The organism is Endozoicomonas sp. ALD068 (assembly GCF_049310145.1).
In the GTDB taxonomy this organism is placed as follows: Bacteria; Pseudomonadota; Gammaproteobacteria; order Pseudomonadales; family Endozoicomonadaceae; genus Endozoicomonas_A.
Map to the genome: position 1 here is coordinate 3,627,911 of NZ_JBLYNU010000004.1, position 57,671 is coordinate 3,685,581.

The window sequence follows — 57,671 nt, forward strand, 5'->3', positions numbered from 1 at the left end:
GTAATGCAGCCCTCCAGATCACTGAAAATTGAAGCGCATTCACAAATATGCTCAATGAGCATTGCACAGTAATAACTGCAGTGGGAGAACGTCAGGAGCAATTCACTGTGTGGTGATTGGGCAATGTTTGCAAAAATATTGATTAGCCATTCACAGGATTTCCTGTCTAGTTCTGTGATGTTAATGCCTGGATTATAGATATCGCACTCTTTGTTTATGAGCTTTAAAATATCATTATTCTGGATCAGAGTCTCTGCCAACAGGGATTTCAGGGATTCAGGAAGCTGTTGCGGATTGTCATTTGTTATCCCATCCGTGGCGGTACCTTGCACGATAACTTTTTTGACCTCATTAAAGCTATTTCTGATAGCCACCTCGTGATTGTTGGTCAGAGTCTGTATTCTTAGCTTGGCGAGTGATAATCGATGATGGTATTTACAGGATTCCACGGCTTCATTGGTCAATAAGCCAAGCTCCTGCAACTGGGTTGCCCATGGGCTCAGAACATTAAATATGTGTTGCAGCTCTTCTGTCTTCTTTATCTTTATTAATGGTGACTGGTTCTCAGTGACACTCTCCTTGTGAGCAAGCAGGGTACTCAGGTAGATAGAAGAAGCTTCAATCCCAAGTTCGAAATAACGGTTCAGGGGATAGCATCGGGTTTGTGAATATTCATTAAGACCATCATGCCAGCTTTCAATGTTGATTCCTTTCGTATTGTCTTTTTTAAGCCCTTGAATAACTTTTTCCAGTGAATAGTCGTTATGGAAAACGATTCGACTGGTTGTTTCACAAACCTTATTAATAACATCCCATCGTTCTGACATTAACGCTGCATGGAATAGCTCTGCACAGAATAAATGCTGAGCAATCATCTTTTTGTCAACGCAGACGGGTTGGAATTCCTGATCGTACCCTTCATTCCTGTATCGATCAATTGAACTGAAAAGACATCCAGAGGCGATTTTCACGATATCTTGAGAATCTTTCTTGCTCTGGATTTCCAATGTTGCCGAAGCAACGGTAGTGAGCAGATTGCTTATCCCTTCACTGAGTCTGCGAGACTCAGATGCCACAGAGTTAGATCGTTTCCGGGGGGGCGCATGCAAAATTGAGTGGTGCTTCCTGATTTTTGGTTCAACTGGCGCTCGTAGAGCAATATTTCTTCTGAAATCAGCATGTCTTATCATGCTCTCCACAAAACTATAGATACAGGACAAATGGCATACAATAGACTCACTCAGAAAGCTGATTGATTGCTGGCCCGGGGAAGTATCCTTGGGGGACCATAGACATAGCATTTTCCCGAGAACACGATAGTTCTGGACCAGCTGCCGTGTTACGTTACTCATGTCATCGCTCAAAAACAGCTGTTTGGACAATAGGACATATTGGCTTTTGTCAGCCAATTTTATTGTGTTGAACCAATCAACAATTTTGTATGAACTCTCCTTGAGTACCTGATATTTATTAGCGAGACGCTTGAGCAAAGCCAGTCTATTGTAGATTAAGCTATGGAACTGCAGAGCATCTGTATCAAGAAATTTTCTATCAAAAAACTCTTGATCAAGTTTCATTTGAAATTTGAGTAATTCCTGCCTGAAGTTTTGGACATCCTCTATCGTAATTTCTTCAGAAGGTGAGGACGGTGCTTTGTGAAAACAAGGAAGAGTATCCAGAATGATGTCATCAGGCAGAGGCCCCAGGAGAACTTCGAGGGGAGAAAGGCAGGCTGATGACTGCTCCGGCTGGCCTTGGTCAATAGCTGATGTCAAATCAGGTGTATGGTACTTTTGTTCTACTGATCTGATCGCAGCCTGTCTTTCAGATAGTGGAAAACCACTGGGTTTGCAGTATGCCGGATCATTGCTTTGATCACTGCTCTGGAATTGAGACTCTGGATTTATTGCAGTCGTTGAGCCTATGTCCTCCAGTCCTTCTGAGCAGCGCTGAGTGTTGCATTCTTCAGGGTCAGGCTGCGGGTAAAAAGGCGGAGCAGAAGTGTTTTCGATATTTTGCATAATAGATACTTAAACCAAACAATCATTAATTAAATAACCGCATGTAATAATCAGGCACATACTATTTTGACATCATTATGTTGATTTGGTTCCATGGACTTAATTGCACTCGCCCCTCAAGGATTAAAGACTTGCGAGTAAGGTCTGCCACCAACAGGAGCCTGACCAAGAATAGACTGCCCTGCGCGGCAACTGCTCCTGCGTTGCTCTAGCTCCTGCATCCATGCAGTCGGCGGCAACTGCTCCTGCGTTGCTCTAGCTCCTGCATCCATGCAGTCGGCGGCAACTGCTCCTGCGTTGCTCTAGCTCCTGCATCCATGCAGTCGTTCGGTAGCGAATAGTCGTCACATCGCCGCAGCAAACCGGCTGAGCAGAGTTCCGCCTCCCAAAAGCCACTTGCTTTTAAACCCTGAGTCCGGCATGTTGTAGCGCTTTTCTTACCCTCATTAATATAAGTTGCATAAGGGGATATCTATGCGCTCTCTTTTAAACGACTTTTTCAGCCTCTCTGAGCGCTCAAGACTGCATCATCGCACATGGCTAAACAGACTCCTGGCGTCAACTCTTGGCTTTTTCATGGTCGCTTCAGTCTCAGCGGCTGAATCCAGAGCAGAACAGGCCACCCTGCAGATACCGGCCAAATCTGAGTTACTGGTTCTTGACGGCACCAATCTCAAAGACCTCGACTTCAAAGTGGAGGCTAACAAGCCCATTTCTCTTACCAATGTGCGCCATCAGATTGTTTTCCAGTTATCTGATACCGTCACTAACGGCGGGGACCGAACTCGCTTTACTTCCAAACCTTTTGTCCTGACCTTCCATCCAGCAGCTGGCAAGCACTACAGCATTGATGTTCCCGACCTGAGAGACATTCGTCAGGCCGAAGCTATCAACAACAACCCCACCGGCAAGATTTCATTGAAGGATGCCAAGGGCGAAGCCGTTCCCTATGAATTTGCTATTCTGCCCAGCAAGGGTATCCAGTTCGGCCGCAACTATGCAGCAGACGTCCAAAAGTTTAATCGTAGCGACAGCCCTGCAGCGGCCAGCGAATTTTCAGGTATGGGTGTCTTCGCAGAGACAAACACAGGCTTTGCCAATGCGACTCAGAATGAGGAAATCTATGGCTCTGCTGCCAATAAAAGTGACGAGGCCAATATAAGTGCCAGCATGCTGCGTTACTGGTTTGAAAAAGCCGATCCGAAAACCCGGAAGACCTTCGTCAACTGGGCCCGGGAACAGGTCAGCCAGTGAGACTCGACAAATTTCTTTGTGAAAGCACCGAACTGAGCCGCTCAGAAAGCAAAAGGCTTTTGAAAACCGGGTCGGTGACCGTGGAGGGTACCGTCGTCAAAGACCCTGCCTGCAAGGTTTCTGACGATGCTGAAGTTCTTCTGGATGGAGCACCACTCACTCTGGTGGGATTTCGTTACATTATGCTCTACAAACCGCTGGATACCCTTTGTGCAACGCCCTCCGGAACAAGAGCCGAGATGTATCCATCCGTTATTAATCTGCTGGATGTCATTAAATCCGATCGTCTCAGGATTGCCGGTCGGCTGGATGTCGACACCACTGGGCTGGTACTGATTACAGACGACGGTCAGTGGTCTCACAAAATCACGTCACCGGTTAAAAAGTGCGGAAAACGTTACCGGGTAGAACTGGCCTCGCCTCTGGATCAGTCAGCCATCGAACAGTTTGCGCAGGGTGTCCAGCTGCATGGGGAGAAAAAGCCAACCCGCCCCGCGCAACTCGAATTTATTTCTGATCAGGAAGTACTGCTGACGATACATGAAGGCAAGTACCACCAGGTCAAGCGCATGTTTGCGGCTCTGGGTAATCGTGTAACGGCCCTTCATCGGGAACAGATTGGCTCTATCACGCTCGACCCTGATCTGAAAACGGGTGAGTGGCGCTATCTGACTGAAAACGAAATCCACTCCGTTCAGGAAGCCACCACCTGACCCCGGTTAAAACTGGACGTCGCTGGTGCCATACCCACGGAAGGGTCGATTTTGTTACCTGCTACTTTTGCGATCGTCGCCATCATTGCCAGATGGTGAGTCAGATGACTGCTAGCAAAGACCAGCTCCCTTCCCAGGGTGGATTTTAATCGCACGCTGCTGCTTTCTGACAAAAGTACCTCGGTTTTGATTTCAACATCTAAATCCAGATCCCCTGCTTTCAGCGCCTTTAACCATTGCTGCAAATCTTTTAACTCTGCCAGACCCGCATTCTTTTCATGCTCCAGCAACAGCCCCCGACGTCTGAGATCATAATCTACCGATTTGTCAGAAGAAGAACGGATAGCTTCATACAGATCCAGAACATGACGCAAGTGCTGCCCGACGGTACTTTGGAAAAGATCGGAGTCCCTGAATCGGTAATCATCAGCGCTCAAACCAGAAACAAAACCGATCATCTGTTCAACTGTTTCCTGATTGCCCCGGAGTATCCGCTCAAAATCATTACGCATGATAAAAATATCCTTTTCTCTTAACTGTCTATCGAGTTTTTATCAGAAAATTATTTTTTCCGCTCATGGCTTCTCTATCTACCCTGACAGTTCCGGCCTGCCAGCTATAGCGGAAATAAACCAAAGCTAAAATGGATGAAACAAAGTACACAGCCTGAAGTGCCTCCAGAGCGGCTTTTCCCTGATGCAAGAACAGAGCTGTAACAATAAACAAAACAGCGACACCCAGTTGCGAGCAGTAACTTTTCAGTAAAAGGTAGGTATGGGTATCCGTTTTATCGGAACGATCAAAAAACACTTTGTTGAATGACAAACGGAACAGGCTGGTCAGGAAAGCAATGACGAGAATAAATGCATACTGCTGCTGTGTTGAGAGCGTTTCATCGACCATTCCCCTGAGCAGCCAGCTGAATGCATAAAGAAATATGGCCCACCGGAAAAGACGGATAGCGGACATACGGTCAATAAAAGTCTGTATCAGTTTAAACAGGGCAGCGACTGCGATTGCCAGAATCACCATCATCCCACCCAGCTCAAGCAGACTTTCTCTGTTGATAAAATAGAGTGAGAGAGTCCAGAAATAACTTTCCAGAAAAAGAAACAGTCCATCTACAAAAAACACCCCGCAGGAGCCAAAACTATCACGAAATCGGAGCACTTCAGAGACACGGGCAGCCGGTGCCGAAAACGCTGTGTTGATTGCAACAGCCACCTTCGTTTTGAAAGTTTGAGCAACACCTGCAGTTGAGATCAGTGCGCTGAGTAGAAACAGAATCCAGTAACTCGATTGCTCCAACAGAAATGCACCCGCCACTATGCCGATTTTAAGCATCACTGCTACCAATATCTGGAAGTTGCCAAAGTGCTGACCGGAATTCCGATTATGACTGATGGATTTGAACAGCAGACGTTGAGCCATCCAATAGAAACAGCCATAAATACCATTCAGAATGGCCAGCAGAATAAGTCCTGTGGCTCCGCTGTCTGCTTGTTGTTGAAAGAAAAACAGTCCCGCCACCAGCAGGACCTCAGTCAAAAACGAAGCCCTTACGGCCCAGACGCTGCCTTTTCCAGATCTCAGGTTTTCCCAAACCCACAGGGTAAAAAGATAAGCCAAACCGGACAGGGCAATAAATACAGCTATTTCGGTCAGACTATAACCCTGTTGCCATAACAGAGTGGGCATAAAGAACGGCAACAGACCGACCAGAAATGCGTGAATACCTGAGAACTGAAAAAAGTAATGCACTCCAGTCTCCTCTGTCTCAGAAAATATCAGTCTGAGCGATCTGGAGTTTATTCAGTTCCTCAAACACCCCGGAGATATCTTCTTTTTCTCCATATCTGGGGTAGTCGTGCATTTTCACGTAAGGACGAGAGTTCACCTCCAAAAGGATGCATTTCTGATCTTTATGACTATGCTCTATGCCTTTTTCCATGATGACATCGATACCGAGAATATTGGCATCGAAAGTAGCCAGCACTTTTTCCATCAGTCGTATATTCTCTCTGGCCAGATTAGTGGCCGGAATGGTTTCAATAACACCGCCGGGTGCCAGGGCAATTCGATGGAACAGCTTTACCTGCTCCTGATCAGCCGGAACGGAATTCAGATCAAAGCCCTGTCTCGCTAAATAGTTTCTGGTTTGTTCACTTTTCTGAAGCGGGTACATGCAATCCAGAAGCCCCATCTCCTTTCGAATAGTATTCTCCTGATCGATCAGGGTGCTGATCGAGTCCTCACCATTTCCGATAACAAAAGGAGCATAACGCTGAATCACAGACACCACTTCACCGTTCGCCACCAGAACCCGATAGTTTTTTCCTTCCAGATACTGCTCTACAACACTGGCAGGCCACCAGATTTTGGCCAGCAAAGCCGCTTTCCATAACTCCCGATAGTTGCGAATGGGAAAATAGCTGCCTCGTGAGAAACCGCCGACATTAGGCTTAACCACCAAAGGAAAGCCATGCTGCCTGGCAAAGCGAATAGCCTTCCATGGATTAATGAAAATCTCACCACGGGCATGGGGAATATCATTTTTATTGAATGCCGCTCTTGCCTGAGCTTTTGAACGACAGCTCTTGCGAACTTCCAGAGAGTTGTACTGAGTGCAACCATTCATGAATTTCTGGCTGATGTAGCTGTAAACCGCTTTCCTGATAAATTTCACAGCACCATCTCCTCTTCGGTCTTGGCTGGCAGCTTTTTAAAATTCAGCCGGTTCAGGTAAAACAGCTTCCTGAAGAAAATAGATTTCCGTTTACGGGCTTCTGGAATTTCACCGGTCACCTGCGCCAGTTGACCGGTCAACTGACCTATCAGCCGCAACTTCTCGAAAGCCCCCAGATTCTTGCTTAACAACACCAGAGGCATTGGCAGGAAGAGATTGATTTCAAAAATTTTGAACTCTCCTTCAACCAGCGCTTCGATGCTGTCTGCTCGGATACCATAGCGAGCCATTCTGAACGGCCCGGTCTCACTCAAATGCATAGCCAGCTGATCGGCCTGTTTTCTATCCAGCTCGTGGGTTTTGTCCAGATAAAACGTTTCGCTGTTGTAGATACCATTGACAGGATGTTCATCGTTGCTGGTATTCAGAACCTGGGTTACGGACAGTGTTCTAAGGCACTTTGTGGAATCCGGGGAGCAAATCACAAACACTTCAAACTCTCTTTTCCCCTGGGCACCTTCCTGAATCAGATAGGGCACACTGTCCTGAATGCGATTCGCTCTTGCGGCCTCCAACTGAATTTCATTATCGACCCGTATAACCCCGGCGGAGTTCTGTCCCCATTCAGGTTTCAGAAAAACCGGGTATTGCTCCGGCCTTATACCATCAGTATCCAGGCTCTGTTTCAGGCGCCACCGTCTGGGAATAGACTCATCCATATCAAGTTTCGAGTACAGTCCTTTGGCGTCATTGAAGTAATCGGCATTCAACTGAAAAAACAGCCAGGGCTTTACTCTTTGTCTCAAGGCGTGCCAGATAAATCCCAAAACCAGCAACGTACGAACTATCATAATGATCACTTCCAGATTTAGTGTCTCCGGTGAGTTAAGGGTTAGATCTTGCCAGTTTTTCTTCTTTAACCAAAGAGAAGTTGGCTATCGCCATGATCAGCCCCAACACCAGGATGGATACAGCGGCATAGAACAGGGAGCCGCCGTCACTTTTCCCCTGGTGCAATACCTCTATTCCCAGAGGTGTAGCAAGGTGGAAGAAAACCGCACCCACCATGATACCAGACGCTGCCAGCCCCCCGAGACTGTGTATCAGACTCTGGCTGATTTTGCTTTCATTGCGACTCAACTTATTGTTAATGAACAGTATGACAGGCAGGAACAACAGCAAACTGACGGATAATTCTGCAACTCCAACAACAATAGCACCGTAACTACTGAACCACTCACCCATTGAAACACCAATAACTCCCTGCATCCACTGACCAATAGTTCCAAAGATATGCCGGGTATCCGGATGCCCACTGAACTTGTAGGGCAGGGAGAACAGAAACACCTTGGCTATCCAGAGGACAGTTAACCAACTAAAAACTTGTATCACGCGTTTTTTCATGGGATCAATTCCATTTCTCAAAAATCAAAAAGTCCTTTCACCCGATTTAAAGTGATGTGACTCATCGTACTAATGGGATAGATGAGTAAAGTCTCAGATCGCCAGCGAACCAGACTTTACTCGGAACTTGATAAGCTTTAATTGATCACTTTCGGCCAGTTATCATCAGCTTTATTGATCAGGTTTTTCTTATCCTTGAGCCATTTTTTCTGAACGGAGCTATTGTAATTCAGGTAAAGCTTACCATCTTCGATGGTCCATTGCTGAGGATCAGCACTGGCAGTCTTACCTTGAGCCACAGCCCATGCACAATAGCCGCCATACTGAGGGGCGTACTTTTCCGGAGACTCCAGAAACAGCTTTTTATGTTCTTCACTGCTGAAGTACCAGGTAGCCCCTTTATAGCGGGTAGAAAATTTATCGGAACCTTTTACCGGCTTACTATCAGTAAAATAAGCCACCGGGTCGTAGCCACTGACAGCCTTGTCGCTGAAAAGCCCGGTATAAATCTCGTCTTCGGCCATAGCCTGCATCGAAAAAACCAGCGTCAGAGCCATGATCAATCTGGCCCATACGCCTCCAGCTAAAGATAAGTGATTTGCTCTGGTCATTTGCTTTACCTCTTTGATATTCGAAAAAAATCATTGTCCTCTTGGCTGAATATACGCTAAGACAAATTAAATAGTTTCAGAACAAAGAAATAAAAATCAAACACATCAAAACTGTCATTCAGTTTTCAGTTATCGATGCATGAATACGTGTTTCAGGGGAGGCAACGAGGTGGGAATTGCGGGGTTCTACAGACTCAGGAAGCCTGTAGAATAGCTCGATAAACCTGTTTGGCAGTGACCATTCGGGTCTGTTCCGGATTCCGCCCGGCAAGAAGTGCGACAGAGGCCCGGGCCTTGCCAAAAGCCTTTATGGCATCCAGCAACGTACACTGTTCTTCCAGGAAAACAACCTGTCTGGCCAACTCTCCAACCGTTTTATCGGCAAGGCCATTAACCAGACAGCTAGTGATATGACGATAGTGTACAATACCCACTACTTCGCCATCGCTCACAACCAGGTAGCGCTTGTAGGAATGCTCGCAAATGAATGCCTGAATGTCCTGCACTCTGGAGTCAGAGGCAAGCCAGACCATAGGACCATCTTCAGTGGTCAGGGCTGCCAGAGTCTTCTGGTTCATTTTCAGGGCCAGCTCTGCCATTTTACGCTCTTCACGTTCTATCACGCCGGACTTATTGAAATGACGAATGATGCCTTTCAGCTCGTCGCGACTGGGCTCCTGAGTATTCTCAATCCTGAACAGTCTGGCCCAGACCAGCGTCATCTTGAGCATTGGCCGAAGCAGAAAACAGATAACTCTTACGAAACGGGCAGAATGATTGAGTACGGGCTCTGCCATCTGAACCGCAAAGAGTTTTGGCAAAATTTTGGCAAATACCAACATGCAGTAGGTCAGAAGAGCAGTGAATATGGCCAAACCGGTGTCATTAAAATGTCTGGCAGCAATAGCTCCTATCATCGAACTTCCGGCAATACTGATCAGCGTGATCAACATGACCATGGAGGACAAATGAGCCTCCTTGTTCTTGATAATGTATTTAATGTCGGCCTTGTTAACAGGCTTGTGTCTGAGAATTGTGGCTAACCTGAGATCATCAACATAAATAATGGCAGATTCAATAACCGAGAGAATAGCAGTAACAGCAACAATCAGGCAGGCAACAGCAACAACAAGAAGCATCCTTGCTCCTCCATTTTTTTAATCTGTGGGAATAAACCTTTATCGGTCACCTAATTGATAAGTTTAAGTTAAAAATCTCATGACGACAGGCTGATTTCACGACTTGCAGACAGCCTTTCTTATTTTGAAATAGAGCGCCTGAACAGCTACAGGCACTTAAACAGCCATGAGCGTAAAAGTAGTGAAAAGAAAGTCCTTTTCTTACCACGGCCTCCAATTTCTTTATTATTCTGAGCCTACTTTCTATCCTAAATCGAACTTTCCTGATTACACAACCTTTTTCCTGGACTCCTGCTTTAACTTTGAGGGTGACTTGGACTTGTAACTCTTGCTCACATACTCAGGTTCCGTGATCCCCAGTCGTCCATTAATCACCACCGTTAATCTGAAAAAGAGATTGCAAAGCATGTTGGCAAAGCGGTGCAGAACATCCGGAACTTCTATGCCTTCAGCATCCACCAGAACCATGGCTCTGATCGCTTTTTTACTGAGCGAACGACAGGAGTGAAGCAACTGAACGGGTCGAGGTCCGCGAGGTAAAACAAAACCTTTTATTCGCCCGACAATCTCTTCCTGATAACGATCAAAATACCCGGCGAGCCATTCTATCTGCTCTTCAAAGATGGCCTGCTTCCCCCGGATAGACGCATTAAGATGAAAAATTTTCGGCTGCAGTTCGCAGAGAAAATCGTAGATATCCCTGAACCTTTCATCTCCTTCCAGCTCATAGATAGCTCCGCCCAGTGTCGTACAAAGCTCATCGGTAATAATTTCGTGATCACACAAAGGTGAATGCTCGTAGATGAAGGGATAGCATAGTTCCCGGACGTCTTTGGATTTTTTAAGTGCCATATTGACTACCTTATAAAAAAGCTCTCACTCCTGGAAAAGAGGGTGAGAGCTTACTTAACATATGACAGACGTTAGTCGTACGAAAATTGACTTACAACTCAGGAGTCCAGGTCAGAGTTACAAACGCCCCCAGAGGCTGCCCCCTGTAGCCATCAACCGGCTGATATTCTTTATCGAAAATGTTCACCACTTTCAATCCGGTCTTCAACTCAGAAGTCAGCTTATAGCTCATGCGCAAATCAACAGTTCCGAAACCTGCAACTTCTGTCGTATTGGCAGCATCTGCATAAGACTTGCCTTGCGCACGGAAAGTAGCACCTAGCCCCAATTTATTGAACTGCTTGTCAAAGTCCAGAGTAAAGAGCTCTTCAGCTCTATTACGTAGAACCTTACCCTTATTCACTCCAGAACGATTTTCCGGATTAAGAAAAGAAACGCTGGAATTGACATCCCAACCCATAGCACGGGTCTTGACTATTAGCTCAATCCCTCTGATGCGAGCCTGATCAATATTAATGGGCGTGTAGGTGCTGTCTAAAGCAATCATATCTTCCATGTTGTTCTGGTATAGAGAGACGGACCAGTCAGCAACAGCCAGAACACCTTTCAGACCCACTTCAAAATTTTCAGACTTCTCAGGTTTCAGATTGGGGTTATCATAGCCCGGGTAGTATAGGTCACCCAGTGTTGGTGCTCTGAAGGCAGTGCCGTAGGAAGCCGTGAAGCGCATTTCATTGGGCAAAGCCAAACCGTAGGAAGCACTACCGGTTGTGTTATACCCATACGCCTCATTCTTGTCTCTTCTCAGAGCTACCTGAACGTCCTGGTTACCTATTGAGGAATGGTTTTGAACAAACACGCCCGCGTTGTATCTAGAATCTTCCACATAAGCAGTACTGCCATCGTATTTCTCATTAGAATAATCAATGCCTGCTGTCAGCAACTGGTTCTCATGCCAGGCAATATCATTCTTCCAACTGGTTGAATAACGCATGGTTTCACTCCAGTAACTGTCTGAAGTTACACCTGTTTTATAGTTTTCTTCCCTTGCCTGGGTATGCTCTTCGGCATAACCAGCCTCCAGTCGTGTACCCCAGATATCATTTATAGTCAGATCAACGAAGGAGCTGATGTTGGTTACCCTGAAAAGATTATAGGGCTGGGTGTCATAAGAATAAGCAGAGTTATTGTCATACTCAGACTTACCCTCTGAGTGCTGAAAGCTAGCCCCTGCTATCAAGTTACCTGAAAATTCGTTAGAAACACTACCAAACACAGATTTGTTTCTGTACGCGTCATTATCACCATCACCATTCGTTTCAGTGAGCGTAAAATCGTACCCACCTGTCTCATACATGTTTGCCCCAAGGTTAAAACGCAAACCTTCTGACTGACCGCTGTAACTCAGACCATACTCACCGGTGTTTCGGCTGCCACCACCCACCTTGACTTTCAGATGAGGCTTTCCATGGCCCTTGCGAGTGAAAATCTGAATTACACCACCTATTGCATCGGCACCATAAAGGCTGGAGCGAGGGCCCCGAACAATCTCAATTCTTTCGATATCTTCCGGGTCCAGATATTGAAGAGGTGACACACCTGAGCTGGCCGAGTTGATCTTCTGTCCGTCGACCAGAACCAGCGCTTGAGCGGTCTTTGTCCCCCTGAGATAAATACTGGACAGGCTGCCTGCACCACCGTTTGTTGCGACCTGCATACCCGGTGTTTTACTGAGCAATTCCGGCACACTGGTAGCCAGACTACGCTCAATTTCTTTCCGCGTAATTACAGTAACCGGAGCCAGAGCCTCATCCACAGACTGAGCAGTTCTGGAGGCTGTCACAACCACTTCCTCCAGCTTGATAATTTCTTCACTGGCCTGAAGCGTGCCAGCCAGACCTGCTGTGGCCAGAGCGACTGCAATACGCAATGTGTGGGACATGGGATTATTCCTTGTGTGTGTTTGCTGGCGTCTTTGAAGCCCTGGCAAGACTTTCTTTTCTGACGCTCTCGAGTTGTTGGCAAAGGGATTCGGCAGCATCCAGAGCCCGGGGTGCTGGCCTGGATATCAAATTGCCCGGCACGGTAATCAGATGGTGCTGTTTCACTGCCTGAAGATCGCTCCATTTCGACCAGCGCTCTTCGATAGCTTTACCGTCTTTAAGATTGCTGGAGCTGACAATAACCTCTGGGTTCTTGCCAAGAAGGGATTCCATGCTGACTTTGGGTACCCGTATTTTTGAGTCGGCATAAATATTTTGGCCACCACAAAGCTCTATCACCTGCCCGATAATCTGGTTCCTGCTGATACTCATCAGCGGTTTGTTCCAGATCTCATAAAAGACAGTGACAGGCTTTTTAAACTGGTATTTTTTCTTGATGGATTGGTAACGAGCCAGAAACCTTTTGGCTTCTTTATCCGCAACCGCAGAGGTGCCAAACAGCCTGCCCAAGCGCCTGATGACCGATGCGATCTCAGGAAAGCTTAGCGGATCAATGTAGAAAACCCTGACACCCAGTGACTCCAGCTTTGACGTCACTTTCGGGCTGTTGCCTCCTGCCCAGGCCACCACTAAATCTGGTTTCATAGCAGCAATGGCTTCAATGCTGACATTGGGAAAGCCACCTACTCGGGGTACTTTAGCGACTGCGGGAGGGTAGTCGCTGTGATCATCGACTGCGACAACTTGCTTACCTGCTCCTGCAGCATAGATCAATTCTGTTGAACCGGGAGAAAGGCTGACTATTTTTTTGACGGATTTGGGGGCACAGACTTCCCTTTTCAGGTCGTCTTTTATGCAAACCTGTGCTGCCTGCAACAATGTCGTATGACCAGAAATTACAAAAGCAGCCAGCCAGGTAGCAGACAGAAGATACCCTTCAGCGAAGCGCAGCACTTTTGCGACAGCCTTCCCGAGTGATGAACAATTTCGTTCTCGACTTGTTTGATGCAGATGCCTCATGGAATCCCTGAGATCGATGTTTCTCAGGGCGGCAGACAGTCGGCCAGACACAAAGTTCCAACCGCAGAATTATTCTGACTTGTCTCTCTTGCTCAAAGACTTGTCAGTTTCCGGGGAAGATATGAATTTTCCCAACCGCCAGGTGACCCGCCCGGTTAGAAAGCTCTATAGCTCAGAGCTTCCATGGTTGCTTTACTGAAGGCAGGTCTCCTGGCTCCGGGATCAACATGCTTTTCTCACCTTCCCGGACCTTGAATCCAGTGGTTTAGAAAGCCTCCAGGGGCTTTCTTGAGAACGCATTACTCCGTCACAGTTGCGGGCACAGCCGGGTTTAAAACCCCGTTCCCTATCGTTCGCAAGCGGATAATAGACCGTTTCGCAAACAATCCACAGCGTCTGAACATGTCAGCACTTTTTATGCGCTGCCGTTGCCACCGTGGGACCTTCGTAAAGGTCGGGCATATTACCCGAACTTTCGTGTTAATTCACCCCTCTTGAGAAAGGCGACATTAACCCTGAACTTTTGATTTGGGAGAGGGCTGCCAGAGCACCTCTCCTTCGTTCTTTCTGGCACAATGCCTTGAAAGCACATACATCACATCGGACAGCCTGTTGAGAAAGGTAATGAGAGGGGCATTAATGTCGACACCAGATTCACGCAATCGGACCACAGCACGTTCGGCCCTGCGCGAAACCGTTCTTACCATATGACAATGACAGGCGGCAGCCCCGCCACCGGGCAATGTAAAATTTTTCAATGGTGGTAAATCTTCATTCAACTCGTCAATCAATGTCTCCATGACTGTCGTATGCTCTTCCTGAATCAATTGATATCCGGGCATGGCCAACTCTCCACCGACATCAAACAGCCTGTGCTGAATCTCGCTGACCCGACTCAGCTGCGACTCGGTCAAGTCATCAGACTGCCTGAGCACATTTAGCAACATACCCATCCAGCTGTTTGTCTCATCAACGGAGCCAATAGCTTCAATCCGATCATCCGCTTTTGACAGAACATCACCACTGCCAATCCGGGTGGTTCCCTTATCACCAGTACGGGTATAAATTTTGGTCAGCCGATAGCCCTTGCGCTCTTCTGTCATCTTAAATATTCCCTCAGACGTAATTATTTGAAGTAACGAAATATTTTTCACTGATAAACAGCTAACAATTTGTTCAAATCAATATTCTGCTCAACAGCATCCGCCATTCTATTAATACCTTCTTCCCTGAGCGCTTCGTAGTCCACTGCCGCTAATTGCCTGAGACCAGACCAGGTTAAAAAGGCATTACAGGCTGCCGTTGTTTCAAAAATGCCATGCAAATAAGTACCAAATATCTGGCCATCTTCAGACATGACACCGTCCACCCCCTGTTTCAGTTGAATGAGAGGATTATCAAGAGCCGAACCCCGGGTAATACCCGCATGAATTTCATAACCGGTCACTGGAACCTTTTCCATATCGGGAAGAGAGAGGCAACCAGCCACCTGTTTCAGCTGCTTTTGGGGGGCTATTGTGGTTTCCAGGTTCAGCAACCTCAATCCTTCAGTGCTGCCAGGTTCTCCTTCGATACCCTGAGGGTCATGTACAATATTGCCGAGCATTTGATAGCCTCCGCAGATGCCCATCAGCTTTCCACCATATCGCAGATGCCTGAGAATATCCTGATCCCATTCATTCTCTCTTAGATAGTCGAGATCAATCCGGGTATTTTTGGTACCGGGAATAATAATCAGATCCACCGGAGGAATGGGTTCGCCTTTGCCAACAAAGTGAATCTGAACATCAGGTCTCAGCCTAAGGGGATCAAAATCAGTGTGATTACTGGTACGGGTCAGTATAGGCACCGCAATTTGTAAAACTGAATCATTATCATGAGAAACCTGTTGTGACTCAATTGCATCTTCAGCCTCCAGATGCAGGCCATGAAGATAAGGAAGCACACCCAGCACCGGCTTACCCGTTTTTTTCTCGAGCCATTCCAGTCCCGATTCCAGTAGTTTGATATCACCTCTGAAGCGATTGATCACAAAACCGGCTACCCGTCTTTGCTCTGATTCTGACAATAGTGCCAATGTTCCATAAAGATGGGCAAAAACCCCGCCTTTATCGATATCAGCAACAATAATGACCGCACAGTCGGCGGCCTGGGCAAACCCCATGTTGGCAATATCCCTGTCACGCAGATTGATTTCTGCCGGACTTCCCGCCCCTTCAACCAGCACGAAACGGTATTGCTCTGCCAGCCTGCGCCAGGATTCGAGGACGCACTCCAGCAACCTCGGTTTGAATTCATGATAGGTCTGGGCATTCATTTCCCCGATAGAACGTCCATTGACGATCACCTGTGCACCTGTATCGGAGTTAGGCTTCAACAACACCGGATTCATATCCGTATGGGGCTCAAGACCCGCCGCTAATGCCTGCAGCGCCTGGGCTCTGCCAATTTCGCCGCCATCCTCGGTCACCGCACTGTTCAGAGCCATGTTCTGTGGTTTGAAGGGAACCACTGGAATACCCCGCCTGCTGAAAGCTCGACAAAGTCCGGTAACCAGCGCACTTTTCCCCGCATCACTGGTGGTTCCCTGAACCATGAGAGTCCGTCGCCCGGGCGGTATTGAGTGATTCATAAGTTCCAGAATGGCAGTCCTGACAATAAGGTGAGGCAGTTTGATATTGTTCAGTGGATGGATGCAAGCGCTTTCTTGATGCCCAGCATCATTTCTCCATGGGTTACATCAGTGTTCGAAAGCCCCCATCACTGAAAGCCGGACAGATTCGACTCATAAATCTATTTCGGGTCAGGCTCTATCTGTTAACATACTTGGTAGTCCAACTCCTAACGAATCCAGCCCGAGCATGAGTCGATACTTATATTCACTTTTATTGTACCTTTTGGTGCCCGCTGTCCTGATCAAGCTGATTCTGCGCACTAGAAAATCTCCTGCATATGGTCATCGCTGGGGTGAACGCTTTGGTTTTATCAAAAAGTTGCCCAATGACAAACCCGTCATATGGATCCATTCCGTTTCTGTGGGTGAGACCATAGCCAGTGCGCCCATGGTTAAAGCCTTGATGAATCAATACCCCAATTACCGCTTTGTCGTCACCACCATGACACCCACCGGCTCCGAGCGTGTTAAAAAAATATACGGTGACCGTGTTTCTCATGTCTATTGCCCCTACGATTTGCCAGACGTGCAAAACCGTTTTTTAAATCGGACTCACACCAAAATGGCTTTAATCATGGAAACAGAGCTATGGCCCAACACCATTGCCGCCTGTAAAGCCAGAAACATTCCCGTGGTTATCATCAATGCCCGGTTGTCAGAGAAGTCGGCCCGGGGTTATGCAAAATTAAGCTCGCTGACTCGAAATATGATGCAGAACATCCATCAGGTAGCCTGCCAGACCGAGAATGACGGTGAACGATTCAAACAACTGGGCTTGCCTGCTGAACGTCTGGCCATAACCGGCAGCGTCAAGTTTGATATGTCTGTGGATGATGAGATCAACAACAGTGCAGCTTTGCTTAAATCCACATGGGAATCGGGATTGGGCCACAAGACAAAAATACTGATAGCTGCCAGTACCCACGACGGCGAGGACAAGCCGGTTCTGGATGCTTTTCGCAAAGTGCACGAGAAATTATCCGATACTCTGTTGTTGCTTGTTCCCCGACATCCCGAACGCTTTGACCGTGTTTTTGAACTGTCAGAAAGTCTCGGGTTCATCACCATAAGACACAGTCAGGCGACAGAAACATCTGCAGATACCCAAGTAATCATTGGCGACACCATGGGTGAGCTGATGAAGCTGTATGCAACATCAGACATAGCCTTTGTCGGGGGTAGTCTGATTAAGAACGGAGGTCATAATATGCTGGAGCCCGCCGCCCTGGGGATACCTGTTTTATCCGGTCCCAGCGTTTATAACTTCACAGATATCAGCCAACAGCTAGAAGACGCTGGCGGTATGAAAACCATACAGAACTCAGATCAACTGGCAGCAGTCGTATACGATCTGCTGACAGACGATGCAGCCAGAAAAAAGATGGGCGGCCAGGCTCAAAGATTTGTGGAAGGTAATAGAGGTGCATTGCAAAAGCTTTTGAAACAGGTGTCAGAAACCATTGATCATCTTGACTGAGTGGCCACAGAAAGTACACTGATCGCCTGACTGGACATCAGAGCCAACTCACCTGGACAGAGTCGATAAATGTCTCGACTCTGGCTCCTGCGTCGTTCTACCTCATGAATCCATTGACTCGAAGCGCACCTTTTAAATTATCGACCTCCGGTAGAATACGAAGTGGCAATTTAGCCGTAGGACCTGTGTCTATTTTATCGGGGGAGTATCATGGCTCACTGTGTTCGCCACCTTTGCTAAAAGCATTAGCTGCCATGCCAGTTGTCAGCGCTCGAACTGTCTTCCAGCAAACAAAATTCAGAATAACCGGCTTTGCAAATATTTTTTACTATTTCTAAATATTTTGTCTTCAGCATAGCTAGAATAACATTGGAACTGTACATTGGAAGTGAGGATATGTACCCTTGTGTAAAACTATTAAAAGGGATTAACAGACATTCATGATTTCTTCCGCAATTTGCATCGGTGTCCAGCTCATCATAAAGATCAATCATATTTAATAGCCACAACCCTAATTCTTCTTTCACTTTAACTTCTCTTCCAATATATCTATTATCATCCGCTAAATCCAAGATATATATTTTATCTTTATCTTCATGATATTTTTCATTCCTGGTATTTCTATCACTAAGATGTAGCCTTACAGATCTATTTAATATGACATCTATATCGTGACTAGGAGCCTGACCGAGAATAGCGCCCGTAGCGAGGACGGCAGAAAATTGAGGATGAAAATTCGGTTTTGTGAGGAGAATAGCGAGCTATTTGACGAACAAAAGCGGATTTTCAGACCAATTTGCTGCCGCCGCAGTAGGGCAGTCTATTCTCGGTCTAATGGGATGGTCCGCCCCTCCTAAACGGCTTCAAATGAGCCAAAATGGAGTTAACCATTTAAACAGGATTAACCGGAGCGAACCACCCATGACTATTTCAGTACTTGGTATCGATATTGGCAAGAACAACTTTCACCTGTTTGGTGTTGATGACCAGGGTAGCAAAGTCATCAGAAAGAAGTTGTCCAGGAAGAACCTTTTGGAGTACGTGGCAAATCTGGAGCCATGCATTATCGCTATGGAAGCTTGTGGTGGTGCTCACTATTTGGCTCGGTTATTCAAGAACTATGGGCATACTGTCAAGCTGATTTCACCTCAATTTGTCAAGCCTTATGTCAAGACCAACAAAAATGACTACAACGATGCTGAAGCGATTGCAGAAGCAGCTTCACGGCCCAGCATGCGTTTTGTACCTGTTAAAACGTCAGAGCAGCAGGCCTGGCAACTTCTGCACCGCTATCGTCAACAAGCGGTTGATCAGAGAACTGCCCTGGTTAACCAGATCCGGGGGTCACTATTGGAAGAAGGTATTGTGGTTGCCCAGGGTATTGGTAAAGTTCGTGCACAGCTTCCACGAATTCTGGAAGATGCTGAAAATGGACTCCATTCGCTGACTCGTGAGCTGCTACATGGTTTATCAGAAGAGTTGGCCAGTCTTGACAAGCGTATTCAACAGTATGACCAGAAAATTCAGGAGCTGGCTGAAAACGACGACGAATGTCGTCGAATGATGACTATGCCGGGTATCGGAGCCATCACTGCCACAGCATTGAAGGCAGCCGTTGGTGATGCGACGTATTTTAAATCTGGTCGACACCTTGCCGCATGGTTGGGATTAGTTCCAAGACAGCATTCCACAGGCGGTAAGTCAGTCCTGCTGGGCATCAGTAAACGGGGTGATAAATACCTGCGCACATTATTGATACACGGCGCACGTTCGGTACTCCACTGCCTCAAAAATAAGGATGACCGCTGTAAAAAATGGGTTAGCCAACTTAATGAGCGCAGCAATCACAACGTTGCCGCCGTTGGTCTGGCTAATAAAATGGCTCGGATTGTCTGGGTCATCATGACCCGAAATGAAGTTTACAAGGCTGCATAATGAGGTAAAGGCGGCAGCGGCAAAGTAAAGCATAAGCTTAATCAAAGGGGAACCCCCCGCAGATTGCGATGAGCATGTACAGTTGATGGCAAACAGGTAAAAACCGGCAACCTGAAACCTGATAGGAGCCTTGGCCCTTGAGGCCGTCGGACTGATAAGGCCAGGTTGCGCGGATACCCATCAGGGCCAGAGGGTTAGACCTCATGAATAGGCCGTATATATGATTGCAGTTATCTTTGTTTGCTAATTAACAAAACAGGCTCTTGCAAAACGGGGCGGACCATATAAGGCTCCTAGGCTTTTCAGGGTCAAGATGATTAACTGATAAAACCTGCCCGTAGCGATAAAATGCTTTCTTCAAGGTTTCTTTGCGTATTTTTTCGTTAAAATACTTACTGTAAATATCTGATAATGTTTCACTAGGAACCCAGGCATATCTGGCAACCAAATGTTTTTTATTTTCCAGAATAAAGGTTTCACCTTTTTCAGGAAATACCAGTTCTGCATTTTTTAAACCAAGCCATGAATAATTCTTATATTCTTTCTTTAATTTCCACTCAGTATCAAAATGAGTGTTTTCACATGACTCGCAGTCTTCTCTTGTAATTTTAACAAACCACCTTTTGTTCAGAGATATAACAGAAAAGACTTTTTCAACCTGGCTGCCAGAAGTCTTTATCTCTTCTATCTCTTGTAAATGATCATCGAAAAGTATTCTGACGGCATCATAGTATGAGTTAACTTTTCCAAAATCTGGCAATTTTGGAAGCCCTTTAAAATCTGCTTTTAAAGAAAAAGGATACATCAAGCAGAACAGAAATATTACCAGATGCTTTTTAAACATTTTTTCGACTCAAGTATTTTTATTGTTATCGGTATTTCAAAAAATAGCTTTACCACTCAACCTCAAGGCAGCCAAAAAGCGAATTAGATGCTCTTGCCAGGCTTTTATTGTCGACGGTCATCCCATCAATGAGGGAGTCCAAACTACTGACTGCATCATTAAGTGGTGATGCATTGGCATTGTATGAATACAAAATAGAGATAATAAAAGTAATTCGAGTTATTACACTTGCTCTGTGATTTTTAACGCTTGAGATCTATGGACAAAATAATAGCGCTGAAACCAGCGCTATTATTTTGTCATCCAAGCCTGTTTAAACCAAAATGTCTCTGTCAGTTTGCACGACACTGGGCAGGAATGGACATCTCCTCTGAAGACACTATCCAGTTATTCAGCTGGGTAAGGTCTTCCGGATTCAGGGTACCTGCTGTCTGCTTCAGCTTCAATGTGTTCACGATAAAGTCGTAGCGGGCATTCAGGTAATCACGCTGGGCAGCAAACAGTGTCTTCTGGGCATCGAGAACATCGGTAATGTTACGGGTACCAACTTCATAGCCGCTCTCTGTCGCTTTCAACGCACTTTCAGAAGAGACAATACCCTGACAACGGGCTTCTACACGAGCGACATCAGAATTGACGGTGCGGAACAGGTTACGGGTACCGGAGTTAATCTCGCGCAACGCCTTGTCGTAATTCTGCTGAACCGATTCCATCTGGTAAGTCGCCTGGCGAACCTGAGAGCTGGTTGCACCACCGGCAAACAGTGGCAGGGTAAATTTAACGCCTACTACGGTTTGGTCACCATCACCTGTCATCATTGCGCCGGTATTGGGATCAAATCTTTTGGCAGAGTCAGCATCACTGGAGTTGTAGTTATAACTGGCAAAAGCATCAACTGTAGGTGCATGTCCTGACTGCTTGGCCTTGATATTGCTCTCTGCTGCCTTCAGGCTTTCACGCGCTGCCTCGAGCTTCAGGTTATTCTTGAGCGCGCTGTTTACCCAGTCATCAGAGCTAGCGGGCGTGGGAGCAGTGACAGGCATGGTCTTGTTCAGCTTGCCAATGTCCCGAACATCTTTATTGATGATTGTGCGCAGCGCTTCATAAGACACCGAGAGGCTGTTTTCACCATCAATCCGGGCCACCCGGGCGCCGTCGTAGCGCGCCCTGGCTTCGAGAACATCAGTCTCCGCAATAAGACCCACATTATAACGTTCACGAGCCTGATCCAGCTGCTGTTTAACCGCTTTTTCTTCGGCTATGGAGGTGATCAGACTGTCTTCAGCTCTAAGCACATTGAAGTAGGCTTCTGCAACCCTGAGAATAAGATTCTGTTGCTCATAGCTAAAAGTGACTTCCGCCTGGGCACTTTGAAACTTGGCGGTATCATAACCAAACCAGCTGGCCATATTGAATAATGGCTGGCTTAAAGTGGCTCCCCAAGTATGAGAGTTATAGTCGTCTTTAACGTCACTGACTGTTGCCTCGAGGGATGTTTTGTTGTACTGAGTTCCACCCGACAAAGACAAATTGGGCAGCAACAGGGCTCTTGCCTGGGTGCTACCTTCCTGAGTCGCCATCATATCGGCACGTGCAGCGGCCAGCTGGGCATCATTTTTCAACGCCAGATTATATACTTCCAGCAAGTTGTATTCAGTCTCAGCCGCTTGGGCAGACATAATTGAGCTGGCCAGGGCTGCCAGTAAAAAGCCTTTAAGATAAGTTTTTGGCATATCTCCAGTTCCTTGAAAAATGGGCCCGAAAGCCGAACAATAATGTCGGTTTACCCGTTGTTACTCAAGCGCAACTCGCTGAATTTACACTAGTTTACCTGTCGTCAAAAGCAATAAACTCAATGTGAAAAGATTTGAACTGGCTTCTTAATACAGGCGACCATGAATCCAATAATTGTTTGATCAGGAAACCGACACCGAATGGTCATCCATTGTCTTATAGTTAAACAGGTAATATTCCATGCTGAACATGAACTTTAAGGAATCCGTTGTTATTCAAACCGAAAATCAGCAGTGGCAACCAAGCCCCGCCAGTAAAGTGTTCCGTAAGCCACTGGCTCGGGAAGATAAGGAGTCAGGACATGCCACCAGCATCGTTCAGTATATTGCCGGTGCCAGTTTTCCTGCGCACCCTCACCCGAATGGTGAGGAAATTCTGGTACTCTCAGGAACTTTTTCCGACGAAACGGGAGATTTTGGTCCAGGTAGCTATCTGCGAAATCCACCAGGCAGCCAGCACGCGCCTTTCAGTAAAGAAGGCTGCGTGATATTCGTGAAGCTATGTCAGTTTGATCCGTCAGACAGGCAAACTGTTCGAGACAATATGTTCGAAGCCCTGGGCCGGAATGATTCAACCGGTGTTGCTGAAGTGTTTCTATATCAGTTTAAAGATGAGAAAGTTTCTACCCTCAGAATTCCTGCAGGGAAAACCCTGTCTCTGCAAGACAGGTCTGGAGGACTAGAAATACTGGTTATTTCTGGTAAGCTTTCGACGGCTTCAGGAGACTGGCCTGCTGGCACATGGATACGAACCCCACATTTTAATTACGATCTTGAACCGGCAACGGAAGACACTATCGTTATGATCAAGACTGGTCACCTTCCTCTTTAGCACGGCCATGCACTACAATTGAGCATATGGACACCAGGACAGAAAAGGCTCGCTACAAAGCCGACCTCATCAAGCAGCAAAACTTGTGTGAAAGGAATTTTCATAAACTCATGCTTCTGCTGCCCGATCTTGAGCAAAAAGATAACGTTGCTCTTTCATTTTATTTCGCTGGCAAGAAAGGACAGGCATGGTTTCAGGTGCTCGAGCGGGCTCCTTTTACGACCGTTCTGCAAGTCGATCTGGATGCAGCCTGGGGTGAGTGGCTGAGGCTGCCCGAGTTCCGAATCCGAATTTATCTGGATGTCAGAATGGCCGAGATCATCAGTGTCAATAAAGAACGACACTTCAAGGCTATCTATCCTTATCCCAATGAAAAGATGCTCATGCCTGACGAAAAGGAACAGTTGAATCAGCTTTTTTCCGAATGGCTGAACTTCTGTCTGACTCATGGTTTAAGTCAAATCTGATATGAACTGAAGACGTGCGAAGAGTGACTGCTTTATTCTGGCCTCCCTGATAAAATTATGAAGAAGACTCGCTGCACCCATTATGAATTATCAGAGGACCTATGACCGGAATACGCATCATTCAGTTAACGGATACCCATCTGTTCGGCTCTTCTGATCGCAGATTGATGGGAGCAGACACCAATCAGAGTTTTCTCGACGTTTGGGAGAAGATTCAATCCTCGTCCTTTAACCCGGACATTTTCCTTGTCACCGGAGACCTTACCCAGGACGAGAGCCTGGAATCCTACCAATCGTTGAAAACGGTTCTGGATACCAGTGAGAAACCTTATCTCTGGACTTGTGGAAATCATGATGATGCTCAACTGATGCAACAGGTCAGCCCGCAAGCCATGAGTCCTTATCTGGATTCAGGCTCCTGGCAGATCATTATGCTTAATTCCCAGATTCCGGGGCAGGTTCCGGGCTTTTTATCGGACAAAGAGCTCCAGCTTCTGGAAAAACACCTCTCTGAGACCCCGCATAAACACACACTGGTGGCTTTTCACCATCCGGCCTACATCATTGAGAGTCAGTGGTTGGACGCTATCAGCCTGAAGAACGCTGAACAGTTTATGAGCCTGATCCAGTCATACTCCAATGTCCGGGTGGTTATCAATGGTCATATCCATCAGGAACGGGATCAGACCATCAAAAATACCCGGTTTCTTTCTACCCCTTCTACTTGTGTCCAGTTCAAGCCTGAGTGCGATAATTTTATGCTGGATGACCGCTGGCCAGGCTATCGAGAGCTTGAGCTAATGCCTGATGGCACCTTACATACACGGGTGGTTCGACTGGAAGGCTACTCTTTAAAACCGGATCTCACTGCTAACGGCTATTGATAACCCCCTTCAATATCAGCATTTTTTATTAGAACCCTGACTGTTTTTTTCTAGATTGATAATTAGGAGTAGTAAAAAAGGAAGTAAGATTATGTCCAGGGTTAGGTCAATGCAGTTCGATGACCAGGATAAGATCTTTTGGGATTCAGGTCAGGAATTCAGAAAGAGACAAACCGCCAAGGAACGCTGCAAGCAGAGAAAGAAGAAATCCATTCGACAAGGCATTGAAGATTATTGGGATAAAAAGTCCCTCCGTCAAAACCTCGCCGATTCCCACGACGATTTAGATGACGATGACGATTACAGTCAATGGGATGACATAGAGGGTGAACAACCCAGGCATTGAAGTTGATACAGTAAAGCCGCCCGTCTGAGGCGGCTTTTCTTGTTACTTCAGGATTCAAGAAAGCGCATCAAAGTACGAGCGACCAATTCTGGCTTTTCGGCATGCAACCAATGTCCTGTACCGGCAATTTCTCTCATGGCTGCTTTTGGAAATCGTTTAAGTACTTCTTCCCGGTGTTCTGCGAGAATGTAATCCGAGTTACCGCCTTTCAGGAATAATACATCACCTTCAAAAGACTCCTTTCCGGAATGACCCGCAGAAATATTCAGGTAGTTATGATGAATCGCTTCCAGGTTCATTCTCCAGCGGTAATTTCCCTCGTCATTGCGATAAAGGTTCTTCAGAAGAAATGTTCGAACAGCCAACTCTTCTACATGCTGGCGCAGAGCATGATCGGCATCGCCACGCTTCTGTATAGTCTCAAGATCAACAGCAAACAAACCTGCAAAAACATCGTCGTGCCGTCGCACCCTGTAATGCACGGGAGCTATATCCATAACAGCCAGCTTGTTTACCCGCTCAGGGTGAGTCAAAGCCACTTCCATAACGACTTTACCGCCCATAGAGTGTCCTAGCAGGTGTGCTTTCTCAATCTGCTGATCATCCAGGTACTCAACGACATCGGCAGCCATGACAGGATAATCCATTGCATCATCATGGGGAGAGCGACCATGGTTGCGTACATCCAGACCGTGTACCATGAATCTTTCTGCAAGCTGCCGATTGATAGCCCCCAGGTTTTCCTGTGATCCAAATAATCCGTGCACACTAACCAGGTGCTCACCTTCTCCCTGTTGTCTGGCATACAATTTCATGGGTTATTTAATCTCTCCTTCGTCTTGCAGCGATCCACGCAGGATAAGGCATCATACTGGTTGACCACGTGGACATTGTATTTCCTTAAGATACTTTATCAGTATGGTCTTTCTTCAGTAATACGGAAAAAGCCTAAGACACTCCCTCAGACGTAATGCTAGTCTGAACTTTATGACTTCACTATCTGGTAAGGACACCATTATGAAAGGCTCTCAATGGCTCCGCGGCCTCTTAATCTCGGTATTTTGTCTGCCTGCCTGGTCTGCGCCCCCCTTAAAACCCGAACTGCTCTCCGAGCAGGTGCAGGCAGACAAAGAAGGGTGGTGGAAAACTGGTTTCCTGGTTGGCACGGTTTCCTCAAAAGGCTGGGAAGTGGGCTTTATCTGGGAATCCGGAGAGCTGGAAGTTCTGGCAGGGAAAGGCACCTTGAATGGCACAAACTACCCAGCCAAAACCTACGAGGTATCGGTACAACCTGAATTTTATTACCTCTGGGACAAACTGAGAGTTTCCAGGAAACCTTTAGTGATCAGATACCAATATCCATTTTGGTCTAACCCCTTCGCTACTAACAGTGGTTATCGAGTGATTGATGTCCAACCGGTTGAGAGCAGCTTTTCCAAAACGCCTTCATTTACACAATACCCTAATGGCATAGATTTAAATCCGACGATAAAAAATTCAGGAACCTACACTCAGCGGCAAACATTCGGCCTGGTGCTCCATGTAGCCCGTTGGCTACTGAACCACAAATGTACGGTATACCTTCATTTGGGTGGCACCGCCAGGAGTCTGAAAAGCAGGCCGACTTATAAACCGTCTCTTGAATACAATGTCGATAAGCGTGAATATGAACACAGAACGGTTTTAACCTATGAAACTTATGAAGTAGAAGTGCCTAACGTTGTTAAGTTATACACGGACAGCGAAGCCACTTGTCGCTATGCAGAAGATTCCGCTATATCGCAGTCAGAAGTCTATGTTGAATACTATGGAGTAAAAGCCCAGGCTGATACCGCGACGTTCTCAATCCTCAACTCCATCCATGTTGCCCCCCCCTTCGACGAAGAAGAAAATTAATGATTCAATCTGACGTAACAACGGCCTCTGGCCTGATACGTCAGAGCACTTGAAAACCTCGAAAACTGATTAAACCGAAACAGCCGCCCTGATATGAGGATGAGCCTGGTAATCAACCAACTCAAAGTCATCAATAGTAAATTCAAACAGCTCCCTGATGACAGGATTCAACTTCATTGTTGGCAAGGGAAGTGGCTTGCGGGTTAGCTGCTCTTCTGCCTGTTCCAGATGGTTGGAGTATAGATGGGCATCACCAAAGGTATGAACAAAATCCCCCAGCTCCAGGTCACAGACCTGGGCAATCATCATGGTGAGTAGTGCATAAGAGGCGATATTAAAAGGCACACCCAGGAAAATATCAGCACTGCGCTGGTAGAGCTGGCAGGACAGCTTGCCGTCCAGAACATAGAACTGAAACAGACAATGACAGGGAGGTAAGGCCTGCTTACCCATCGCGGCATTGTCTTTAGGGCTGAACTTTACGTCCGGCAGCACACTGGGATTCCAGGCACTGATGACCAGCCTTCTGGAATCTGGATTGGTTTTTATTTCATCCAGCAGCCACTGTATCTGATCAAACGTTTCTCCGTTTACACCTTCCCAGCTCCGCCACTGCTTGCCATAAACAGGGCCCAGATCACCTTCGTCCGTCGCCCATTCGTCCCAGATTCTGACACCGTTTTCCTTCAGATAGGCGATATTAGTGTCGCCCTTCAGGAACCAGAGCAGCTCATGAATAATGGAGCGCAGGTGGCACTTCTTGGTGGTAACCAAGGGGAAACCTTTCGACAGATCAAAGCGCATTTGATAACCAAAAACACTGTAGGTTCCAGTGCCGGTCCGATCAGATTTGAAAGTTCCTTGCTCTTTTACATGACGCAGGAGATCAAGATACTGTTTCATGACATTGATCCTTTATTTTATTAACGCTCATGGCTGTTATTAACGCTCATGGCTGACTTCCTTAGCGGGCTTGGGTTTATATTTTTTCAACCAGGCCCGGTCATCCTGATTCTGACCATCCACCAGTGGGAACTTTTTATAGGCTACCACCATAAGCGCCACACCCAGAAAAATCATGGGCACTGTCAGCAACTGCCCCATGGTCATCCAGTCAAAAGCAATAAAGCCCAGCTGCTGGTCGGGTTGCCTTACGAATTCTACGCAGAAGCGTCCGATGCCATAGATCAACAAGAATAGTCCCGATACAGCCATACGGGGACGTGGTTTGGCCGAGAACCACCAGAGTGCTCCAAACAGGATGACACCCTCAATAACAAACTGGTAAAGCTGTGATGGATGTCTTGGCATCCGGGAGGGGTCTGTCGGAAATACCATAGCCCATGGAACATCAGTTACCCTTCCCCATAGCTCACCACCTATAAAGTTACCCAGACGGCCCATACCCAACCCCAGTGGAATGAAAGGGGCAATAAAATCCGTCATCTGAAAGAAGTTCTTGTCAATCCTGCGACCAAAGAGGAATACGGCCAGCAGAACCCCCAGCAGACCACCGTGGAAAGACATGCCACCTTCCCAGATACTGAATAGCCAGAGCGGATTTTGCAGAAAATAATCAAAGTTGTAGAACAGCACATAGCCCATGCGCCCACCTACTATGACCCCGACAGCTATGTAGAACAATAAATCCCCGATTTGTTCGGGATTCCATAAGCCGTTTGATTTCCTGGCTCTCTGGACCGCAAGCCACCAGCCTCCGGCAAAACCCACCAGATACATCAGGCCGTACCAGTGGACTTTGAGTGGCCCAAGGCTGATCGCAACGGGATCAATTTGAGGATATGGGATCACAGGAGGATTCCGGATAGTTCTCAAGGTTTGCTATTACACACCCCTCTCTCTCAGTTCGAGTGGAGTGCCATGGATACGAGTTGGACCAGTGTATCAGCTGTACAGAGGAGTGAGCCAGCTGGCCGGACTCTTTTACATTGAGAAAAGAAACTTAAACCCTACTATCACTAGCAGGAGAGCAAAGAGTTTTTGCAGCTTTTCGGAAGGCAGCTTATGGGCTAACTGAGCGCCAAAGCGGGCGAAGAGCATACTGGTCAAGACAATGCCAAGAAATGCCGGCCAATAGACATAGCCAGTGCTCATCGTCGGCAGCAGCTCGTTTTCCCAACCCAGAAACATGTTCGCAGCAGTTCCCACAAGAGCAATCGGTAAACCACATGCAGCAGAAGTCCCCACCGCATCAGTCATTGAGAGATTGCACTTGCGCAAAAAGGGTACCGACAGGCTTCCACCCCCGATGCCAAACATACTGGAAGCCCAACCGATGACACCTCCAGCTGCCACCAGTATTGGTCGTGCCGGTACCTTGCTGCTTTCAGAAAGCTTGAAGCCAAACCACATCTTTGCAGCCACTGCCAGGGCAAATGCCCCAATAAGTTTCTGAAGCATAGAACCTGACATCTGGATCGCTGTGTAAACCCCCAGCCATGAACCCAACAGAATCCCCAGAGCCAAAACGCTGAAAACAGGCCACTGAACAGCACCCTTGGCATTATGAGTCCTAATGGAGCTGACTGAAGTAACAACAATAGTGGCAAGCGAGGTACCCACAGCCAGATGAGTGAGAATATCGGGAGATAATCCTTGCAGTTCGAAACTAAATACCAGCACCGGAACAATTATCAGCCCTCCACCAATCCCGAACAGACCGGCCAGAGTCCCGGCCAGAGCACCGAGCAGCAGGTAGGAAAGAAAAATCATTAAACAACTATCCAGCTAAGCAGCCTCAAATCAGGAATCCTGTTGTGATTACCCATAGCCAAGGCCAACAAATATTATCAGGGCAGCATTCCTTGATGGAATGAAGAGTGACCCTTATTGTAAATAAAATCAACAAGTAAATTAACTAGAAAACAGCGATTTAGCTCATCTCTTTCAAAAACATAACCCGACGGGAAGCTCATTAAGGCTCAACACAATGACCGCATTTAATACAGCATCTAAGCAACGTCCCTGTATGCGGGGCGTTGTGCAACATAAACAACAAAGTACAAATTTTGCCCATCGACTGGTAATAAAGCATTCCTTCACCTAATCTGGTTGTCACAATTTTTTTACATAACAAGAATAAAAATGGCGATACTCTTAAAGTCCGGCTGGAAGGACTCAGTGTTGGATCTCTTAATCGGGCTCTTGTCCCGAACGCCTCAGGTGCTTTATTCTGTCATAGGCCTGATATTTTCTTACGTCTTGCGAGCTAAAAAGGGGCATATTGCCCGAGCGTCACTACAACTAGCTCTATTGCCTGTATCCGAGAAGACGCATAAACAGATCATTCGACAGTCTGCACGTCACACCGTTGATTATATTCTTACCCTGCCTTTTCTTGATAAAGTGCCTTATCTGCTCAACAATCAGGATGTCATTGCCCGCGCCCTTTCAGAAAACAAGGGTGTGGTTGTACTCTCTCTCCACTTGGGCCCTCCTGATTTGGGAACCCTGGCACTCTCACAACGGGGTTTACCGGCAACTACCCTGATTGGTTCAGGAAAGCAGTCGCCTTTGACTCATAAGTTCGGAAAAGCATTTCTTTTGAGGGTCGGCATTGAGCCCATTGTGAAAGGTGACCCCACTGCCCTGCTTCAGGCTCTGAAAAAGAAAAAAGCCGTATTTCTATACAGCGATCTCCGCTCAAAAGAGATGCCTGTAACATTTTTTGGACAGGCAACCCGGGCCCCTGCCTGCGGAATCATGACAGCTCATCTTCTAAAAACTCCCGTTCTCTTTCACTACTGCACGTTTGAAAATAATCAATGGCAGTTGCATTTTGAGCCTCTGCCACTGACCCGAACCGGTAACAGAAAACTGGACACCCAGCACGACCTTCAACAACTGATGCACAGAATGGAACAGGTGATCAGGGAAAACCCCCAACTTTGGATATGGCATTACGACCGGTTCAAGTTGAAAAACAAGATTTACGGGAACAAAAGCATTTCATTATCTTCAACCAAGCCGGATGTATCATAAAATCGACTAGTGCGAGTATAGATGGCTCAAGATCAGTCCCCTGAACGACAGCTCTCCTTACGAATTCAACGTTCAATTTTTTTCACTGGTGACTGTCTGACAACGCCCTTTATGACAACTTTCCATGACTGGCAAAAGCCTGTGATAATGGCGAGTTGTTCGATTAAGTTAAAGGTATTCATTGCACTGCTCTCAGTTATTCACTGATGGCGCTTTTCAGGAGATAAAAGTGTTACCAAAATTGCATTTAAGGGTATTGCTCGGGGCCGACTTTTCGTAATCTTTTCGTCATCTCAGCCTACTTCCAAGAACTTTGCTATACTCTTGTTACCGTTTTATCCTGTCACGTCTAATGTCAGTTATCTCTCGTTTCCAGTGATTTGGAACTGCAGCCATGCCTCTTCACTCTATCCATCGAAGTTATAGCAGGGACTATCAAAAGACTGATGACGTCTACGCATCGTCTGATTTGTCCGTCAGTATGCCCAGGTACGAAATGCCGAAAACATCCGAAGATCCTCGGCATGCTTATCAGGTCGTTCATGATGAGCTGATGCTGGACGGTAATTCCCGTCAGAATCTGGCTACCTTTTGCCAGACGTGGGTAGATCCGGAGATTCATGCAATCATGGATGAATGTGTCGACAAAAATATGATCGACAAGGATGAATACCCTCAAACAGCAGAATTGGAAAGACGATGTGTGCATATTTTGGCTGATTTGTGGAATTCACCGGATGCAGCAAACACCTTGGGCTGTTCCACTACTGGCTCAAGCGAAGCTGCCATGCTCGGCGGTATGTCTCTTAAGTGGCGATGGCGTGAGCGGATGAGGCAACAGGGCAAACCTGTTGACAGGCCGAATCTTGTTTGCGGTCCAGTGCAAATCTGCTGGCATAAATTTGCCCGTTATTGGGATATAGAACTTCGTGAGATTCCAATGGAAGGCGACCGTCTTATAATGACTCCGGAAGAAGCCGTTAAGCGCTGCGATGAAAACACGATTGGTGTCATTCCAACACTGGGCGTCACCTTTACCTGCCAGTATGAACCAGTAGAGGCGGTTTGCAAGGCTTTGGATAAACTTGAGGAGGATACTGGTCTCAATATCCCAGTGCATGTCGACGCTGCAAGTGGGGGCTTTCTTGCTCCTTTTTGCCAGCCAGATTTACTTTGGGATTTCAGACTGCCAAGGGTAAAGTCCATCAACGCCTCCGGTCACAAATTTGGTCTGGCGCCTCTAGGCGTTGGCTGGGTCATCTGGAGAGATCATGAAGATTTGCCTGAGGATTTGATTTTCCGGGTCAATTATCTTGGCGGTGATATGCCAACTTTTGCTCTGAACTTTTCCCGTCCCGGAGGTCAGATTGCGGCTCAATACTATATTTTCCTGCGTCTTGGAAAAGAGGGTTATCAACGTATACAGCAAGCCTGTTATGACACAGCCCAATACCTCAGCAAAAAGATCGAAAGCCTGGGTTTGTTCGACGTAATCTACAATGGAAACGGCGGGATCCCGGCCATAAGCTGGTCACTGAAGCAGAACGTTAACCCCGGCTTTAACCTATATGACCTGTCGGATCGCATTCGCATCAGGGGCTGGCAGATTGCAGCCTATTCAATGCCAGCCAACCGTGAGGATCTGGTTATCATGAGGATTCTCGTTCGTCATGGTTTCAGTCGGGATCTGTCAGACTTACTGATTGATGACCTCAGACGTTGCCTTGATTACTTTGAGAATCATCCTGTAGAAAATTCGGGTAACGAAGGGGATTCATCGAGCTATAACCACACTGGCTTCAAGTCCAAATGACTCACCTCTGCTCAGGCTAGCCTGACTCTTTTATCAGACAACTCCCCCCTCCCAGGGTAACAATGTCTGGAATGAGGTAAACACCTTATGGCTGACAATTCCTCTACTGGAGTCAGTGTTAAGAAGTTCACAGTTTTTACACTGGCAATTATGAACATCGTTGCGGTGGTCAGCCTTCGTGGCTTACCCGCAGAGGCTGAATATGGGCTTAGTTCAGTTTTCTACTACATCTTTGCAGCAGTAGTCTTTTTGATACCGGTATCTCTTGTTGCCGCAGAACTTGCCACCGGCTGGCCTGAAAAAGGCGGTGTATTCCGCTGGGTTGGAGAAGCCTTTGGCCCGAGATGGGCTTTTCTGGCCATGTTTATGTTATTTATTGAAGTCAGTGTGTGGTTTCCTACTGCATTAACTTTTGGCGCAGTATCTCTGGCATTTGTTGGACCGGACCAAACCTGGGATCAGGCCCTGTCTTCCAATAAACTATTTGTGCTTGCTGTTGTTCTTGTCATCTACTGGTTAGCCACTTTTATCGCGTTTCGGGGCGTAGACGCATTCTCTAAAGTTTCGAAGTGGGGAGGGATGATTGGTACAATTATTCCAGCCGCTGCTTTGATTGTTTTGGGATTCAGCTACCTGTTCAGTGGTCAGCCAATTCATATTGAACTTAAGTGGGATGACATTCTTCCTGACTTCACTAATTTCAGCAACATTGTACTGGCTGCCAGCATTTTTCTCTTTTATGGCGGCATGGAAATGAATGCAATCCATGTAAAAGAGCTGGATAACGCGTCAAAATCTTACCCGATGGCCATCGCCGTAGCCTCCATTGGAACAGTAGCGATATTTGTTTTTGGCACACTGGCTATTGGTTTTATTATTCCTCAGTCAGATATTAATCTGACACAGTCACTTCTGGTGGCGTATCACGATCTATTCAAGTGGGCAGGTCTGGGCTTCCTTGCCCCGATTACGGCCATTTGCCTTGCTATCGGGGTTCTTGCCGGCATTGTCACATGGGTTGCAGGCCCGTCTTCGGGTTTGTTAACTGTTGCAAAGGCAGGTTATCTACCACGGTTCTGGCAGCACACTAATAAGCATGATATGGCAACTCACATCATGTTATTCCAGGCTGGAATAGTCAGTGTTTTGTCCGTGCTCTTTGTGGTAATGCCTTCTGTGCAGGCTGCCTACCAGATTCTCAGCCAACTTACGGTTATTCTTTATCTCGTGATGTACCTTCTTATGTTTGCTGCGGCAATACATCTGCGCTTTACTCAACCCAATCGCCCAAGACCATACAGTGTGCCCGGTGGCAAAGGTGGTATGTATCTGGTTGCAGGCATTGGCCTTTTTGGATCAATGATTGCGTTTATCTTCAGTTTTATTCCGCCAAACCAGATTGCTATAGGAAGTCCAACCACTTTCGTGTTCATTCTGATCGCTCTTACCATCCTCTTTATCATACTTCCTTTTATCATTTATGCCTGTCGGAAGCCGCACTGGAAAGACGAGCATGCCGACTTTGCTCCGTTTACCTGGGAGATTGAGGGTACTCACCCAGGCATCCCCAATGAATCTGATACTCACACCACACACCTGACAAAACAACATTTTCAATGGTTACACAAGAAGAGGGCTGAGAATCAGGTTGAAATTAAAGGAGATCAGGCATGAGCTTCAACACAACTCAGTTACAGGATCTTGCCAATGAAGCCCTGATACTTGGCAAGGCTTGTCTTGATGGGAAAAATGCCGATTATATTCCGTTCCTTGCCAGCGTCCCTCCTGATTTATGTGCCATATCCATATCCTGCTGTGATGGAACAATCATTCATAGTGGTGATTACGATTATGCTTTTGCCCTTGAGTCCATCAGTAAGGTGTGTTCAATGTCACTGGCTATGCAACAAAAAGGCTCCGAAGAGGTTAGAAAAAAAATCGGGGCTGAGCCTACGGGGTTGCCATTTAACTCTGTTCTGGCACTTACAGTACATCAAGACAAGCCGCTGACACCTCTGGTTAATGCCGGTGCCATTTCTACTGTAAGCTTTATTAATGCTCCCGATAAAGAGTCACGCTGGCAGATGATCCTTGATTTCCAGAGGAAAATGATGTCCCAAAACGTTCGTCTCTCAGAGGATGTTAACACTTCCGAGCAAGAGACCAACTTTCATAACCGGGCCATCGCATGGTTATTGTATGCAGCAGACAACTGCTTCAGCGATCCAATGGATGCCTGTGATGTATATACACGTCAATGCTCAACTTTAGTTAGTTGTGATGATCTGGCAACCCTTGGCGGGACACTGGCTAATGGTGGGGTAAATCCGGTCACGAAAGAAAAGGTAATTGACCAGGCACATATCGCGCCTATTCTCGCAGAAATGACGATGGAGGGTATGTATGACTATTCCGGGGACTGGGCATTTCTGGTGGGCTTGCCGGGTAAGAGCGGTGTTGGCGGTGGCGTAGTGGCTGTTGTTCCCGGAATGATGGCCATTGCCGGATTCTCACCACCACTGGACGAGGCTGGCAACAGTGTTCGAGCCATGAAAATGATTAGTCATATTGCCAATAGCCTTGATCTTAGTGTTTACTGCCCACCTTGAGGTAAAGAGTGCTCAAGATCAAACTCCTGAACGACGGCTCTCCTTACAACTTCAACGTTCAAAATTTTTCACTGGTGACTGTCTGAAAACCCCTATAAGATAGATTGGCTAACTCTCTCGAAAATTATATTTTTCCTTTTTTATCAACAAGTTACCCTCCTCTACCCAGACAAGAAAAAGTCCGAAAAGAAGTAGACATTTATACGGATAGTCTCTATAACATTTACTGTGACCAACACACACAGAGCACTTATAAAGTTACAGTGTCGTGTGAATCGCAGTAACAATTCGCGTTCAAATTACAGTGCCCAGACCAACAATAAAATAAGTACGCCTATGATCATGGAGGTCGTGGCGAGGGGGAGCCGGATATGTCTATTTTTTCTCACTATCAGGAAAGGTATGAATCAACTCAGCAAGAGGAGATGAGCCTTCAGGAATACCTCGACCTATGCAAGAGCACCCCTGGTGCTTATGCCAATGCGGCAGAGAGAATGCTGTCAGCCATTGGCGAAGCAGACATTGTCGATACGTCTCGTGACCCACGTCTGAGTCGTATTTTTTCCAATAAGTTGATCAAGCGCTATCCTGCTTTTGAAGAGTTCTATGGCATGGAAGAAGCGATCGAACAGATTGTTTCTTACTTTAAACATGCTGCACAGGGTCTGGAAGAGAAGAAACAGATTCTTTATTTGCTGGGTCCGGTAGGTGGCGGTAAGTCCTCTCTTGCTGAGCGTCTCAAAGCTTTGATGGAACTGAAACCATTCTATGCCATCAAGGGCTCGCCCGTATTTGAATCACCACTGGGTCTGTTTAATCCCGACGAAGACGGCAGGATTCTAACCGAAGAATACGGCATTCCCGGCCGCTACCTGAAATACATCATGTCTCCCTGGGCGGTTAAACGCCTGCACGAATTTGGTGGCGATATTTCCAGATTCCGTGTTGTTAAAGTCTACCCTAGTCGTTTAAATCAGGTGGCTATTGCCAAGACTGAGCCAGGTGATGAGAACAACCAGGACATTTCCAGCCTGGTTGGCAAAGTAGATATCCGTCAATTGGAAGAATTCTCTCAGGACGATCCGGATGCCTACAGTTTCTCTGGCGCACTGTGCCGTGCCAACCAGGGTGTGATGGAATTCGTGGAGATGTTCAAGGCACCTGTAAAGGTTCTACACCCACTATTGACTGCCACTCAGGAAGGTAACTACAACTCTACAGAAGGTATGGGGGCCATTCCTTTTGAAGGTATCTTGCTGGCGCACTCCAACGAATCCGAGTGGCAGACCTTCCGTAACAACAAGACCAACGAAGCATTTATTGATCGTGTCAACATCGTTAAGGTTCCTTACTGCACACGCATCAATGAAGAAGTGGGTATCTACGAAAAGCTGCTTGAACACAGCTCTCTGAAAGATTCGCCCTGTGCACCTGACACTTTGAAAATGCTGGCCCAGTTCTCTGTTCTGTCCCGCATCAAAGAGCCCGAGAACTCTTCCGTTTACTCCAAGATGCGGGTCTATAACGGTGAGAACCTGAAGGACACCGACCCTAACGCCAAGCCTCTGCAGGAGTATAAAGATTCAGCCGGTGTTGACGAAGGCATGGACGGACTCTCTACCCGCTTTGCGTTCAAGATTCTGTCCAAGGTCTTCAACTTTGACTCCACCGAAGTCGCAGCCAACCCTGTGCACCTGATGTACGTTCTGGAACAACAAATTGAACAGCAGCAGTTCCCGGATGAATTGACTGATCGCTACATGCGCTTCATCAAGGAATATCTGACACCTAAATATGTTGAGTTCCTGGGTAAGGAAATTCAGACCGCATACCTGGAGTCCTACTCCGATTATGGGCAGAACATCTTTGATCGCTACATCACTTACGCTGATTTCTGGATTCAGGATCAGGAATTTCGTGATCCCGATACCGGACACATTCTGGACCGCAGCGCCCTGAATGACGAGCTGGAAAAAATCGAGAAGCCTGCTGGCATCGCGAACCCGAAAGACTTCCGTAACGAAGTGGTTAACTTTGTTCTGCGTGCCCGGGCCAACCACGAAGGCAAGAACCCAAGCTGGTTGAGCTACGAGAAAATGCGTGCGGTGATCGAGAAGAAGATGTTCTCCAACACAGAAGATCTGCTGCCAGTGATCTCCTTTAATGCCAAAGGCTCGAACGAAGACCAACGCAAACACGCAGACTTTGTTAAGCGCATGGTTGAGTATGGATATACAGAAAAACAGGTTCGCCTGCTGTCCGAGTGGTACATTCGGGTTCGTAAGTCACAGTAAGTCATGAGCCCATTTGCGGCCCATGGCAGCGTTCTTGATTAATCACCACAGCGCCTTTGCGGGCGCTTGTGCATCTTGTTTAATCAGGAAAAATGGTCATTGTTCAAAGAACGACATGGCCATGGCACCAGGAAAATAGTTCTGGATAGAACAAGCAGCCAGGGCTAAGCACCCAAGGAGAGCGTCCTATGAGCATAATAATTGACCGGCGCCTCAATGCGAAAAAGAAAAGTACGGTCAACCGTCAGCGTTTCCTGAGGCGCTATAAAGGTCTGGTAAAAGAGGCAGTTCAGGATGCTGTCGATCAACGCTCTATTACTGACGTTGACAGCGGCAGTGACATCAGCATTCCCAGAAAAGACGTGTCAGAACCGGTTTTTCATCATGGTCGCGGTGGCCGTGTGGAACAGGTTCATCCGGGCAACAAAGAATTCACTGCCGGCGATCGTTTCCAGCGCCCTCAGGGCGGAGCTGGTCAGGGCAGCGGTGAAGGCGAGGCCAGCAACAGCGGTTCCGGTGAAGACGATTTCATTTTTTCCATTAACCGTGAAGAGTTCCTGGAATATCTCTTTGAAGATCTCGAGCTGCCCAATCTGGTTCGCAAAGAACTCAGGGATTCCACCGACTTTAAACTGAAAAGAGCAGGTTATACGACTGCGGGCTCTCCTGACAGGTTGAACGTAGTTCGCTCCCTGAGAGCAGCTCACGCTCGTCGAATTGCTCTTTCCGGTAAAGAAAGAAAAGAGATTCGTGCCCTGAAACGTCAACTGCGTGAAATGGAAGTAAGCCCGGAAAGCAACGATGAAGTTCTGAGAAAAGAGCTGAAGGATCAGATTGCTGAGCTGAACAAAAAACTCAAGCGTCTGCCCTTTATCGACGAGTTCGATCTTAAGTTCAACAACCTGGTAAAAGTGCCGCAGCCTTCAAGCAAGGCGGTCATGTTCTGTGTTATGGACGTGTCGGGCTCTATGACCCGTGAAATCAAGGACATTGCCAAGCGCTTTTTCCTGCTGCTCTACCTGTTCCTGGAGCGCAATTACGAAAAAATTGAAGTTGTTTTCATTCGTCACCACAGTGAAGCCCGTGAGTGTAACGAGCACGACTTCTTCTATGCCCGGGAAACCGGTGGCACCGTTGTATCCTCAGCACTGACACTGACAGACGAAATAGTGACTGAGAGATATTCCCCTGGTGAGTGGAACATCTATGTAGCCCAGGCGTCTGACGGCGATAACTGGGAAGCAGACTCTGCCAAGTGCCGTAATATTATTGTCGACAAACTGTTGCCGCTGACTCAGTACTACTCCTATGTAGAAATTACTGATCGTCACCACCAGAACCTGTGGCATGAATACAAAACCATCGAAAAGAACCACGAAGGTCATTTTGCCATGCAGCAGATACGACATGCTGGAGAGATCTACCCGGTGTTCCGCAAACTGTTCGAAAAGAAGGAGGGTCAAAATGCCTGACAGGGAACGCTATGAGCAGGACATTGATCCGCATACAGCAGGGCCTTCCTCCGAAGCTGCCAGTGTTCAGAAGCCACCACGTCGTGCAGAGCCTATTTCCACAGGCTCAGAGTGGACTTTTGCACTGCTGGAAGAATACGACAGAGAACTGGCAAAGTTGGCAGCACGCTATCAACTGGACACCTACCCCAACCAGATAGAAGTCATCAGTTCCGAACAGATGCTCGATGCTTATGCTTCTGTGGGTATGCCACTCATGTACAACCACTGGAGCTTCGGTAAGCAGTTTCTCAGTAACCAGCAAAACTACCAGCGCGGACAAATGGGTCTGGCCTATGAGATTGTGATCAACTCCAATCCTTGTATTGCCTATCTGATGGAAGAAAACACCATGCCTATGCAGGCACTGGTTATCGCACACGCATGTTACGGACACAATTCTTTCTTCAAGGGTAACTATTTGTTCCGGCAGTGGACAGATGCAGACTCCATTATTGACTACCTGCTGTTCGCTAAAAACTACATTGCAGAGTGCGAAGAAAAGCACGGTGTTGACGCAGTGGAAGAGCTGCTCGATGCCTGTCACGCTCTAATGAATCAGGGTGTCAATCGCTATGAGCGCCCTCGTCCTATTTCACCAGAGGAAGAGAAAGCGCGAATCAAAGAGCGTGAAGAATACATTCAGCGCAACCTGAATGACTTGTGGCGAACCATTCCTCTTCGTGAAGAGAACGAAGTAAAGCAGACTGAGCGCTATCCAAGAGATCCGGAAGAGAACATTCTCTATTTCATAGAGAAAAACGCCCCTCTACTGGATACCTGGCAACGAGAACTCATACGGATCGTTCGCAAGGTGGCTCAATACTTCTATCCTCAGCGTCAGACTCAGGTCATGAACGAAGGTTGGGCAACCTTCTGGCACTACCACCTGATGCACGAAATGTACAACGAGGGTCACATTACAGAAGGCTTCATCATGGAGTTCCTACATTCGCACTCCAGCGTGGTGTTCCAGCCTGATTTTGATGACCCCCGTTACAGTGGCATAAATCCATACGCTCTGGGCTTTGCGATGTTTCAGGACATCCGCCGGATCTGTGAAAACCCGACAGAAGAAGATCGTCGCTGGTTCCCTGATCTGGCCGGTTCGGATTGGCTGGAAGCCGTTCACTTCGCCATGAAGAACTTTAAGGATGAAAGTTTCATCATGCAGTATCTTTCACCCAAGGTGATGAGAGATCTGAAGCTGTTCTGCATCGACGATAATGAAATCAACCCATATCTTGAAGTCAGCGCCATTCATGACGACTCCGGCTACCGAAAGGTGAGGGAATCTCTTGCCGCACAGTACAATCTGGGCAACCGTGAACCCAACATTCAGGTATACAGCGTAAACACCCGCGGTGACCGCTCCATTACCATGCGCCACTTCATGCACCGGGGTCGCCCGGTAGATTCTGACAGTACTCGTGAAATCATCAAACATATCCACAGACTGTGGGGCTTTGATGTGCATGTGGAGTCTGTTGATGAGTGGGGTGGTGTAAAAACCATTTACGGTCTGCCCAGACAGGAAAAAAATGAAGAGACCGAGGCAGCCTGAAAAAGCTCAAACAACCTCTTTATCCATTAGCCGGGTCCTCCAGAGGATCCGGTTTTTTGTTACCCCGATGCTGATACCGGTAAACTGCACCACCAAAGACAATCAACACCGTACCGTATAAAAAAACCATATAGCCAGCCCCACTGAAACCGAGAAGACAGTAACCGGACGCCAGAAGAATGATAATAAACCAGCCTGAAGTAATCCCTCCGGGTTTTCTCCGCTGAATCTGGAAGCAGGAAAGACAGGCACAGAAATAAGTCAGCAACATAATGTAAACCGCAATCAGTACGATAGACTCAAAATGCTTTTGAACTGTAGGCTCCACCGTTAACAGAAGCATTATGGACATCAGAATGGCGGTGATTAACAGGCCTTTCCAAGGTGATCCATAACGATTCAACACCCTGAATGCTTTAGGTAAAAGTCCTTCCGAAGAGGCCGTTATGGCTATCTGGGAATGCATAAGAATCCAGCCATTAAGGCTGCCAAAACAGGCAATAACAGCCATGGCACTGACCAGTTCACCGACCCGGTCACCCAGCAAATAGCTGGCTGTTACGGAGAAAGGTGCAGCACTGCTTTGCAGAATATCGTTAGGTACAATACCCATCATTGCCGTGGTGCTCAGAATATAGAAAAGAGCAGCCAGCAGAGTGCCTAATAATGTCGCACAGGGGACATCCCGCCTCGGATTTTTGGCGTGACATGCAAGGTTACAGGCTGATTCCAGACCTATAAAAGACCAGAGCGTCAACGTGATGGATTCAGACAAGATATGACTGGACGGTTGTCCGGTCACATTAAAGGAGTTAATGATGTTTACCGTTTCGAACTGACTCCAGCCCAGAGTACTGACAATAATCACAGGCACCAGCATGCAGGAAGCCGTAATGATCTGGAGACGACCTAAAAGACGAATATCGGTCAAATTGATCACACTGAGGATCCAGATGACAGCAATGGCAGCCAGGGCGGTTTCCCAGGGACCATCGAGCACAGGAAAGAAATAACTGAGATAGGCCACACCACTCAGAGCCACCGCAATGTTGCCAATCCATATGGCAGCCCAGTATCCATAAACAACCTGTGACCCGATATAACGTCCCAGTCCTCCCCTGATATAAGCATAGAGACCGGAACCCTGTTTACAATCTGACCTCAATCGAACAAAAACCAGAGATAGCATTACCGCGCCAATAACCGTAACAATCCACCCCAGAAGAGTGATTGAACCATAGCTGGCCAGAGATGAAGGTAACAGAAAAATACCGGCACCCATCATATTTCCTGTTACCAACATGGTCAGTGGCAAAAGGGATAATTTTCCAGACACCAGAGACACACCTCCATCATCAACAGCCATGAGCTCAGAGAAGTATTTTGCGTTATTCTTTGCTTGATCCTTTTCCTTTTACTTCACTCTTCACAAGTATCACTGGCATCGCGAACCAGCTTTGTTATTCCATCGGATAGTAGGATATCCATCTCAAACCGCTCATTTATCGCTGCCACGAAGTCATGACAGTTTAGACTATGAAGCATTCCAAAACGTTTTCCGGACGTTTGGAAGTACCCTTTTTTTTAAAGATCCATCCGGACAGCATCGGCAGAAAAAAGTAAAATCATAGTAAGAGCGTTCCTGACGGCAGATAAAGTGGTAAATCCAACAATTGAGAGAGCAGTATGACTAATACCATTAAGCCTACAGTTGTTCTGGCCGGAGGAGGCCATGCCCATGCACTGTTCCTGAAAAGGCTTCAGAAGAAGCAAACGCCTCCCGCTCATTTTATTCTGGTTTCTGCCAGTCGCTATACCCCTTATTCAGGCATGCTTCCTGGTGTCATTTCAGGACAATATAGTGCTGAGCAGTCCCACATTGATCTTGAGTTGCTGGCCCATGAATCAAAATGCAGATTCCTTAAAGCGACTATCTCGGGGGTAGATACCAAAGCGAATGAATTGATTTTTTTGAATGGTGACCGACTGGGGTACGACATACTCTCCATCAATACAGGCTCTACACAAGCTCGTGTCATTGATACAAAAGACAGCATCACTATAAAGCCTATCAGGCCTTTTTTATCCTGGTTAGGACAGCCTTTGCCCGAACATATTAAGCAGAATGAAAGTTTTACTCTGGCCATTATGGGTGCCGGGGCTGCAGGTGTTGAGGTAGCAATGGCCCTTCACCAACGCTTCAAGTATCTTCACTCCCTCAAAATACATATTGTCACAGCTCAGGGTATTCTGAAGGGCTATCCGCCGAAAGTTCAAAAAATGGCCAAAGAGGAAATTGAACGAAAGCCTATTAAAATACACACTCATTTTCGGGTAACCGAAGTCAAAGATAAAACCCTGATCAGTGATCAAAATGACCGCCTGCCATATGATGCCCTGATACTGGCTACATCGGCAGCTCCCGCTCGTTGGCCTTCTGAAAGCTCGCTTGCAACCAGTCCAGAGGGATTTATCCACGTTAATCCCATGCTGCAATCCGTCAGCCATGACAATGTCTTCGCTTGTGGTGATGTCGCAGAATTCACTCACTCCAGACAGGCCAAGTCGGGAGTTTATGCGGTTCGACAGGCTCCGACCCTGTTTCAAAATATTTGTAACATCCTCGAGAAAAAAACGTTGGAACCCTACCGTCCACAGAAACAATTTCTTTCTCTGCTAAGCTGTGCAGATGGTCGAGCCATTGCATCAAGAGGCTGGTTCAGTACCAGAGGGCGTTTAATATGGCTTTGGAAAAACTGGATCGATCAACGATTTATGGCGCAGTTCCCCCTGCCCGCCTCAGGCTCCATGGAGTTCAATGGTTCCGATTGAAGCTAAACCTCACGAGAATTTTATCGGCCCGAAAGAAGCCTATGACTCTTCTGATTTTAGTGTTGTCTGTTGTGATGTCAGTGCCAGTCCATGCAAATGCGGTGCTCAGCCTTGACGACCTGGAGCAAAAGATCCGGCAGGCCAGTAACCTGCTGCTTCTGGATGTACGCCCCAAGTTTCGCTTCCTGCTGGGTCATATTCCCGGTGCTCACAACATCTGGCGCCCGGCTTTTCAGGCTGACGCAGATGATTATCCCTACTCCGGAATGAGAGCCAGCAGAGAGAAACTGTCCGAACTATTAAGCCGACTGGGTGCTACTCCAAAAACGGAGATTGTTCTCTACGATGATCAGCAAGGCATGAATGCAGCCCGTCTCTGGTGGTTACTGAAACTCTATGGTCATGATCAGGTCTCTATCCTTGATGGAGGCCTGTCGGTCTGGGAAAAGCACAAAAAAAAGCTGAATTTCAAATCGCCTCAAACACCTGAACGATCCAATTACCAGTTCACGGGGACACCTCATCCTCAATGGCTTGCTGAGATGGAACAGGTAAAGTCGATTCAAGCAAAAAAAGAGAACGTCGCCCTACTGGTGGATGTCAGAAGTTTGGATGAATTCACCGGTAAAACCATAAAGTCAGGAGCCTATCGCCATGGCCGGATTCCCGGAAGTATCTGGTTTGAATACAAGCAAACTGTCAATGAAAATGGATTCCTCGACAAAGAACGATTAAGACATTTGTTTCTGTCAGCGGGTATCACACCTGATAAAGAGATCGTTGTTTACTGTCAGTCCGGAGTCCGTTCGGCTCATACCCTTTTTGTTCTTTCCGAGATACTGGGATACAGCAGGATAAAAAACTACGACGGTTCCTGGATTGAATGGTCCTGGATGAGAGAGTTACCAGTCGTCCAGGGGCCACCCAAAAAAAACCATATAAAGTTCACAAATCCTCTGCAGCATAATTAATTCTCAAAAATACTGTCTTATCTATTCCTGAATATCAAAATGGGCTGTTATCTCGCGTCAATATGGTCTTATAATAGGTTTAGCTCTATATGGAAATGTAGGCTGTATTCTTGGCATGAAAGCTTTCTAGGAGCCTGACCGAGAATAGCGCCCGTAGCGAGGACGGCAGAAAATTGAGGATGAAAATTCGGTTTTGTGAGGAGAATAGCGAGCTATTTAACGAACAAAAGCGGATTTTCAGACCAATTTGCTGCCGCCGCAGTAGGGCAGTCTATTCTCGGTCAGGCTCCTAGCCGAGGAGACATCACCAAAAAAGGGCTCTGTGATATGGACGACGCAGAATAGACATGTGACTAAAAATAAAACAACAAGGGTTGCTGTTTCCCGGCAGTTCCTTCAATGTTAATAATGTAGGAATCGCGCTGTATGGAAGCGACCAAGAAGGAAATGGAAGCTATGCTGGAAGGTACAGTAAAGTGGTTTAACAATCCTAAGGGATATGGATTCATCCAGGCCCAGGAAGCCACTGAAAATCAAGACGTACTCATACATTACTCCGTTATCGAAATGGACGGCTTCAAGACGCTGAAAGCCGGGCAGCTTGTGCAATTTGAAATTGGTCAGGGACCCAAGGGGCTGATAGCCACTCGTGTCGTTCCTGGTGGTGGAGAAAGCGCAGACCAGAGCACACAGACTTCCCGGGAAGAATCCCTGCCAGCCTGACAGTTGGTGTCAGCCTGGCTCCAGAGTCCAGAGACGATGTCACCCGAAACTTTGCCTCGTCAAAGAGAAAGGGTGACATTAGTCTGACAGGGATTTGTAATAAAATGCACCTGTTCATCAGGTAGCAGATGCCCGGTATTTGGGAAAATGCTCGCTGAGTGCTCTGATGATCAAGGCAGAAAAATACTGTGTGTTTTGAGCTGTGTGTTTTACCCGCTACACGGCTCGCTCAAGAGGAATAAACAGAAATCCTGGACTGCGTCTTTTCTGTTTCCGTCACTTTTTCAAAATGAATTTTTGGCTGATTTTTGTCAAGAATCATGTCCGCTGCTTTTTCAGCGATCATCATTGCAGGCGCATTGGTATTCCCGCTGATCAGAGTTGGCATGATTGAGGCGTCAACCACCCGCAACCCTTCGAGCCCGTGAACTTTCAGACGAGTGTCGACTACAGCCATGTCATCAGCTCCCATTTTGCAAGTACCCACCGGATGATAAATGTGATTGGCATTATTTCTTATATAAGACTCAAGCTCATCATCGTCCTGTACATCCGAGCCTGGCAGATACTCCTCTCCAGCGTAGCGGGACAACTCAGACGACTGAATAATCTGTCTCACTCTTTTGATCCCTCTCACCAGACAGTCCATGTCGGCCTGTTTTTCCAGAAGATTCAGTTCAATCACGGGATTATCCGTGGGGGATGCACTGTTAAGGGATACACGACCTCGGCTATCAGGCCTAAGGATACATACATGAACCGAAAACCCGTACTGCAGATATCTTGAAAGTTTACGACCATGATCTTCCATAGCCGCTGGAATAAAATGCAATTGCAGATCAGGCCTTTCAACTTCCGGAGAGGATTTTATAAATCCGCCCGACTCTGCAAGGCTACTGGTCAGGAAACCTTCTCTTTTATAGATGTATTTCACTGCATCCCTGATAACCCTGCCCATTCCCATCGGCCTGGCAAAAGCCATTGATGATGCAGTCTTGTCATTGGCGACAACCAGAACATCAGGATGCTCCTGAAGGTTTTCACCAACACCTGGCAGTTCATGCAAGCAGTCAATATTGTGGGGAGCCAGTTTATCTACGGCTCCGATGCCTGAAAGCAGCATAATCTGCGGAGAACCATAAGCTCCAGCTGAAAGAATGACTTCTTTTCGAGCAAAGAGTTTCCTTCTGGTAACGCCTCGAACAATTTCAATCCCAATAGCCTTTTTGCCTTCAAGGATAACCCTGGCAGTATGACTTTTGGTCATAACCGTCAAATTGGGTCTATCCATGACAGGGTGCAGATAAGCAGCCGCTGAACTGCATCTTTGACCCTCTTTCTGTGTCACCTGATACCAGCCTACACCTTCCTGATCGGCACCATTAAAGTCCGGATTGTTTTTTTCTCCGACTTCTATCGCACCTTTAATAAAAGCTTCACTCAAGCAGTGTTGACTTCTGGGGTCTGCAACATTCAGCGGGCCACCGATGCCATGAAGTTCAGAAGCACCTCTTTCCTGATTCTGGGATTTTAGAAAATAAGGCAAGACATCATTGAAAGACCAACCTTCATTCCCCAGAGCAGCCCATTGATCGTAATCTTCTTTTTGCCCTCTGATATACAGCATGGCATTGATGGAACTGCTCCCTCCAAGGGTTTTTCCCCGGGGACAGTATATATCCCGGTTATTCATGGTGGACTGAGCCTCGGCATTCAGCTGCCAGTTGTGAAAGCCGTGGGGCACAGTAATTGCGGCTGCGGCAGGTATATAAATCAAGGGAGACTTGTCGCTGCCTCCTGCTTCTACCAGGCAGACCTGATGGTCAGGATTCTCAGACAGGCGGTTAGCCAGAACACAGCCTGCAGAGCCACCTCCCACAATGATGTAGTCGAACTCTGTCATATAAGTCACTTTTATTATCAGTCTTTTTCAGCTTATTGCTGCTGAATTCTTTGCCGTAAAAGCTTACTAGCTAGCCTGCCATCGCTTCAAGTTCATTTTACTTCTCTGGCATTTAGCCATAAAAAAGTCCTTGCAACTCTCCTGATATCAGGAATTTATTCATGAACATGATTATTAGATTCCAGATTTCCGAGATCTCCCTCCCGCAGAAGCCCACGGGAAGGGAGTCTGAGAGACTGTCGAAAAACGCCTAGCCGGTAACAAAAACTTCCGAAACCATAGCTTTGGCTTCTTCCTGAATTTGCTTAAGGTGGTCAGGACCGACAAAACTTTCGGTATAGATCTTATAAACTGCTTCAGTGCCAGAAGGTCTGGCAGCAAACCAGCCTTTTTCAGTAACGACCTTAAGACCACCGATGGCGGCGCCGTTTGCAGGAGCATGGGTTATTTTGGCAGTAATGGGATCACCCGCCAAAGTATCAGCTTTAACCCTATCCGGGCTCATGGCTGAGAGTACTTTCTTCTGCTCATCGGAAGCAGGAGCCTGCAGTCGTTCATAAACCGGAGAGCCATAGCGGTCTGTCAGCTCCTGGTAATGTTCACCCGGGTCTTTACCTGTAACGGCAATAATCTCAGCAGCAAGAAGAGCCAGGATAAAACCATCCTTGTCTGTGCACCAGGTGAGCCCATCACGCCGCAGGAAAGCAGCACCGGCACTTTCTTCGCCTCCAAAGGCCAGCTCGCCAGAAGCCAGACCATCGACAAACCACTTGAATCCGACAGGCACTTCCGCCACTTCTCTGCCTAAACCTTTTGCTACATGATCAATCATGGCGCTGGACACCAGAGTCTTGCCAATTTTAGCATTGCCCGACCATTGCTCACGGTGGTTGTACAGGTAATTGATCGCCACCGCCAAATAATGATTGGGGTTCAGCAGACCATGTTCACGAGTCACAATACCATGGCGATCAAAGTCTGGATCGTTACCAACAGCAATATCAAAGCGATCCCTCAATTCAATCAGCCCTGCCATGGAATAGGCTGAAGAACAATCCATACGAATCTTGCCGTCTTTATCAACATGCATAAAGGAGAAAGTAGGATCAACTTTCTTGCTGACCAGCTCAATATCAAGCCCGTAACGCCTGGCAATAGGCTCCCAATAGTGAAGGCCGGAGCCACCCAGTGGATCAACACCTATTTTTACACCCGCCCTGCGAATAGCCTCCATATCAATGACATTTTCCAGATCATCAACATAAGGTGTGACATAGTCGTATTCAGTAATAAAGCCGGATTCCATCGCCTTATTAAGCGACATCTGTTTAACACCTTCCAACCCCTGAGCAATGAGTTGATTGGCTCGATCCTGAACCCGGTTGGTGACTTCAGAACCGGCCGGACCTCCATGGGGAGGATTGTATTTGAAACCACCGTCTTCAGGAGGGTTATGGGAAGGCGTGATGACAACACCGTCCGCCCTGTCCTGATGATCCCGGTTGTAGGAGACGATGGCATGAGAAATGACCGGAGTTGGTGTATAACCTCTGCCTTCCTGGATTCGAGCCTTTATACCGTTGGCTGCCAGCACCTGAATGGCGCTGATCAATGCAGGTTCTGACAGGGCATGGGTATCCATGCCAACAAACATGGGTCCGGTAATATTATGCTCGCGACGGTATTCGCAGATCGCCTGTGTGATAGCAAGGATATGAGTTTCGTTAAAAGAGGCCTTGAAAGAAGTCCCCCTGTGTCCTGAAGTACCAAACTGGACTCGCTGCGTGGGGTTCAATGGATCGGGCTGAATAGTGTAATACTCGCTGACCAGACGGGGAATGTTGGTCAGCATATCATCTGTGGCGATTTTACCGGCTTGAGGATGCATGAAGAATTCCTGAGTGAGTGACACTGAAGCATAAAGCAAAAGCTGCTCCAGGTCAGAACACAATATGGCTTAGGTTACCCGCCCTGACTATATGAAGACAGTATCGGAAATTGCCATTGTACCGTGCCAACGATGACCCAGAAACGTCTTGCAGGCCATTCCACAAAGATTCCCTCATGAAAAGCTTTACAGAGGCTCTGAACTTAACAGAGCCTTGGAGATGTCTTCAAAGAGTTGGGAGCCAGCCACAAGCCTTTAGGTCACTTCAAAAAGGAAGTGATTTTTCTTACCCAGTTTCACCAGGAAGAACCGTCCATACATGGCATTTTCTTCAGCAAAGCACCCAGGCAGGTTCATGTTGTCGGCAGCACCGCGAGCTGCTCCATTGAAGAATACCGCATTACGACCCAGCGCATCCTTTACCTGCTTACCGCTTTTCACCATGCCAACCTCTGCAAACAGCTGGGTCATGGGATTACCTTCCAATTGATCACGTTTGATGGTTGCACTGGGCAGCCCATCCAGCTTCAACTGTTCAAGATCCGTTTCAGATAAATTGCTGATCTCTCCCGAGAACAGAGCTTCCGTAATACGTTCTGCAGCTTGCAGACCCTCTTCACCATGCACCAGAAGAGTGACCTCTCTGGCAAGAACCTGCTGGGCCTGCGGACGACCTTCACGCACTTCGTCTTCTTGCTTGATCGCTTCAATCTCTTCCTGTGACAGGAAGGTAAAAAAGCTCATAAAACGGTAAACGTCAGCGTCCGCAGTATTCATCCAGAACTGATAGAAAGCGTACTGGGAAGTCCTGGAAGGATCCAGCCAGACCGCACCGCCCTCGGTTTTACCAAACTTGGTACCATCGGACTTGGTGATCAGGGGCACAGTCAGGCCAAAGGTTCTGGCTTGATTCTGACGACGAGACAGATCAATGCCACCCACAATGTTACCCCACTGGTCACTGCCACCCACCTGAAGAGTGCAGTCATAACGACGATTCAGCTCAGCGAAGTCCATTCCCTGAAGGAGGGCGTAGGAGAACTCGGTGAAAGAGATACCGGAACCTTCACGATTCAGTCGCTGCTGAACGGATTCTTTGTTGATCATGGCATTGACGGAGAAATGTTTACCTACGTCTCGCAAAAAATCCAGAGCAGTCATCTCACCAGTCCACTCCAGATTGTTGACCACTAAAGCGGCATTCTCACCGCAGTCAAAGTCGATAAACTGGCTGACCTGTTTCTTGATCTTGTCAACCCAGCCTGCCACAACATCAGGTGTATTCAGCTGTCGCTCGGCCGCTTTGAAACTGGGATCTCCTATCAGACCCGTTGCACCACCCACCAACGCAATAGGCCTGTGCCCTGCCATCTGGAAACGTTTCAGGACCAGCAAAGGAACCAGATGTCCCAGATGCAGACTGTCTGCAGTCGGATCGAAGCCGCAATAAAGAACCCTTGGCTGTTCACTCAGATGAGCGTCCAGCTCTTCCACGGCAGTGGTCTGCGCGATAAGCTGGCGGGCCTGCAGATCTTTCAGAAGCGGATTTTGACTCTCAGACATTTACCTATCCTGCTATGAAGTCAACGAGACTGAGCGAAACCATCACGGCTCAGCCTCATGAATTAAACACTGCCGAGGCAGCTGTAGACTCAATTTAGCGGGTAAAAGTACAATAAAACGACTTAAGAACAAAGCCGGAAAAATCGGTTTAATTACATTAATTAACTTAGAGAGCGGTTTAGTTACCTTACTTTAGAAAAAACCACAAACAGAACAGGGCAGATCGGTAGCTTTCAACTAATAATATATAGAGTTTTGGGCCAGAGTCGGTTTCCTGACGCCCGCCAACAAAACATTTACAATTCGTTTATAGCTATATATCAATTCATTATGTAGCGTTTAGATATATAATTCATATATATTCTTCACAAAACTTTAACCAAACAGCTACGAGCTATTTGAAATACTGTCTGATCCGAACCATAAAAGTGGCAGGCACCTGAAACAGTAATTCAACAGTAAATACGTGCAATGACCAAACTTCCCCCCAGAGGTGCCACGCGCAAGCAACCCGGCGGCATCAAGAGTTTTCCTAAAAGACACCTGTTACTGGTAACCGGTGTCGCAGCTACGGTGATGACTGTTATTGGCTTGCTGCCGTCTCCACAAGTTGAGGCCAAACGCTCAGAAACCGAACTGCTTATTGACGAATTTCAATCTTCATCCCCCAAAGAAAAACTAAAGGAATTGGCTCTTGAGGAGAAAGCTGCGCCTGAAGAAACGGTTCCTGAAGAGACGGGAGAGCAACGTGAGGCCAGAGAAAAAGCCGAGCGACTGGCCAAGGAAGAAGCTGCTCTAGGCCCCCGAAGAAGTATCACTATCGAGTCCGGCGATAATCTCTCAACTTTGTTTGATGATATGGGTTTGAGTGCCAAAACTGTCTATGAAGTCTCCAGAACTCCGAAACTGGGCAAAAACCTGACCGATATCCTCCCCGGACAGGCGTTTGAATACCGGGTCAACAGCAAAGGAGTTCTGACCCGGCTGCGCTATGTCCAGAATAAACTTGAAAGCATCCTCTATGAAAGACAGGGGAATGGCTACGTCGGTAAGAAGATAATCCTCGAGCCTGAAGTGCGTATTGCCTTTGCTCAAGCCTCAATCAAAAACTCTCTTTTCCTGGCGAGCCAGAATGCTGGTCTGAGCGAGAAGATGACCATGGAGCTGGCGGGCATATTTGGTTGGGACATTGATTTCGCGCTGGATATTCGCAGCGGTGACAGTTTCAACGTGATGTACGAAGAAAAATATTTGGATAACGAGAAGCTGGGTGATGGCAATATACTCGCAGCAACATTTATTAACCAGGGTGAAGCCTTTACCGCCATTCGTTACACCAGCAGTCATGGTGACAGCAATTACTACTCTCCGGATGGCAAAAGTATGAAAAAGGCATTCCTGCGAACGCCTGTGAACTTCACCCGGATCAGTTCAAGCTTTAATCCTAACCGCCTTCATCCAATTTTCAAAACCAAGCGCCCTCACAACGGGACAGACTATGCAGCGCCCACTGGCACTCCCATCAAGGCAGCGGGTGATGGTAAGATTCAATTTATTGGCTGGAAGAATGGTTTTGGCAATGTTGTCTTTATCCAGCACCCTCATAATATTGTTACCGTTTATGCCCACCAGAGTCGTGTAAATAAAAGATTCAAGAAAGGTAGCCAGGTTAAACAGGGACAGACCATTGGCTATGTGGGCCAGACTGGCTGGGCTACAGGCCCGCACCTTCATTACGAGTTCCGGGTCAATGGTGTTCACAGAAACCCCGTTACCGTCAAGCTGCCTAATGCCTCACCGATCCCCAAAGCCGAGAAGGCACGTTTTATGGCTTTTGCCAATAAAACCATGGCCCAGCTGGAAAAGCACGGTACAACTATGCTGGCCAGAAACGAGAAAGAGTCGAAATAACAACGATAGCCTCCAGGGAGGGCATGATGGATTATCAGAGATATGCCTGAATACTTTATCGGCCTGATGTCAGGCACCAGCCTTGATGCCATTGACGCAGTTCTGGTTGAATTTGAGGACTCGATATCCAGGCACTCACCATCAGGAAACTGTCGACAGCTGCAGGCATTATCCCATCCGCTCCCTGAAAATCTCAGAGAACAGCTTCTTGCCCTGACACTACCTGGTCCTGATGAAATTGAACGAATGGCGCTGGCTGAGCCCGCTTTTGCCCGGGAATCGGCTGATGCCGTCAGGCGACTCCTGGAACAGGCCAATGTTGATTCAAACCAGATTTCTGCCATTGGCAGCCATGGACAAACGATCCGCCACCGCCCGGAAAAAGGTTTCACTCTGCAGATTGGTGACCCTGGTCTGATTGCTGAACTATCAGGGATTACTGTTGTCGCCGACTTCAGACGTCGAGATGTTGCGGCAGGTGGACAGGGAGCTCCCCTTGTTCCTGCCTTCCATCACGCTGTTTTCAGCAACCCTGTATTGGACAGAGTCATATTGAATATTGGCGGTATGTCCAATATCAGCTTGTTACCTGCAGACCATAAGAAAGCTGTCATAGGCTTTGACACCGGTCCGGGTAACGTTCTGATCGATTATTGGTGCCAACAGCACCTCAACCAGAAATTTGATGCCAATGGCCAATGGGCCTCATCAGGAAGCGTGGATGACCAACTGCTGAATGCGATGCTGAATGACAGCTACTTTTCTGAAGTGCCGCCCAAGAGCACTGGCAGGGAACGCTTCAACCCGGGCTGGCTGGAGTCTCACCTGAGAAATTTTTCTGGCCTGCAACCTCAAAACGTGGCGGCCACACTCACTTTACTGACAGCAAAAACCATTGCCCTGGATATCTGCCAATACGCTCCCTCAGCCAAAGAACTTCTGGTTTGTGGTGGGGGTGCCAACAATAAGCAATTGATGAAACTGATTGAAGATGAGCTTGACCCTTTGTCCGTTGCAACCACAACCTCTCTGGGCATAGCACCTGAATGGGTAGAAGCAGTAGCCTTTGCCTGGCTGGCCAGACAGACACTGTCAGGAAAGCCTGGCAACCTTCCTGCCGTGACAGGAGCTGCTGGCGAACGGGTCCTTGGGGCTATATTCCCGGCTTGATAAATACCGCTGACAATGGATAAAATTGTTCGACCAGACTAAGGCTGAAGAAAAATCGTGATTTCTATTAACCTTCCGGAGCTTTCAAGAGTCGTTTTCTGGCTTCTTCAGCACCGTATTCGGCGATTAATGCCGGAGTAAGAATTTTGTTAATTTTATCGACACTACTTCTCAACTTGTCCCTGTCCTGAATAGAGGTTAACCCTTTACTCATTAAAGACCGAATAGACTTTCTAAACTTATCAAAACCATTGCTATACAGTTGCATCAGTGATCGTTCCTGTTTCATGTGAGCAGCCCACTTGAGTAGATTTGACTTCGGGGGTCTCTGACTCTTAAAGGTTTTAATCAGAGAAAACATTTGCTCATCAAGCCAAACAGAATCATTGAACAGTGGTTGAAAGTCGTAAGCATCACCGAGATTCTGAGAGACATCTTCCAACTCCAGCTCTAATTCAAGCATCTCCAGCTCAAACTCTTCATCATTAATCGATTGGTATATATTTTCGCCAGTAGATGGGTCTATGGAATCCGAACGGACTCTTTCCGGATCACTTGCATGCTGGGGTGATGATTTGAAGTTCAAACTTTTGGGGACATCGTAATCTGAAGATACTTTCAGGTCTCTGGGTATATCATAGTCTGTACTTTTCATCCGATTAACAGGCACATCATATTCTGGTTTTGCTTTCAGATTTGCAGGTACATCATATTCAGGGCTTCGCTTGCGATTAGCAGGCACATTATACTCCTGTTTTGTTTTCAGATTACCGGGTACATCATATTCAGTGCTTCTCTTCCGGTTAGCAGGGACATCGTATTCTGGTTCTTTTTTTAGTCTACCGGGTACATCATAGATATTAGCCTGTCCAGGCTTTTCATTTCCGGCAAGTGCCTCTTTGCCCTGGTTACGTGGTTTTGGCTGCGGAGCTCTACTCAGAGAGCCGCTCAAGTCCCCGCTGTTTTTTCTTCTCGTCCGAGGGGTAGGTACTGGCCTTTCTTTCACATCTGGTTGCTCTTGTTGCTTGCTCTGAACAAGCTCATCGGTCGGCTCTTTAACCTGAGGAGGCTGCCTCGGTAATGATTTACTTCTTCTGGGTGCCACTGGTGGCGCCTTCTTATTGCTGCGTCGATTCGATTCAACTTCATTCCCACTCCGCTCCTGTTGGCCGTTCACTGAAGAGGGGCTCTCTGGAGATCCAGGCGTTGGAATGGGGGCCGAAATGGATTGACCCTGCAGAGGGAGTACCTGAATGAAAATCTTGCTTTCAGCTTTCGCTGCCACTCTCGACTTAAGGTCTGTAGGAGGCTTAGGATCTGGTTGCTTACTTTTCGCTTGCTCAGTCTTCAAGGAAGGAAGCCCATGGGGGCCAGCTTTTCTGATTTTTCTCAGTATGCCTCCCAGCAGTGCTTTGACGGTAGTTTTCCAGTTATTCTTAACAGGTGAAGACGAATATAAGGGCCCATCGCTTCCCTGAGGACCTGAGAGATCTGCCATCACACACCATCCATATATGCATTAATATACCTATCAGTATAATAGCCTCTGAATTCAACGCGTTACGACGACTTTCAAGTTACGGACTACTGACGCTTCAGAGAGTACTTGTCTGACAGCATTGCCCTGCTGGCCAAACAAATGGCAGGGCTGAAAGGATGAGGGCATGAGCAGCTACTTAACAGGAATATCCGGGCGCTGGCGCCCGGCAAAAAGAGTATTCAGATAGAAAAAGAAGAACCGCAGCCACACGTGGCGGTTGCATTAGGATTTTTCACCAGGAATCGGGAGCCTTCCAGTCCCTCTTCGTAATCGACTTCAGCACCGACCAGATACTGGTAGCTCAGTGAATCCACGACCATTTCAGCTCCCTGCTTTCTGACCAGGGTATCGTCGTCTGCCAGTTGATCATCAAACTTGAAACCATACTGAAAGCCCGAACATCCACCACCAGTGACATAGACACGAAGCCTCAGGCACTTGTTATCTTCATCTTCCATGAGCCGATTGACTTTCTCAGCGGCATTATCCGTCAGTTCGATCGGGTCCGGCATTACCGTTTCAACTACTGCGCTCATTTATCCTCCCGTGCTACCTGATCGCCACAGGCAAACCCTATCTCTGTATACTCTCAGAGTCCTGCTCTTACGGTCTCTGCACGTATAACTGTATTAATATGCTGCGTCCATTATCCAAGTAACCCAGTAAAGCAGTCAACTACTCAGGCGACTTAACCACTTTCGGTCAGTCCGTTTTTCACATCGCCTTCCAGCTCTTCCTGCCAGTCCAGAATATTGGTCAGGCTTCGCACTGCACCACTTTTGACTTTAATGCTGACCATCACTTTCTCGGGCTTGAACCCGTCGGGAAGCGTCAGATTGATATAGTCACGGTTTTCAGGGAAAGACTGAAAATAACGGAACCCAAGTGCCTGGGACTTTTCCATTCCGGCCAGTTCCATCAGGGACAGAGACTCTTTCTTACCATCTTTCACCCCTTTGACAAAGACATTCAGAGTTCCTTTGAGAAACGGGTTGTCTCTGGCCACCTGAGAGACCACCATTCTGAAGCGATACTGATTTTTCTCCTCACCCTGCAGCAGATCAAATGCATAGAGCCTGATGCCTTCAGCACTGTCTTCCGGAGCAAGAATACTCTTGTAAAATGCTAGATCCTTGCTCAGCAGAGCTTTTTCATCTTCCAGATCCCGTATAACACTACGAATGCTGTTTGCCGCCTCGCGGTCCACCTTACTGGTTCTTTCCAGAATAACCAATTTCTGCCTGAGAGACTCCTCTACCCCCAACAAGTCTTGCAACTGATTCCTTAGATCTAAGCTTTCCTGCCTCAGTCTGGCTGCCTCGGTATCGGAAATCCGTCCCCCAAGATAATAAGAAAGTCCCGTAGCCAGAACAAAGGCCAATACCAGAAAAAGCCTGATTTTGCGCTCTCTGGCGGGATCATCACGCACCACCTTCATACTACCCGGCGGCTTGATAGAAAGAGAATCTGGCATCTCATTTATCCTGATAAAAAAGCGGCATAATGAACTTTCCGGGCAAAATTTATGCTTTCAGGGACAATCCCGGCAAGCTCCCGACAACCTAATGTTAAGTACCTGGCCAGTTGGTTTCGCATATTCTGGCGAGTGGATTTTTTCATCCTTCAAGGCGCAACGACGGGCGCGTAGCCATAGCTACGCAACCAGAGTTGGAACGCAGAAGGATGGAAAAAGCCGCCGTCCAGAATATGCGAAACTAACTGGTTAGGTACTTATATAAGCACCTAATCAGATACTTACAAATAGAATCCGCTGGACTATGCAAAAGCCACTTTCCCGGCTGCTTAAAACAGTAACGTTTCGACTCCTATGGCACGATCAGGGTATGATAACCGGCTGTGACTAAAGACTGCCTGAAACCCTGATGCTTGACCGCTGGACTTCTCTCTGGATCAGATCGCCTCTGAATCTTCTTGCCCGCCCACTGAAAAAAGCAGGTGTCCGGGCTGACCAGATTACTCTGACTGGTTTCCTGGTCGGATTAACAGCCCTGCCATTGCTGGCATTTGAACTCTATTTGCCTGCTCTGGTTGCCATTCTTTGCAATCGTCTGATGGATGGGCTCGACGGTGCTCTGGCAAGAATAACACAAACCTCAGATGCCGGTGGCTATCTGGATATAACCCTGGACTTCATCTTTTATTCGGCCATCGTGCTTGGCTTTGCCTTTGCCGATCCTGAAAAAAATGCCCTGATGGCCAGCCTGCTGATCTTTACTTTCGTCGGAACGGGCTCCAGCTTTCTGGGCTATGCGATTATGGCTCAGAAGAGAGGTCTCTCAGACCCTGACTTTAGCAACAAATCCTTCTATTACCTGAATGGTCTGGCAGAAGGTACAGAGACCATTGCCATTTTTGTGGTCTTCTGCCTGTTTCCCCAGTATTTCCCGATTCTGGCTGCATTTTTTGCTGTAACCTGTATCCTGACAACCATGACCAGAGTCTGGGCAGGTTACCAGACTCTCAGGCGGGCAGACGAGCTCGATACCCATCAGTGAATGATAACCATGGAATTATTGAAGATACTGTTTCTACTCTTTATTGCGCTAGCCGTAGTGGTCATGGCAA

50 protein-coding genes and 1 riboswitch (2 of these 51 running past the window's edge) are annotated in these 57,671 nt (G+C 47.3%); of the genes, 23 read left to right on the forward strand and 27 right to left on the reverse strand.

All coding sequences use genetic code 11. From position 1 onward, the window contains the following. Positions 1-2,021, reverse strand: the 5' portion of a protein-coding gene (locus tag ACO6V5_RS12750; protein ID WP_422413365.1) for a hypothetical protein. 1,411 nt of this gene lie to the left of the window's left edge; 2,021 of the gene's 3,432 nt are visible here — the first part of the coding sequence; it begins with the start codon at positions 2,019-2,021; its stop codon lies off the left edge, out of view. Between the two features lie 474 nt (positions 2,022-2,495). Between ACO6V5_RS12750 and ACO6V5_RS12755 the strand changes: the two genes are divergently transcribed. Both ACO6V5_RS12755 and rsuA read left to right on the forward strand, forming a co-directional pair. Next, positions 2,496-3,275 carry a DUF2057 family protein gene (locus tag ACO6V5_RS12755; RefSeq protein ID WP_422412938.1) on the forward strand — a complete coding sequence of 260 codons (780 nt, stop codon included), beginning with the start codon at positions 2,496-2,498 and terminating at the stop codon, positions 3,273-3,275. Then, entirely contained in the window at positions 3,272-3,988 is a 717-nt protein-coding gene (rsuA, locus tag ACO6V5_RS12760; RefSeq protein ID WP_422132682.1) for a 16S rRNA pseudouridine(516) synthase RsuA, read from the forward strand. Before ACO6V5_RS12755 ends, rsuA begins: the two co-directional genes overlap by 4 nt. Here rsuA and ACO6V5_RS12765 read toward each other — a convergent pair. From ACO6V5_RS12765 to ACO6V5_RS12820, 12 genes are all read right to left on the reverse strand, one after another. Next, positions 3,970-4,500, reverse strand: coding sequence for a DinB family protein (locus ACO6V5_RS12765; protein ID WP_422132681.1), 531 nt, complete (start codon positions 4,498-4,500; stop codon positions 3,970-3,972). The two genes, rsuA and ACO6V5_RS12765, sit on opposite strands and share 19 nt — an antisense overlap. A 28-nt stretch (positions 4,501-4,528) precedes the next feature. Next, entirely contained in the window at positions 4,529-5,749 is a 1,221-nt protein-coding gene (locus ACO6V5_RS12770; protein ID WP_422137306.1) for a hypothetical protein, read from the reverse strand. Positions 5,750-5,765: 16 nt separating this feature from the next. Further along, on the reverse strand, positions 5,766-6,674 hold the full coding sequence (locus tag ACO6V5_RS12775; protein ID WP_422137305.1) for a cyanophycin synthetase: 909 nt from the start codon (positions 6,672-6,674) through the stop codon (positions 5,766-5,768). After that, entirely contained in the window at positions 6,671-7,525 is an 855-nt protein-coding gene (locus tag ACO6V5_RS12780) for a hypothetical protein (protein ID WP_422132678.1), read from the reverse strand. Before ACO6V5_RS12780 ends, ACO6V5_RS12775 begins: the two co-directional genes overlap by 4 nt. Positions 7,526-7,559: 34 nt before the next feature. Next, positions 7,560-8,078: a hypothetical protein gene (locus ACO6V5_RS12785; RefSeq protein ID WP_422132677.1), complete on the reverse strand. Its 519-nt coding sequence runs from the start codon at positions 8,076-8,078 to the stop codon at positions 7,560-7,562. Between the two features lie 137 nt (positions 8,079-8,215). Next, entirely contained in the window at positions 8,216-8,689 is a 474-nt protein-coding gene (locus ACO6V5_RS12790; RefSeq protein WP_422132676.1) for a YHS domain-containing (seleno)protein, read from the reverse strand. Positions 8,690-8,883: 194 nt separating this feature from the next. Then, positions 8,884-9,828 carry a CNNM domain-containing protein gene (locus tag ACO6V5_RS12795; protein WP_422412942.1) on the reverse strand — a complete coding sequence of 315 codons (945 nt, stop codon included), beginning with the start codon at positions 9,826-9,828 and terminating at the stop codon, positions 8,884-8,886. 267 nt (positions 9,829-10,095) lie between these two features. After that, on the reverse strand, positions 10,096-10,680 hold the full coding sequence (locus ACO6V5_RS12800; RefSeq protein WP_422132674.1) for a cobalamin adenosyltransferase: 585 nt from the start codon (positions 10,678-10,680) through the stop codon (positions 10,096-10,098). A 91-nt stretch (positions 10,681-10,771) separates the two neighbouring features. Beyond that, positions 10,772-12,622: a TonB-dependent receptor domain-containing protein gene (locus ACO6V5_RS12805; protein ID WP_422132673.1), complete on the reverse strand. Its 1,851-nt coding sequence runs from the start codon at positions 12,620-12,622 to the stop codon at positions 10,772-10,774. Between the two features lie 4 nt (positions 12,623-12,626). Further along, positions 12,627-13,694 (reverse strand): cobalamin-binding protein, encoded by a 1,068-nt coding sequence (locus ACO6V5_RS12810; RefSeq protein ID WP_422412944.1) that lies wholly within the window; start codon positions 13,692-13,694, stop codon positions 12,627-12,629. A 132-nt stretch (positions 13,695-13,826) separates the two neighbouring features. Next, a riboswitch (cobalamin riboswitch) is annotated at positions 13,827-14,035 on the reverse strand. A 117-nt stretch (positions 14,036-14,152) separates the two neighbouring features. After that, positions 14,153-14,746: a cob(I)yrinic acid a,c-diamide adenosyltransferase gene (locus ACO6V5_RS12815; protein WP_422132671.1), complete on the reverse strand. Its 594-nt coding sequence runs from the start codon at positions 14,744-14,746 to the stop codon at positions 14,153-14,155. 47 nt (positions 14,747-14,793) lie between these two features. After that, the gene (locus ACO6V5_RS12820; RefSeq protein WP_422492116.1) at positions 14,794-16,239 is read right to left on the reverse strand and encodes a cobyric acid synthase; all 1,446 of its coding nucleotides are present in this window, start codon (positions 16,237-16,239) and stop codon (positions 14,794-14,796) included. Between the two features lie 265 nt (positions 16,240-16,504). On the opposite strand from ACO6V5_RS12820, the gene waaA reads away from it, so the two are divergent. After that, positions 16,505-17,794, forward strand: a complete 1,290-nt coding sequence (gene waaA / locus ACO6V5_RS12825) for a lipid IV(A) 3-deoxy-D-manno-octulosonic acid transferase (protein WP_422132669.1) — start codon at positions 16,505-16,507, stop codon at positions 17,792-17,794. A 245-nt stretch (positions 17,795-18,039) separates the two neighbouring features. Here waaA and ACO6V5_RS12830 read toward each other — a convergent pair whose 3' ends face one another. Next, positions 18,040-18,366 (reverse strand): hypothetical protein, encoded by a 327-nt coding sequence (locus tag ACO6V5_RS12830; RefSeq protein ID WP_422132668.1) that lies wholly within the window; start codon positions 18,364-18,366, stop codon positions 18,040-18,042. Between the two features lie 349 nt (positions 18,367-18,715). Between ACO6V5_RS12830 and ACO6V5_RS12835 the strand changes: the two genes are divergently transcribed. Next, positions 18,716-19,729 (forward strand): IS110 family transposase, encoded by a 1,014-nt coding sequence (locus ACO6V5_RS12835; RefSeq protein ID WP_422132667.1) that lies wholly within the window; start codon positions 18,716-18,718, stop codon positions 19,727-19,729. Positions 19,730-19,976: 247 nt separating this feature from the next. Here ACO6V5_RS12835 and ACO6V5_RS12840 read toward each other — a convergent pair whose 3' ends face one another. Both ACO6V5_RS12840 and ACO6V5_RS12845 read right to left on the reverse strand, forming a co-directional pair. Beyond that, positions 19,977-20,573 carry a hypothetical protein gene (locus ACO6V5_RS12840; RefSeq protein WP_422411361.1) on the reverse strand — a complete coding sequence of 199 codons (597 nt, stop codon included), beginning with the start codon at positions 20,571-20,573 and terminating at the stop codon, positions 19,977-19,979. 332 nt (positions 20,574-20,905) lie between these two features. Next, positions 20,906-22,306, reverse strand: coding sequence for a TolC family outer membrane protein (locus ACO6V5_RS12845; RefSeq protein ID WP_422411359.1), 1,401 nt, complete (start codon positions 22,304-22,306; stop codon positions 20,906-20,908). Positions 22,307-22,547: 241 nt separating this feature from the next. Between ACO6V5_RS12845 and ACO6V5_RS12850 the strand changes: the two genes are divergently transcribed. From ACO6V5_RS12850 to ACO6V5_RS12865, 4 genes are all read left to right on the forward strand, one after another. Further along, positions 22,548-23,198 (forward strand): cupin domain-containing protein, encoded by a 651-nt coding sequence (locus tag ACO6V5_RS12850; RefSeq protein ID WP_422411357.1) that lies wholly within the window; start codon positions 22,548-22,550, stop codon positions 23,196-23,198. A 26-nt stretch (positions 23,199-23,224) separates the two neighbouring features. Beyond that, on the forward strand, positions 23,225-23,665 hold the full coding sequence (locus ACO6V5_RS12855) for a DUF1249 domain-containing protein (protein ID WP_422132663.1): 441 nt from the start codon (positions 23,225-23,227) through the stop codon (positions 23,663-23,665). Between the two features lie 101 nt (positions 23,666-23,766). Then, positions 23,767-24,549, forward strand: coding sequence for a 3',5'-cyclic-AMP phosphodiesterase (gene cpdA / locus ACO6V5_RS12860; protein ID WP_422411355.1), 783 nt, complete (start codon positions 23,767-23,769; stop codon positions 24,547-24,549). Positions 24,550-24,640: 91 nt separating this feature from the next. Continuing rightward, a complete protein-coding gene (locus tag ACO6V5_RS12865) occupies positions 24,641-24,895 on the forward strand; it encodes a hypothetical protein (protein WP_422132661.1) in 255 nt (84 codons plus the stop codon). A 47-nt stretch (positions 24,896-24,942) separates the two neighbouring features. On the opposite strand, the gene ACO6V5_RS12870 is transcribed toward ACO6V5_RS12865, so the two are convergent. After that, positions 24,943-25,710, reverse strand: a complete 768-nt coding sequence (locus ACO6V5_RS12870; protein ID WP_422132660.1) for an alpha/beta fold hydrolase — start codon at positions 25,708-25,710, stop codon at positions 24,943-24,945. 172 nt (positions 25,711-25,882) lie between these two features. Between ACO6V5_RS12870 and ACO6V5_RS12875 the strand changes: the two genes are divergently transcribed. Next, complete coding sequence (locus ACO6V5_RS12875) at positions 25,883-26,791, forward strand: hypothetical protein (protein ID WP_422411353.1); 909 nt, start codon at positions 25,883-25,885, stop codon at positions 26,789-26,791. A 69-nt stretch (positions 26,792-26,860) separates the two neighbouring features. On the opposite strand, the gene ACO6V5_RS12880 is transcribed toward ACO6V5_RS12875, so the two are convergent. The 3 genes from ACO6V5_RS12880 to ACO6V5_RS12890 all read right to left on the reverse strand — a co-directional run bounded on the left by ACO6V5_RS12880 (position 26,861) and on the right by ACO6V5_RS12890 (position 29,524). Beyond that, positions 26,861-27,694, reverse strand: coding sequence for a thymidylate synthase (locus ACO6V5_RS12880; RefSeq protein WP_422132658.1), 834 nt, complete (start codon positions 27,692-27,694; stop codon positions 26,861-26,863). 39 nt (positions 27,695-27,733) lie between these two features. Continuing rightward, positions 27,734-28,603, reverse strand: a complete 870-nt coding sequence (gene lgt, locus ACO6V5_RS12885; RefSeq protein WP_422132657.1) for a prolipoprotein diacylglyceryl transferase — start codon at positions 28,601-28,603, stop codon at positions 27,734-27,736. Positions 28,604-28,735: 132 nt separating this feature from the next. Then, on the reverse strand, positions 28,736-29,524 hold the full coding sequence (locus ACO6V5_RS12890) for a sulfite exporter TauE/SafE family protein (protein ID WP_422132656.1): 789 nt from the start codon (positions 29,522-29,524) through the stop codon (positions 28,736-28,738). Between the two features lie 372 nt (positions 29,525-29,896). Between ACO6V5_RS12890 and ACO6V5_RS12895 the strand changes: the two genes are divergently transcribed. The 7 genes from ACO6V5_RS12895 to ACO6V5_RS12925 all read left to right on the forward strand — a co-directional run bounded on the left by ACO6V5_RS12895 (position 29,897) and on the right by ACO6V5_RS12925 (position 40,584). Beyond that, positions 29,897-30,793 (forward strand): lysophospholipid acyltransferase family protein, encoded by an 897-nt coding sequence (locus ACO6V5_RS12895; RefSeq protein ID WP_422132655.1) that lies wholly within the window; start codon positions 29,897-29,899, stop codon positions 30,791-30,793. Between the two features lie 394 nt (positions 30,794-31,187). Then, positions 31,188-32,606: a glutamate decarboxylase gene (locus ACO6V5_RS12900; RefSeq protein WP_422132654.1), complete on the forward strand. Its 1,419-nt coding sequence runs from the start codon at positions 31,188-31,190 to the stop codon at positions 32,604-32,606. An 87-nt stretch (positions 32,607-32,693) separates the two neighbouring features. After that, positions 32,694-34,280 carry a putative glutamine/gamma-aminobutyrate antiporter GadC gene (gadC, locus tag ACO6V5_RS12905; RefSeq protein WP_422132653.1) on the forward strand — a complete coding sequence of 529 codons (1,587 nt, stop codon included), beginning with the start codon at positions 32,694-32,696 and terminating at the stop codon, positions 34,278-34,280. After that, positions 34,277-35,215 carry a glutaminase A gene (gene glsA, locus ACO6V5_RS12910; protein WP_422411349.1) on the forward strand — a complete coding sequence of 313 codons (939 nt, stop codon included), beginning with the start codon at positions 34,277-34,279 and terminating at the stop codon, positions 35,213-35,215. The genes gadC and glsA overlap by 4 nt, the downstream gene beginning before the upstream one ends. 371 nt (positions 35,216-35,586) lie before the next feature. Further along, positions 35,587-37,509, forward strand: a complete 1,923-nt coding sequence (locus tag ACO6V5_RS12915) for a PrkA family serine protein kinase (protein WP_422411347.1) — start codon at positions 35,587-35,589, stop codon at positions 37,507-37,509. 188 nt (positions 37,510-37,697) lie between these two features. Continuing rightward, entirely contained in the window at positions 37,698-38,981 is a 1,284-nt protein-coding gene (locus ACO6V5_RS12920; RefSeq protein ID WP_422132650.1) for a YeaH/YhbH family protein, read from the forward strand. Continuing rightward, positions 38,974-40,584 (forward strand): SpoVR family protein, encoded by a 1,611-nt coding sequence (locus ACO6V5_RS12925; RefSeq protein WP_422411344.1) that lies wholly within the window; start codon positions 38,974-38,976, stop codon positions 40,582-40,584. Before ACO6V5_RS12920 ends, ACO6V5_RS12925 begins: the two co-directional genes overlap by 8 nt. 19 nt (positions 40,585-40,603) lie before the next feature. On the opposite strand, the gene ACO6V5_RS12930 is transcribed toward ACO6V5_RS12925, so the two are convergent. Then, a complete protein-coding gene (locus ACO6V5_RS12930; protein ID WP_422411342.1) occupies positions 40,604-41,920 on the reverse strand; it encodes an amino acid permease in 1,317 nt (438 codons plus the stop codon). A gap of 350 nt (positions 41,921-42,270) precedes the next feature. Between ACO6V5_RS12930 and ACO6V5_RS12935 the strand changes: the two genes are divergently transcribed. From ACO6V5_RS12935 to ACO6V5_RS12945, 3 genes are all read left to right on the forward strand, one after another. Next, positions 42,271-43,416 carry an FAD-dependent oxidoreductase gene (locus tag ACO6V5_RS12935; RefSeq protein ID WP_422411340.1) on the forward strand — a complete coding sequence of 382 codons (1,146 nt, stop codon included), beginning with the start codon at positions 42,271-42,273 and terminating at the stop codon, positions 43,414-43,416. 41 nt (positions 43,417-43,457) lie between these two features. Next, the gene (locus ACO6V5_RS12940) at positions 43,458-44,387 is read left to right on the forward strand and encodes a sulfurtransferase (RefSeq protein WP_422132646.1); all 930 of its coding nucleotides are present in this window, start codon (positions 43,458-43,460) and stop codon (positions 44,385-44,387) included. A gap of 426 nt (positions 44,388-44,813) precedes the next feature. Next, the gene (locus ACO6V5_RS12945) at positions 44,814-45,110 is read left to right on the forward strand and encodes a cold shock domain-containing protein (protein ID WP_422132645.1); all 297 of its coding nucleotides are present in this window, start codon (positions 44,814-44,816) and stop codon (positions 45,108-45,110) included. Between the two features lie 229 nt (positions 45,111-45,339). Here the strand turns inward: ACO6V5_RS12945 and ACO6V5_RS12950 are convergent, their stop codons facing one another. The 3 genes from ACO6V5_RS12950 to tyrS form a co-directional block, all read right to left on the reverse strand. Continuing rightward, the gene (locus tag ACO6V5_RS12950; protein WP_422411337.1) at positions 45,340-47,013 is read right to left on the reverse strand and encodes a GMC family oxidoreductase; all 1,674 of its coding nucleotides are present in this window, start codon (positions 47,011-47,013) and stop codon (positions 45,340-45,342) included. Between the two features lie 250 nt (positions 47,014-47,263). Further along, complete coding sequence (pgm, locus tag ACO6V5_RS12955; protein ID WP_422411335.1) at positions 47,264-48,901, reverse strand: phosphoglucomutase (alpha-D-glucose-1,6-bisphosphate-dependent); 1,638 nt, start codon at positions 48,899-48,901, stop codon at positions 47,264-47,266. A gap of 255 nt (positions 48,902-49,156) precedes the next feature. Then, the gene (tyrS, locus tag ACO6V5_RS12960) at positions 49,157-50,464 is read right to left on the reverse strand and encodes a tyrosine--tRNA ligase (protein WP_422137290.1); all 1,308 of its coding nucleotides are present in this window, start codon (positions 50,462-50,464) and stop codon (positions 49,157-49,159) included. A 471-nt stretch (positions 50,465-50,935) separates the two neighbouring features. Between tyrS and ACO6V5_RS12965 the strand changes: the two genes are divergently transcribed. Continuing rightward, positions 50,936-52,375 (forward strand): OapA family protein, encoded by a 1,440-nt coding sequence (locus tag ACO6V5_RS12965; RefSeq protein WP_422132641.1) that lies wholly within the window; start codon positions 50,936-50,938, stop codon positions 52,373-52,375. Positions 52,376-52,417: 42 nt separating this feature from the next. Further along, a complete protein-coding gene (locus tag ACO6V5_RS12970; protein WP_422132640.1) occupies positions 52,418-53,545 on the forward strand; it encodes an anhydro-N-acetylmuramic acid kinase in 1,128 nt (375 codons plus the stop codon). A 67-nt stretch (positions 53,546-53,612) separates the two neighbouring features. Here ACO6V5_RS12970 and ACO6V5_RS12975 read toward each other — a convergent pair whose 3' ends face one another. The 3 genes from ACO6V5_RS12975 to ACO6V5_RS12985 form a co-directional block, all read right to left on the reverse strand. Then, positions 53,613-55,043: a hypothetical protein gene (locus ACO6V5_RS12975; RefSeq protein WP_422411332.1), complete on the reverse strand. Its 1,431-nt coding sequence runs from the start codon at positions 55,041-55,043 to the stop codon at positions 53,613-53,615. A 221-nt stretch (positions 55,044-55,264) separates the two neighbouring features. Then, the gene (gene erpA, locus ACO6V5_RS12980; protein ID WP_422132638.1) at positions 55,265-55,621 is read right to left on the reverse strand and encodes an iron-sulfur cluster insertion protein ErpA; all 357 of its coding nucleotides are present in this window, start codon (positions 55,619-55,621) and stop codon (positions 55,265-55,267) included. Positions 55,622-55,773: 152 nt separating this feature from the next. Beyond that, positions 55,774-56,559, reverse strand: a complete 786-nt coding sequence (locus tag ACO6V5_RS12985; RefSeq protein WP_422132637.1) for a DUF6776 family protein — start codon at positions 56,557-56,559, stop codon at positions 55,774-55,776. A gap of 409 nt (positions 56,560-56,968) precedes the next feature. On the opposite strand from ACO6V5_RS12985, the gene ACO6V5_RS12990 reads away from it, so the two are divergent. Both ACO6V5_RS12990 and ACO6V5_RS12995 read left to right on the forward strand, forming a co-directional pair. Further along, a complete protein-coding gene (locus ACO6V5_RS12990) occupies positions 56,969-57,601 on the forward strand; it encodes a CDP-alcohol phosphatidyltransferase family protein (protein WP_422132636.1) in 633 nt (210 codons plus the stop codon). A gap of 9 nt (positions 57,602-57,610) precedes the next feature. Beyond that, a protein-coding gene (locus tag ACO6V5_RS12995) for a hypothetical protein (protein ID WP_422132635.1) crosses the window boundary here: on the forward strand, positions 57,611-57,671 show its start. The gene runs 113 nt beyond the window's last position; 61 of the gene's 174 nt are visible here — the first part of the coding sequence; it begins with the start codon at positions 57,611-57,613; its stop codon lies off the right edge, out of view.

What these genes read in the sequence shown, in the direction of transcription:
- ACO6V5_RS12755 (WP_422412938.1), top strand. Translation starts at nt 2,496, where the DNA reads ATGCGCTCTCTTTTAAACGACTTTTTCAGCCTCTCTGAGCGCTCAAGA.
- ACO6V5_RS12765 (WP_422132681.1), bottom strand. Translation starts at nt 4,500, where the DNA reads ATGCGTAATGATTTTGAGCGGATACTCCGGGGCAATCAGGAAACAGTT.
- ACO6V5_RS12780 (WP_422132678.1), bottom strand. Translation starts at nt 7,525, where the DNA reads ATGATAGTTCGTACGTTGCTGGTTTTGGGATTTATCTGGCACGCCTTG.
- ACO6V5_RS12785 (WP_422132677.1), bottom strand. Translation starts at nt 8,078, where the DNA reads ATGAAAAAACGCGTGATACAAGTTTTTAGTTGGTTAACTGTCCTCTGG.
- ACO6V5_RS12790 (WP_422132676.1), bottom strand. Translation starts at nt 8,689, where the DNA reads ATGACCAGAGCAAATCACTTATCTTTAGCTGGAGGCGTATGGGCCAGA.
- ACO6V5_RS12795 (WP_422412942.1), bottom strand. Translation starts at nt 9,828, where the DNA reads ATGCTTCTTGTTGTTGCTGTTGCCTGCCTGATTGTTGCTGTTACTGCT.
- ACO6V5_RS12800 (WP_422132674.1), bottom strand. Translation starts at nt 10,680, where the DNA reads ATGGCACTTAAAAAATCCAAAGACGTCCGGGAACTATGCTATCCCTTC.
- ACO6V5_RS12805 (WP_422132673.1), bottom strand. Translation starts at nt 12,622, where the DNA reads ATGTCCCACACATTGCGTATTGCAGTCGCTCTGGCCACAGCAGGTCTG.
- ACO6V5_RS12815 (WP_422132671.1), bottom strand. Translation starts at nt 14,746, where the DNA reads ATGACAGAAGAGCGCAAGGGCTATCGGCTGACCAAAATTTATACCCGT.
- ACO6V5_RS12820 (WP_422492116.1), bottom strand. Translation starts at nt 16,239, where the DNA reads ATGGTTCAGGGAACCACCAGTGATGCGGGGAAAAGTGCGCTGGTTACC.
- waaA (WP_422132669.1), top strand. Translation starts at nt 16,505, where the DNA reads ATGAGTCGATACTTATATTCACTTTTATTGTACCTTTTGGTGCCCGCT.
- ACO6V5_RS12835 (WP_422132667.1), top strand. Translation starts at nt 18,716, where the DNA reads ATGACTATTTCAGTACTTGGTATCGATATTGGCAAGAACAACTTTCAC.
- ACO6V5_RS12840 (WP_422411361.1), bottom strand. Translation starts at nt 20,573, where the DNA reads ATGTTTAAAAAGCATCTGGTAATATTTCTGTTCTGCTTGATGTATCCT.
- ACO6V5_RS12845 (WP_422411359.1), bottom strand. Translation starts at nt 22,306, where the DNA reads ATGCCAAAAACTTATCTTAAAGGCTTTTTACTGGCAGCCCTGGCCAGC.
- ACO6V5_RS12850 (WP_422411357.1), top strand. Translation starts at nt 22,548, where the DNA reads ATGCTGAACATGAACTTTAAGGAATCCGTTGTTATTCAAACCGAAAAT.
- ACO6V5_RS12855 (WP_422132663.1), top strand. Translation starts at nt 23,225, where the DNA reads ATGGACACCAGGACAGAAAAGGCTCGCTACAAAGCCGACCTCATCAAG.
- cpdA (WP_422411355.1), top strand. Translation starts at nt 23,767, where the DNA reads ATGACCGGAATACGCATCATTCAGTTAACGGATACCCATCTGTTCGGC.
- ACO6V5_RS12865 (WP_422132661.1), top strand. Translation starts at nt 24,641, where the DNA reads ATGTCCAGGGTTAGGTCAATGCAGTTCGATGACCAGGATAAGATCTTT.
- ACO6V5_RS12870 (WP_422132660.1), bottom strand. Translation starts at nt 25,710, where the DNA reads ATGAAATTGTATGCCAGACAACAGGGAGAAGGTGAGCACCTGGTTAGT.
- ACO6V5_RS12875 (WP_422411353.1), top strand. Translation starts at nt 25,883, where the DNA reads ATGACTTCACTATCTGGTAAGGACACCATTATGAAAGGCTCTCAATGG.
- ACO6V5_RS12880 (WP_422132658.1), bottom strand. Translation starts at nt 27,694, where the DNA reads ATGAAACAGTATCTTGATCTCCTGCGTCATGTAAAAGAGCAAGGAACT.
- ACO6V5_RS12890 (WP_422132656.1), bottom strand. Translation starts at nt 29,524, where the DNA reads ATGATTTTTCTTTCCTACCTGCTGCTCGGTGCTCTGGCCGGGACTCTG.
- ACO6V5_RS12895 (WP_422132655.1), top strand. Translation starts at nt 29,897, where the DNA reads ATGGCGATACTCTTAAAGTCCGGCTGGAAGGACTCAGTGTTGGATCTC.
- ACO6V5_RS12900 (WP_422132654.1), top strand. Translation starts at nt 31,188, where the DNA reads ATGCCTCTTCACTCTATCCATCGAAGTTATAGCAGGGACTATCAAAAG.
- gadC (WP_422132653.1), top strand. Translation starts at nt 32,694, where the DNA reads ATGGCTGACAATTCCTCTACTGGAGTCAGTGTTAAGAAGTTCACAGTT.
- glsA (WP_422411349.1), top strand. Translation starts at nt 34,277, where the DNA reads ATGAGCTTCAACACAACTCAGTTACAGGATCTTGCCAATGAAGCCCTG.
- ACO6V5_RS12915 (WP_422411347.1), top strand. Translation starts at nt 35,587, where the DNA reads ATGTCTATTTTTTCTCACTATCAGGAAAGGTATGAATCAACTCAGCAA.
- ACO6V5_RS12920 (WP_422132650.1), top strand. Translation starts at nt 37,698, where the DNA reads ATGAGCATAATAATTGACCGGCGCCTCAATGCGAAAAAGAAAAGTACG.
- ACO6V5_RS12925 (WP_422411344.1), top strand. Translation starts at nt 38,974, where the DNA reads ATGCCTGACAGGGAACGCTATGAGCAGGACATTGATCCGCATACAGCA.
- ACO6V5_RS12935 (WP_422411340.1), top strand. Translation starts at nt 42,271, where the DNA reads ATGACTAATACCATTAAGCCTACAGTTGTTCTGGCCGGAGGAGGCCAT.
- ACO6V5_RS12940 (WP_422132646.1), top strand. Translation starts at nt 43,458, where the DNA reads ATGACTCTTCTGATTTTAGTGTTGTCTGTTGTGATGTCAGTGCCAGTC.
- ACO6V5_RS12945 (WP_422132645.1), top strand. Translation starts at nt 44,814, where the DNA reads ATGGAAGCGACCAAGAAGGAAATGGAAGCTATGCTGGAAGGTACAGTA.
- ACO6V5_RS12950 (WP_422411337.1), bottom strand. Translation starts at nt 47,013, where the DNA reads ATGACAGAGTTCGACTACATCATTGTGGGAGGTGGCTCTGCAGGCTGT.
- pgm (WP_422411335.1), bottom strand. Translation starts at nt 48,901, where the DNA reads ATGCATCCTCAAGCCGGTAAAATCGCCACAGATGATATGCTGACCAAC.
- tyrS (WP_422137290.1), bottom strand. Translation starts at nt 50,464, where the DNA reads ATGTCTGAGAGTCAAAATCCGCTTCTGAAAGATCTGCAGGCCCGCCAG.
- ACO6V5_RS12965 (WP_422132641.1), top strand. Translation starts at nt 50,936, where the DNA reads ATGACCAAACTTCCCCCCAGAGGTGCCACGCGCAAGCAACCCGGCGGC.
- ACO6V5_RS12970 (WP_422132640.1), top strand. Translation starts at nt 52,418, where the DNA reads ATGCCTGAATACTTTATCGGCCTGATGTCAGGCACCAGCCTTGATGCC.
- ACO6V5_RS12975 (WP_422411332.1), bottom strand. Translation starts at nt 55,043, where the DNA reads ATGGCAGATCTCTCAGGTCCTCAGGGAAGCGATGGGCCCTTATATTCG.
- erpA (WP_422132638.1), bottom strand. Translation starts at nt 55,621, where the DNA reads ATGAGCGCAGTAGTTGAAACGGTAATGCCGGACCCGATCGAACTGACG.
- ACO6V5_RS12985 (WP_422132637.1), bottom strand. Translation starts at nt 56,559, where the DNA reads ATGCCAGATTCTCTTTCTATCAAGCCGCCGGGTAGTATGAAGGTGGTG.
- ACO6V5_RS12990 (WP_422132636.1), top strand. Translation starts at nt 56,969, where the DNA reads ATGCTTGACCGCTGGACTTCTCTCTGGATCAGATCGCCTCTGAATCTT.